Origin of the sequence: Rhizobacter koreensis, assembly GCF_013366375.1 — a bacterium.
Lineage (GTDB): Bacteria > Pseudomonadota > Gammaproteobacteria > Burkholderiales > Burkholderiaceae_C > Schlegelella_A > Schlegelella_A koreensis.
On the sequence record NZ_JABWMJ010000011.1, the window covers coordinates 56,276 to 112,214 of the forward strand.

Annotated in this window: 53 protein-coding genes, 1 tRNA gene and 2 pseudogenes (2 of these 56 cut by a window edge); 43 read left to right on the top strand and 13 right to left on the bottom strand. The window is 70.1% G+C overall.

Features of this window, described 5'->3' with window-relative positions; genetic code table 11:
• The 21 genes and pseudogenes from pnp to HQN59_RS20485 all read left to right on the top strand — a co-directional run.
• Nucleotides 1–1,496: the 3' portion of a polyribonucleotide nucleotidyltransferase gene (gene pnp / locus HQN59_RS20385; protein ID WP_176070966.1), read on the top strand. It extends 634 nt beyond the left edge of the window; only the last 1,496 of its 2,130 coding nucleotides appear in the window; its start codon lies off the left edge, out of view; its stop codon occupies nt 1,494–1,496.
• Nucleotides 1,497–1,551: 55 nt separating this feature from the next.
• Nucleotides 1,552–2,538 carry an NAD(P)H-quinone oxidoreductase gene (locus HQN59_RS20390; protein ID WP_176070967.1) on the top strand — a complete coding sequence of 329 codons (987 nt, stop codon included), beginning with the start codon at nt 1,552–1,554 and terminating at the stop codon, nt 2,536–2,538.
• On the top strand, nt 2,532–3,299 hold the full coding sequence (gene tpiA, locus HQN59_RS20395; protein ID WP_176070968.1) for a triose-phosphate isomerase: 768 nt from the start codon (nt 2,532–2,534) through the stop codon (nt 3,297–3,299). Before HQN59_RS20390 ends, tpiA begins: the two co-directional genes overlap by 7 nt.
• 53 nt (nt 3,300–3,352) lie before the next feature.
• The gene (secG, locus tag HQN59_RS20400) at nt 3,353–3,817 is read left to right on the top strand and encodes a preprotein translocase subunit SecG (protein ID WP_176070969.1); all 465 of its coding nucleotides are present in this window, start codon (nt 3,353–3,355) and stop codon (nt 3,815–3,817) included.
• A gap of 130 nt (nt 3,818–3,947) precedes the next feature.
• A tRNA-Leu gene (locus HQN59_RS20405) sits at nt 3,948–4,032 on the top strand.
• A 91-nt stretch (nt 4,033–4,123) separates the two neighbouring features.
• On the top strand, nt 4,124–4,483 hold the full coding sequence (locus HQN59_RS20410) for an NADH-quinone oxidoreductase subunit A (RefSeq protein ID WP_176070970.1): 360 nt from the start codon (nt 4,124–4,126) through the stop codon (nt 4,481–4,483).
• A gap of 13 nt (nt 4,484–4,496) precedes the next feature.
• The gene (locus HQN59_RS20415; RefSeq protein WP_176070971.1) at nt 4,497–4,973 is read left to right on the top strand and encodes a NuoB/complex I 20 kDa subunit family protein; all 477 of its coding nucleotides are present in this window, start codon (nt 4,497–4,499) and stop codon (nt 4,971–4,973) included.
• On the top strand, nt 4,970–5,584 hold the full coding sequence (locus HQN59_RS20420; protein WP_176070972.1) for an NADH-quinone oxidoreductase subunit C: 615 nt from the start codon (nt 4,970–4,972) through the stop codon (nt 5,582–5,584). The genes HQN59_RS20415 and HQN59_RS20420 overlap by 4 nt, the downstream gene beginning before the upstream one ends.
• Nucleotides 5,585–5,677: 93 nt before the next feature.
• Nucleotides 5,678–6,931, top strand: a complete 1,254-nt coding sequence (locus HQN59_RS20425; protein WP_176070973.1) for an NADH-quinone oxidoreductase subunit D — start codon at nt 5,678–5,680, stop codon at nt 6,929–6,931.
• Nucleotides 6,928–7,437 (top strand): NADH-quinone oxidoreductase subunit NuoE family protein, encoded by a 510-nt coding sequence (locus tag HQN59_RS20430; protein WP_176070974.1) that lies wholly within the window; start codon nt 6,928–6,930, stop codon nt 7,435–7,437. The genes HQN59_RS20425 and HQN59_RS20430 overlap by 4 nt, the downstream gene beginning before the upstream one ends.
• 58 nt (nt 7,438–7,495) lie before the next feature.
• A pseudogene (gene nuoF / locus HQN59_RS20435) lies at nt 7,496–8,833 on the top strand (NADH-quinone oxidoreductase subunit NuoF); the annotation flags it as partial.
• Nucleotides 8,834–8,926: 93 nt separating this feature from the next.
• A complete protein-coding gene (gene nuoG / locus HQN59_RS20440) occupies nt 8,927–11,521 on the top strand; it encodes an NADH-quinone oxidoreductase subunit NuoG (RefSeq protein WP_176070976.1) in 2,595 nt (864 codons plus the stop codon).
• Nucleotides 11,522–11,528: 7 nt separating this feature from the next.
• Complete coding sequence (gene nuoH, locus HQN59_RS20445) at nt 11,529–12,626, top strand: NADH-quinone oxidoreductase subunit NuoH (RefSeq protein WP_176070977.1); 1,098 nt, start codon at nt 11,529–11,531, stop codon at nt 12,624–12,626.
• Between the two features lie 6 nt (nt 12,627–12,632).
• On the top strand, nt 12,633–13,130 hold the full coding sequence (gene nuoI, locus HQN59_RS20450) for an NADH-quinone oxidoreductase subunit NuoI (protein ID WP_176070978.1): 498 nt from the start codon (nt 12,633–12,635) through the stop codon (nt 13,128–13,130).
• A 33-nt stretch (nt 13,131–13,163) separates the two neighbouring features.
• Nucleotides 13,164–13,811 carry an NADH-quinone oxidoreductase subunit J gene (locus tag HQN59_RS20455; RefSeq protein ID WP_176070979.1) on the top strand — a complete coding sequence of 216 codons (648 nt, stop codon included), beginning with the start codon at nt 13,164–13,166 and terminating at the stop codon, nt 13,809–13,811.
• Nucleotides 13,808–14,140, top strand: coding sequence for an NADH-quinone oxidoreductase subunit NuoK (gene nuoK / locus HQN59_RS20460; RefSeq protein ID WP_176070980.1), 333 nt, complete (start codon nt 13,808–13,810; stop codon nt 14,138–14,140). The genes HQN59_RS20455 and nuoK overlap by 4 nt, the downstream gene beginning before the upstream one ends.
• Nucleotides 14,141–14,149: 9 nt before the next feature.
• Nucleotides 14,150–16,432, top strand: coding sequence for an NADH-quinone oxidoreductase subunit L (gene nuoL, locus HQN59_RS20465; protein ID WP_176070981.1), 2,283 nt, complete (start codon nt 14,150–14,152; stop codon nt 16,430–16,432).
• Nucleotides 16,433–16,457: 25 nt separating this feature from the next.
• Nucleotides 16,458–17,936, top strand: coding sequence for an NADH-quinone oxidoreductase subunit M (locus HQN59_RS20470; protein ID WP_176070982.1), 1,479 nt, complete (start codon nt 16,458–16,460; stop codon nt 17,934–17,936).
• A 36-nt stretch (nt 17,937–17,972) separates the two neighbouring features.
• The gene (gene nuoN / locus HQN59_RS20475) at nt 17,973–19,445 is read left to right on the top strand and encodes an NADH-quinone oxidoreductase subunit NuoN (RefSeq protein ID WP_176070983.1); all 1,473 of its coding nucleotides are present in this window, start codon (nt 17,973–17,975) and stop codon (nt 19,443–19,445) included.
• Entirely contained in the window at nt 19,445–20,053 is a 609-nt protein-coding gene (locus tag HQN59_RS20480) for an NUDIX domain-containing protein (RefSeq protein WP_176070984.1), read from the top strand. The genes nuoN and HQN59_RS20480 overlap by 1 nt, the downstream gene beginning before the upstream one ends.
• A 13-nt stretch (nt 20,054–20,066) precedes the next feature.
• Nucleotides 20,067–20,513, top strand: a complete 447-nt coding sequence (locus HQN59_RS20485; RefSeq protein WP_176070985.1) for a DUF1178 family protein — start codon at nt 20,067–20,069, stop codon at nt 20,511–20,513.
• Nucleotides 20,514–20,549: 36 nt separating this feature from the next.
• Here HQN59_RS20485 and HQN59_RS20490 read toward each other — a convergent pair whose 3' ends face one another.
• Nucleotides 20,550–20,792 (bottom strand): DUF2917 domain-containing protein, encoded by a 243-nt coding sequence (locus HQN59_RS20490; RefSeq protein ID WP_176070986.1) that lies wholly within the window; start codon nt 20,790–20,792, stop codon nt 20,550–20,552.
• A 206-nt stretch (nt 20,793–20,998) separates the two neighbouring features.
• On the opposite strand from HQN59_RS20490, the gene HQN59_RS20495 reads away from it, so the two are divergent.
• Nucleotides 20,999–21,991 (top strand): LysR substrate-binding domain-containing protein, encoded by a 993-nt coding sequence (locus tag HQN59_RS20495; RefSeq protein WP_176070987.1) that lies wholly within the window; start codon nt 20,999–21,001, stop codon nt 21,989–21,991.
• Here the strand turns inward: HQN59_RS20495 and HQN59_RS20500 are convergent.
• Together HQN59_RS20500 and HQN59_RS20505 are read right to left on the bottom strand one after the other, a co-directional pair.
• Nucleotides 21,969–23,387 carry an FAD-binding oxidoreductase gene (locus HQN59_RS20500; protein WP_176070988.1) on the bottom strand — a complete coding sequence of 473 codons (1,419 nt, stop codon included), beginning with the start codon at nt 23,385–23,387 and terminating at the stop codon, nt 21,969–21,971. The two genes, HQN59_RS20495 and HQN59_RS20500, sit on opposite strands and share 23 nt — an antisense overlap.
• On the bottom strand, nt 23,387–23,770 hold the full coding sequence (locus tag HQN59_RS20505) for a DUF2069 domain-containing protein (protein ID WP_176070989.1): 384 nt from the start codon (nt 23,768–23,770) through the stop codon (nt 23,387–23,389). Before HQN59_RS20505 ends, HQN59_RS20500 begins: the two co-directional genes overlap by 1 nt.
• Before the next feature lie 36 nt (nt 23,771–23,806).
• Between HQN59_RS20505 and HQN59_RS20510 the strand changes: the two genes are divergently transcribed.
• On the top strand, nt 23,807–25,012 hold the full coding sequence (locus HQN59_RS20510; RefSeq protein WP_342451261.1) for a YihY family inner membrane protein: 1,206 nt from the start codon (nt 23,807–23,809) through the stop codon (nt 25,010–25,012).
• Nucleotides 25,013–25,019: 7 nt separating this feature from the next.
• Here the strand turns inward: HQN59_RS20510 and HQN59_RS20515 are convergent, their stop codons facing one another.
• On the bottom strand, nt 25,020–25,613 hold the full coding sequence (locus HQN59_RS20515; protein ID WP_246295060.1) for an alpha-ketoglutarate-dependent dioxygenase AlkB: 594 nt from the start codon (nt 25,611–25,613) through the stop codon (nt 25,020–25,022).
• A 424-nt stretch (nt 25,614–26,037) separates the two neighbouring features.
• Between HQN59_RS20515 and HQN59_RS20520 the strand changes: the two are divergent.
• The 4 genes and pseudogenes from HQN59_RS20520 to HQN59_RS20535 all read left to right on the top strand — a co-directional run bounded on the left by HQN59_RS20520 (nt 26,038) and on the right by HQN59_RS20535 (nt 31,277).
• Nucleotides 26,038–27,769: pseudogene (locus HQN59_RS20520) on the top strand (FAD-dependent oxidoreductase).
• 10 nt (nt 27,770–27,779) lie between these two features.
• Complete coding sequence (locus HQN59_RS20525) at nt 27,780–28,088, top strand: chorismate mutase (protein ID WP_176070991.1); 309 nt, start codon at nt 27,780–27,782, stop codon at nt 28,086–28,088.
• A gap of 140 nt (nt 28,089–28,228) precedes the next feature.
• Nucleotides 28,229–30,226, top strand: coding sequence for a chorismate-binding protein (locus HQN59_RS20530; protein ID WP_176070992.1), 1,998 nt, complete (start codon nt 28,229–28,231; stop codon nt 30,224–30,226).
• Between the two features lie 79 nt (nt 30,227–30,305).
• Nucleotides 30,306–31,277 carry a Bug family tripartite tricarboxylate transporter substrate binding protein gene (locus HQN59_RS20535; RefSeq protein WP_176070993.1) on the top strand — a complete coding sequence of 324 codons (972 nt, stop codon included), beginning with the start codon at nt 30,306–30,308 and terminating at the stop codon, nt 31,275–31,277.
• Between the two features lie 320 nt (nt 31,278–31,597).
• Here HQN59_RS20535 and HQN59_RS20540 read toward each other — a convergent pair whose 3' ends face one another.
• Nucleotides 31,598–32,623 (bottom strand): SDR family oxidoreductase, encoded by a 1,026-nt coding sequence (locus HQN59_RS20540; RefSeq protein WP_246295061.1) that lies wholly within the window; start codon nt 32,621–32,623, stop codon nt 31,598–31,600.
• Nucleotides 32,624–32,770: 147 nt separating this feature from the next.
• Entirely contained in the window at nt 32,771–33,148 is a 378-nt protein-coding gene (locus tag HQN59_RS20545; RefSeq protein WP_176070994.1) for a hypothetical protein, read from the bottom strand.
• 120 nt (nt 33,149–33,268) lie between these two features.
• Between HQN59_RS20545 and HQN59_RS20550 the strand changes: the two genes are divergently transcribed.
• Nucleotides 33,269–33,406 carry a hypothetical protein gene (locus tag HQN59_RS20550; RefSeq protein WP_176070917.1) on the top strand — a complete coding sequence of 46 codons (138 nt, stop codon included), beginning with the start codon at nt 33,269–33,271 and terminating at the stop codon, nt 33,404–33,406.
• 234 nt (nt 33,407–33,640) lie between these two features.
• On the top strand, nt 33,641–34,063 hold the full coding sequence (locus HQN59_RS20555; RefSeq protein WP_176070995.1) for a secondary thiamine-phosphate synthase enzyme YjbQ: 423 nt from the start codon (nt 33,641–33,643) through the stop codon (nt 34,061–34,063).
• Nucleotides 34,064–34,067: 4 nt separating this feature from the next.
• On the opposite strand, the gene HQN59_RS20560 is transcribed toward HQN59_RS20555, so the two are convergent.
• From HQN59_RS20560 to HQN59_RS20575, 4 genes are all read right to left on the bottom strand, one after another.
• The gene (locus HQN59_RS20560; RefSeq protein WP_246295062.1) at nt 34,068–34,922 is read right to left on the bottom strand and encodes an EamA family transporter; all 855 of its coding nucleotides are present in this window, start codon (nt 34,920–34,922) and stop codon (nt 34,068–34,070) included.
• A gap of 70 nt (nt 34,923–34,992) precedes the next feature.
• Nucleotides 34,993–36,657: a Na/Pi cotransporter family protein gene (locus tag HQN59_RS20565; RefSeq protein ID WP_176070996.1), complete on the bottom strand. Its 1,665-nt coding sequence runs from the start codon at nt 36,655–36,657 to the stop codon at nt 34,993–34,995.
• A 33-nt stretch (nt 36,658–36,690) separates the two neighbouring features.
• Entirely contained in the window at nt 36,691–37,401 is a 711-nt protein-coding gene (locus HQN59_RS20570) for an FCD domain-containing protein (protein WP_176070997.1), read from the bottom strand.
• 275 nt (nt 37,402–37,676) lie between these two features.
• Nucleotides 37,677–38,894 (bottom strand): GGDEF domain-containing protein, encoded by a 1,218-nt coding sequence (locus HQN59_RS20575; protein WP_176070998.1) that lies wholly within the window; start codon nt 38,892–38,894, stop codon nt 37,677–37,679.
• Nucleotides 38,895–39,229: 335 nt separating this feature from the next.
• On the opposite strand from HQN59_RS20575, the gene HQN59_RS20580 reads away from it, so the two are divergent.
• The 9 genes from HQN59_RS20580 (at nt 39,230) to ntrC (ending at nt 48,882) form a co-directional block, all read left to right on the top strand.
• A complete protein-coding gene (locus tag HQN59_RS20580) occupies nt 39,230–40,198 on the top strand; it encodes a YncE family protein (RefSeq protein ID WP_246295067.1) in 969 nt (322 codons plus the stop codon).
• The gene (locus tag HQN59_RS20585) at nt 40,182–41,039 is read left to right on the top strand and encodes a polysaccharide deacetylase family protein (protein ID WP_176071000.1); all 858 of its coding nucleotides are present in this window, start codon (nt 40,182–40,184) and stop codon (nt 41,037–41,039) included. The genes HQN59_RS20580 and HQN59_RS20585 overlap by 17 nt, the downstream gene beginning before the upstream one ends.
• Nucleotides 41,036–42,022, top strand: a complete 987-nt coding sequence (locus HQN59_RS20590; protein WP_176071001.1) for a sterol desaturase family protein — start codon at nt 41,036–41,038, stop codon at nt 42,020–42,022. Before HQN59_RS20585 ends, HQN59_RS20590 begins: the two co-directional genes overlap by 4 nt.
• 34 nt (nt 42,023–42,056) lie before the next feature.
• On the top strand, nt 42,057–42,923 hold the full coding sequence (locus HQN59_RS20595; RefSeq protein WP_176071002.1) for an EI24 domain-containing protein: 867 nt from the start codon (nt 42,057–42,059) through the stop codon (nt 42,921–42,923).
• Nucleotides 42,920–43,744: a competence/damage-inducible protein A gene (locus HQN59_RS20600; protein WP_176071003.1), complete on the top strand. Its 825-nt coding sequence runs from the start codon at nt 42,920–42,922 to the stop codon at nt 43,742–43,744. The genes HQN59_RS20595 and HQN59_RS20600 overlap by 4 nt, the downstream gene beginning before the upstream one ends.
• A 231-nt stretch (nt 43,745–43,975) precedes the next feature.
• Complete coding sequence (gene glnA / locus HQN59_RS20605; RefSeq protein ID WP_176071004.1) at nt 43,976–45,391, top strand: type I glutamate--ammonia ligase; 1,416 nt, start codon at nt 43,976–43,978, stop codon at nt 45,389–45,391.
• 218 nt (nt 45,392–45,609) lie between these two features.
• Nucleotides 45,610–46,143, top strand: coding sequence for a hypothetical protein (locus HQN59_RS20610; RefSeq protein WP_176071005.1), 534 nt, complete (start codon nt 45,610–45,612; stop codon nt 46,141–46,143).
• A gap of 71 nt (nt 46,144–46,214) precedes the next feature.
• Nucleotides 46,215–47,237 carry a nitrogen regulation protein NR(II) gene (glnL, locus tag HQN59_RS20615; protein ID WP_176071088.1) on the top strand — a complete coding sequence of 341 codons (1,023 nt, stop codon included), beginning with the start codon at nt 46,215–46,217 and terminating at the stop codon, nt 47,235–47,237.
• Between the two features lie 76 nt (nt 47,238–47,313).
• On the top strand, nt 47,314–48,882 hold the full coding sequence (ntrC, locus tag HQN59_RS20620; protein WP_176071006.1) for a nitrogen regulation protein NR(I): 1,569 nt from the start codon (nt 47,314–47,316) through the stop codon (nt 48,880–48,882).
• A gap of 23 nt (nt 48,883–48,905) precedes the next feature.
• Here ntrC and HQN59_RS20625 read toward each other — a convergent pair whose 3' ends face one another.
• The 3 genes from HQN59_RS20625 to HQN59_RS20635 are packed head-to-tail and all read right to left on the bottom strand — an operon-like array spanning nt 48,906 to nt 50,859.
• A complete protein-coding gene (locus tag HQN59_RS20625) occupies nt 48,906–49,718 on the bottom strand; it encodes a class I SAM-dependent methyltransferase (RefSeq protein ID WP_176071007.1) in 813 nt (270 codons plus the stop codon).
• Between the two features lie 17 nt (nt 49,719–49,735).
• Nucleotides 49,736–50,323 carry a histone gene (locus tag HQN59_RS20630; RefSeq protein WP_176071008.1) on the bottom strand — a complete coding sequence of 196 codons (588 nt, stop codon included), beginning with the start codon at nt 50,321–50,323 and terminating at the stop codon, nt 49,736–49,738.
• Nucleotides 50,320–50,859, bottom strand: coding sequence for a dihydrofolate reductase (locus tag HQN59_RS20635; RefSeq protein WP_176071009.1), 540 nt, complete (start codon nt 50,857–50,859; stop codon nt 50,320–50,322). Before HQN59_RS20635 ends, HQN59_RS20630 begins: the two co-directional genes overlap by 4 nt.
• A 149-nt stretch (nt 50,860–51,008) precedes the next feature.
• On the opposite strand from HQN59_RS20635, the gene scpA reads away from it, so the two are divergent.
• The 5 genes in view from scpA to HQN59_RS20655 are tightly spaced (at most 23 nt apart) and all read left to right on the top strand, a layout consistent with a single transcriptional unit that may run on beyond the window.
• Entirely contained in the window at nt 51,009–53,171 is a 2,163-nt protein-coding gene (scpA, locus tag HQN59_RS20640; protein WP_176071010.1) for a methylmalonyl-CoA mutase, read from the top strand.
• A complete protein-coding gene (meaB, locus tag HQN59_RS20645) occupies nt 53,168–54,250 on the top strand; it encodes a methylmalonyl Co-A mutase-associated GTPase MeaB (RefSeq protein WP_176071011.1) in 1,083 nt (360 codons plus the stop codon). The genes scpA and meaB overlap by 4 nt, the downstream gene beginning before the upstream one ends.
• A gap of 5 nt (nt 54,251–54,255) precedes the next feature.
• On the top strand, nt 54,256–54,381 hold the full coding sequence (locus tag HQN59_RS26610; RefSeq protein ID WP_259372761.1) for a hypothetical protein: 126 nt from the start codon (nt 54,256–54,258) through the stop codon (nt 54,379–54,381).
• Nucleotides 54,378–55,160, top strand: a complete 783-nt coding sequence (locus HQN59_RS20650; protein WP_176071012.1) for a BUD32 family EKC/KEOPS complex subunit — start codon at nt 54,378–54,380, stop codon at nt 55,158–55,160. The genes HQN59_RS26610 and HQN59_RS20650 overlap by 4 nt, the downstream gene beginning before the upstream one ends.
• Nucleotides 55,161–55,183: 23 nt before the next feature.
• A protein-coding gene (locus HQN59_RS20655; RefSeq protein WP_176071013.1) for an acyl-CoA carboxylase subunit beta crosses the window boundary here: on the top strand, nt 55,184–55,939 show its start. Its footprint extends 777 nt past the window's final position; the window shows 756 of its 1,533 coding nt (coding positions 1–756); it begins with the start codon at nt 55,184–55,186; its stop codon lies beyond the right edge, outside the window.

Here is a 55,939-nt window from a genome sequence, read left to right on the forward strand (position 1 = left end):
AGCAGGGCAACGTCGCGATCAACGCGATCCACGAACTCGTGCGCGACGCCGGCAAGCCCGTCTGGGACTGGAGCGCCGAAGCCAAGGACGAGGCGTTCAACGCGAAGATCGCCGCGCTGGCCGAGCAGCCGCTGCGCGAGGCCTACCAGATCCGTTCGAAGCAGTCGCGTACGCAGGCGACCCGTGCGGTCACCGCGTCGACGATCGCGGCGCTGCAGGGCGAGGGCGTCGAGTTCGACAAGGTGGGCGTCGAGAACGTCCTGTTCGAGCTCGAGGCGAAGATCGTGCGCAGCCAGATCCTGGCCGGCGAGCCGCGCATCGACGGCCGCGACACGCGCACCGTGCGCCCGATCGAGATCCGCACCAGCCTGCTGCCGCGGGTTCATGGCTCGGCGCTCTTCACGCGCGGCGAGACGCAGGCGCTGGTCGCCGCGACGCTTGGTACCGATCGGGACTCGCAGCGCATCGACGCGCTGGCGGGCGAGTTCACCGAGCACTTCATGCTCCACTACAACATGCCGCCGTTCGCGACCGGCGAGACCGGCCGGGTCGGCAGCCCCAAGCGCCGCGAGATCGGCCACGGGCGCCTCGCCAAGCGGGCGCTGGTGGCGGTGCTGCCGGACCGCGGCGAGTTCCCCTACTCGATGCGCGTGGTCTCGGAGATCACCGAATCGAACGGCTCGTCGTCGATGGCCTCCGTCTGCGGCGGCTGCCTCGCCCTCATGGACGCGGGCGTTCCGCTCAAGGCGCACGTCGCGGGCATCGCGATGGGCCTCATCAAGGACGGCAACCGTTTCGCCGTGCTGACCGACATCCTGGGTGACGAGGATCACCTCGGCGACATGGACTTCAAGGTGGCGGGCACCAACGCCGGCATCACCGCCCTGCAGATGGACATCAAGATCCAGGGCATCACCAAGGAGATCATGCAGGTCGCGTTGGCGCAGGCCAAGGAAGCGCGTCTGCACATCCTCGGCAAGATGCAGGAAGCGGTCGGCGGCGCCAAGGCCGACGTGTCGCAGTTCGCCCCGCGCCTCTATACCATGAAGATCAACCCGGAGAAGATCCGCGACGTGATCGGCAAGGGTGGCGCGACGATCCGTGCGCTGACCGAGGAGACCGGCTGCACGATTGACATCGGCGAGGACGGCACGATCACCATTGCGTCGACCGACGGCGAGAAGGCCGAGCACGCCAAGAAGCGGATCGCCGAGATCACGGCCGAGGTCGAGGTGGGCAAGGTCTACGAAGGCCCCATCACCAAGATCCTCGACTTTGGTGCGCTCGTCAACCTGCTCCCCGGCAAGGACGGCCTGCTGCACATCAGCCAGATCGCGCACCAGCGCGTCGAGAAGGTCACCGACTTCCTGAGCGAAGGCCAGGTCGTCCGCGTCAAGGTGCTCGAGACCGACGAGAAGGGCCGCGTCAAGCTGTCGATGAAGGCGCTGCTCGAGCGCGAGCACGCGCCGCGCGAGCCGCAGCCGTCGGTCGACTGAAGACGCCCCCGCCGTTCCGGCGCGAGCCGGTGCCGCGTCGGCAACAGGAGCGCCCATGAAGGCCATCGAGATCAGCAGTCACGGCGCGCCCGACGTGCTGCGCCTCGTCGAGCGTCCGGACCCGGTCGCGGGTGAGGGCGAGGCGCTCATCCGCGTCGCCGCGGCCGGGGTGAACCGCCCCGATGTGCTGCAGCGCAAGGGCCACTATCCGGTGCCGCCAGGCGCCTCGGACCTGCCCGGCCTCGAGGTCGCCGGCGAGATCGTCGCCGGCGATGCCGGTGCGCTCGCGGCGGCGGGCCTCAAAGTTGGCGATCGCGTCTGCGCGCTCGTCGCCGGCGGCGGCTACGCCGAGCTCTGCGTCGCCCCGGTCGGCCAGTGCCTGCCCGTGCCGGCGGCTTTTTCGGACGTCGAAGCGGCGAGCCTGCCGGAGACCTTCTTCACCGTCTGGTCGAACGTGTTCGACCGCGCTCACCTGGCGCGCGGCGAGACGCTGCTGATCCACGGCGGCAGCAGCGGCATCGGTGTCACGGCGATCCAGATGGCGAAGGCGTTCGGCGCCACCGTCATCGTGACGGTCGGCTCCGACGAGAAGGCCGAAGCCTGCCGCGCACTCGGCGCCGACCACGCCATCAACTACCGCACCAGCGCGTTCGAGACCGAGGTGCTGCGCATCACCGAGGATCGCGGCTGCGACGTCGTCCTCGACATGGTGGCCGGCAGCTACATCGCGCGCGACCTCAAGTGCCTCGCAGCCGACGGTCGCATCTCGATCATCGCGGTCCAGGGCGGCACGAACGCCGAGATCGACGCGGGTGCGGTGCTGCGGCGCCGTCTCACCATCACGGGCTCGACGCTCAGGCCGCGCCCGGTTGCGTTCAAGGCGGCGATCGCGGCCGCGCTGCGCCAGCACGTCTGGCCGGCGCTCGACGCCGGTCTCATCAAGCCGGTCGTCCACCAGGTCTTCCCCGCCGCCGAGGCGGCCAAGGCGCACGAACTCATGGAATCGAACCGTCACATCGGCAAGCTGGTGCTGGCATGGTGAGCGCAGGCATCGCCGAGAGCGGGCGCCGCGGCCTCGTCATCGGTAACTGGAAGATGAACGGCAGCCGGGTTGCCAACCTCGACCTGCTGACGGCGTTGAAGGAACGCGGCCCCTGGGTCGCCGAGGTGGCGGTCTGCGTGCCGACGCCTTACCTTGCCGACGTCGCGCTGTCGCTGCAGGGCAGCGGCATCGCCTGGGGTGCACAGGACTGCTCGCGCCACGAGTCGGGCGCGTTCACGGGCGAGGTGTCGGCGCCGATGCTTGCCGAGTTCGGCTGCCGCTACGTGCTGGTGGGCCACTCCGAGCGCCGTCAATACCACCGCGAGAGCGACAACGACGTTGCCGACAAGGCGAAGATCGCGCTCGCGCACCGTCTCACGCCGGTCGTCTGCGTCGGCGAGACGCTCGCCGAGCGCGAGGCCGGCGCCACCGAGGCGGTGGTCAAGCGCCAGCTGTCGGCGGTTATCCACGGCGTCGGCCACTGCATCGCGCAGATCGTCGTCGCCTACGAACCGGTCTGGGCGATCGGCACCGGCCGCACCGCGAGCCCCGAAGAGGCGCAGGCGGTGCACGCGCTGCTGCGCGGCCAGCTCGCCGCGGCTACGGTCCACGCGCGCGACATGCGCATCCTTTACGGCGGCAGCGTCAAGGCCGACAACGCCGCCGCGCTGTTCGCCCAGCCCGACATCGACGGCGGGCTGGTCGGCGGCGCCGCGCTCGACGCGCAGGGCTTTTCCGCGATCTGCCGCGCCGCCACCTGAGCCCACGAACGCGCGACGTCGCGCGTTCTCCCTTTTCCTCCGGAGTCTGACGAATGAACGTGTTGTGGAACCTGGTGCTGATGCTGCAGATCGCTGCTGCGCTGGCGATGATCGGTCTGGTGCTGATCCAGCACGGCAAGGGCGCCGACATGGGCGCGTCGTTCGGCAGCGGGGCGTCCGGAAGCCTGTTCGGCGCCACCGGCAGCGCCAACTTCCTGTCGCGCTCGACGGCGGTGTGCGCGGCGGTGTTCTTCGCCTGCACGCTGGCCCTGGCGTACACCTCGAACGACCGCAGCCGGCCGCGCACCGGCAGCATTCTCGAGCGCCCGGCAATCGGTCTGTCGGCCAGCGCTCCGGCAAGCGGTGCGGCGCAGGTTCCGGGCGCGGCCAGCGCGCCGAGCGCGCTGCCGCCGGCAAGCGCGTCGGCAGCAGCGGTGCCGGCGGCGCCGGCTGCGTCGGCAGCGCCTGCGCAGGTGGCGCCCGCAGCGTCGGGCGCCGGCGCGGTTCCGCAGCGCTAGCGACCGAAGGAGCTGCGGCCAAGGCGCTGCAGCGAGCCTCGCAACCTGAAACCGCTTGGGTTTCGAGCTAGAATGCGAGCTTGTCCGGAGAGCAAATCCTCACGCAATCCGGTCACGTGAGTCGATGACCGCCGACGTGGTGAAATTGGTAGACACGCTATCTTGAGGGGGTAGTGGCGAAAGCTGTGCGAGTTCGAGTCTCGCCGTCGGCACCAGTCAATGGTTCGTTGCCTTCCATGCGCGACGAGCCGCGTTTCCAGCAATACCCGAAGAGCCCCAACGCGTGGCCAGCGACCACGCCTCACCATGAATCTGGAACCCTACCTCCCCGTCATCCTGTTCATCATGGTCGGTGTGGCGGTCGGTGTGGCGCCACAGGTGATGGGCTTTCTGCTCGGGCCCCGCAAGCCGGACCAGGCGAAGAACTCGCCGTACGAATGCGGTTTCGAAGCGTTCGAGGACGCGCGCATGAAGTTCGACGTGCGCTACTACCTCGTCGCCATCCTGTTCATCCTGTTCGACCTGGAAATCGCGTTCCTGTTTCCGTGGGCGGTGTCGCTGCGCGAAATCGGAGCCGTCGGCTTCTGGGCGATGATGATCTTCCTCGGCATCCTCGTGGTCGGCTTCGCCTACGAATGGAAGAAGGGCGCGCTCGATTGGGAATGAGCGCGAGCAGCACATGAGTCTCGACGGCGTTTTCAAGGAAGGCTTCATCACCACGAGTCTCGACTCGGTGATCAACTGGTCGAAGACGGGTTCGCTGTGGCCGATGACGTTCGGCCTGGCCTGCTGCGCGGTTGAAATGATGCACGCGGGGGCCGCTCGTTACGACATCGACCGCTTCGGCATGCTCTTCAGGCCGAGCCCGCGCCAGAGCGACCTGATGATCGTCGCCGGCACCCTGTGCAACAAGATGGCGCCGGCGCTCCGCAAGGTCTACGACCAGATGGCCGAGCCGCGCTGGGTCCTGTCGATGGGCTCGTGCGCCAACGGTGGCGGCTACTACCACTACAGCTATTCGGTGGTCCGCGGCTGCGACCGCATCGTGCCGGTCGACGTCTACGTGCCCGGCTGTCCGCCGACGGCCGAGGCGCTGCTCTACGGCATCCTGCAGCTGCAGGCGAAGATCCGCCGCGAAAACACGATTGCACGATGACCGACGCAGCCCCGGTGAGCAAGCTCGACCGTCTTCAGCAGGCGCTGGAGACGACCCTCGGCGCGCGCGTCAAGACGCTGGTGCGCGACCTGGGCGAGCTCACCGTCACCGTGAGCGCGGGCGACTACCTCGAGGCCGCCCGTCTGCTGCACGAAAGCGTCGATCTCAGGTTCGAGCAGCTGCTCGACCTCTGCGGCGTCGACTACTCGAGCTACCGCGACGTGCCGTGGGAAGGCCCGCGTTTTTGCGTCGTGTCGCACCTGCTCTCGGTCACGCACAACTGGCGCGTGCGCCTCAAGGTGTTCTGCCCCGACGACGACGTGCCGACGGTCGCGTCGCTGATCGACGTGTGGAGCGCGGCCAACTGGTTCGAGCGCGAGGCGTTCGACCTCTACGGCATCATCTTCGACGGCCACATCGACCTGCGCCGCATCCTCACCGACTACGGCTTCATCGGGCATCCGTTCCGCAAGGACTTTCCGGTCTCGGGTCACACCGAGATGCGTTACGACGAAGAGCAGAAGCGCGTCATCTACCAGCCGGTGTCGATCGTCCCGCGCGAGATCACGCCCCGGATCATCCGCGAAGACAAGTACGGCGGCCTGCAGTGACGCGCCTCGTCGCCAACGGCTCGCCGGCGCGGGCTCTCGCCGTCATGGCTCGCATCGAGAGCCGCTCGACAACCCCGCTGGGGGGACGACATCTTGGCTGACATCAAGAACTACACGCTGAACTTCGGGCCGCAGCACCCCGCGGCGCACGGGGTGCTGCGCCTCGTGCTCGAGCTCGACGGCGAGGTGATCCAGCGCGCCGACCCGCACATCGGACTGCTGCACCGCGCGACCGAAAAGCTCGCCGAGACCCGCACGTACATCCAGTCGCTGCCCTACATGGACCGGCTCGACTACGTGTCGATGATGTGCAACGAGCACGCGTACTGCCTGGCCATCGAAAAGATGCTCGGCGTCGACGTGCCGGTGCGGGCGCAGTACATCCGCGTCATGTTCGCCGAGCTGACGCGGCTGCTGAACCATCTCATGTGGCTCGGTGCGCACGGCCTCGACTGCGGTGCGATGAACGTGTTCATCTACTGCTTTCGCGAGCGCGAGGACATCTTCGACATGTACGAGGCGGTGTCCGGCGCGCGCATGCACGCCGCGTACTTCCGCCCGGGTGGCGTTTACCGCGACCTGCCGGACGAGATGCCGCAGTACAAGGCATCGAAGATCCGCAACAAGAAGGCGATGGACGAGCTGAACCGGAACCGCCAGGGTTCGCTGCTCGACTTCATCGAGGACTTCGCCGACCGCTTCCCTAAGGCGGTCGACGAATACGAGACGCTGCTCACCGACAACCGCATCTGGAAGCAGCGCACCGTCGGCATCGGCGTCATCAGCCCCGAGCGCGCGCTCAACCTCGGCTTCACCGGCCCGATGCTGCGCGGCTCCGGCGTGCTGTGGGACCTGCGCAAGCATCAGCCGTACGACGTGTACGACCAGATGGAGTTCGACATTCCGCTCGGGAAGAACGGCGACACCTACGACCGCTATCTGGTGCGCGTCGAGGAGATGCGCCAGTCGAATCGAATCGTCAAGCAGTGCATCGCCTGGCTGCGCGCCAATCCGGGCCCGGTGATCACCAACAACCACAAGGTCGCGCCGCCGTCCCGTGTCGACATGAAGACCGGCATGGAGGACCTGATCCACCACTTCAAGCTGTTCACCGAAGGCTTCCGGGTTCCGGAGGGCGAGGCCTACGCCGCGGTCGAGCACCCCAAGGGTGAGTTCGGCATCTACATCGTGAGCGACGGCGCCAACAAGCCGTACCGGCTGAAGATCCGGCCGCCCGGTTTCGCGCACCTCGCCGCGCTCGACGAGCTGACGCGCGGCCACATGATCGCCGACGCGGTCGCGGTGATCGGAACCATGGACATCGTTTTTGGAGAGATCGACCGATGAGCGGAGTCGCCATCGTTGAGTCGACCCCGTCCGAGTCGACGCGTGCGCGCTTCGAGCGCGAGGTCGCCAAGTACCCGCCCGAGCAGCGCGCCTCGGCCGTGATGGCGTGCCTCGCGATCGTGCAGGACGAGCGCGGCTGGGTTTCGACCGCCGACGAGCAGATGGTCGCGGAGTACCTCGGCATGCCGCCGATCGCGGTGCACGAGGTCACGACGTTCTACAACATGTACAACCAGCGCCCGCTGGGGCGTCACAAGATCAACGTCTGCACCAACCTGCCGTGCCAGCTGCGCGCCGGCCAGCACGCGCTCGAGCACCTGTGCGCGACGCTCGGCGTGGAGGAGGGCGGCACCAGCGCCGACGGTGCGATCACGGTGCAGAAGAGCGAGTGCCTCGGCGCCTGCGCGGACGCGCCGGTGATGCTGGTGAACGACCGCCAGATGGTGAGCTTCATGGACGACCGCCGCATCGACGAGCTCGTCGCAACGCTGAAGGCGAACCCATGAGCGCGCCGGGCGGTTCCCAAGCGCTCATCCCGGAGCGCGGCGCGCGGAGGGCGTTTCAATGAGCCGGCTCGACCTTTCCCGCTTCCAGTCGACCGGTCGTGAAACCTGCTTCCACGGTCGCCACATCAACCCGCAGATTTACGCCGGTCTCGACGGCAGCAACTGGCAACTCGCCGACTACGAGGCGCGCGGCGGCTACCAGGCGCTGCGCAAGATCCTCGCGGCCGACGGCGGCATGACGCCCGAGCAGGTGATCGCGGAGGTCAAGGCCTCGGGCCTGCGCGGCCGTGGCGGCGCGGGCTTCCCGACCGGGCTGAAGTGGAGCTTCATGCCGCGCCAGTACCCGGGCCCGAAGTACCTCGTCTGCAACTCCGACGAGGGCGAGCCGGGCACCTGCAAGGACCGCGACATCCTGATGTTCAACCCCCACATCGTGATCGAGGGGATGATCATCGCGGCCTACGCCATGGGCATCGGCACGGGCTACAACTACATCCACGGCGAGATCTTCGAGGTCTACGAGCGCTTCGAGGCGGCTCTCGAGGAAGCGCGTGCCGCCGGCTACCTGGGCGAGAAGCTGCTCGGCTCCGCCTACAGCTTCCAGCTGCATGCCGCGCACGGCTGGGGTGCCTACATCTGCGGCGAGGAAACCGCGCTGCTCGAGTCGCTGGAAGGCAAGAAGGGCCAGCCGCGCTTCAAGCCGCCGTTCCCGGCAAGCTACGGCCTCTACGGCAAGCCGACGACGATCAACAACACCGAGACGTTCGCCGCGGTGCCGTGGATCATTCGCAACGGCGGCCAGCCGTACCTGGAGATCGGCAAGCCCAACAACGGCGGCACCAAGATCTTCTCGGTGGTCGGCGACGTGCAGCGCCCCGGCAATTACGAGATCCCCCTCGGCACCCCGTTCACCAAGCTGCTCGAGCTCGCCGGCGGCGTGACCGAAGGGCGTCAGCTCAAGGCCGTGATCCCGGGCGGATCGTCGGCACCGGTCTTGCCGGCGGCGATCATGAACGAGTGCACCATGGACTACGACTCCATCGCCAAGGCGGGCTCGATGCTCGGCTCGGGCGCGGTCATCGTCATGGACGACTCGCGCTCGATGGTGCACTCGCTGCTGCGCTTGTCGTACTTCTACATGCACGAGAGCTGCGGCCAGTGCACGCCGTGCCGCGAAGGCACCGGCTGGCTGTACCGCATGGTCGAGCGCATCGCCACCGGCAAGGGCCGGCTCGGCGATATCGACCTGCTGAACTCGGTGTCCGACAACATCCAGGGCCGCACCATCTGCGCGCTCGGCGACGCCGCGGCGATGCCGGTGCGCGCGATGATCAAGCACTTCCGCGACGAGTTCGTCGCCCTGATCGAGGCCGCGAACCGCACCAGCGAGACGGCGCTCGACACCGAGTCGGCGCGCATGCCGCACATCGACCCGGTGCCGGCACGCCTCACGGCCTCACACGCGGCCTAGCCGCCGCGCCCCACGAACATGATCGAGATCGAGCTCGACGGCAAGAAGGTCAGCGTTGCCGAAGGCAGCATGGTGATGCATGCGGCCGACAAGGCGGGCACCTACATCCCGCACTTCTGCTACCACAAGAAGCTGTCGATCGCGGCCAACTGCCGCATGTGCCTGGTGGACGTCGAGAAGGCGCCCAAGCCGATGCCGGCCTGCGCGACGCCGGTCACGCAAGGCATGATCGTCCGCACGCGCAGCGACAAGGCCATCAATGCCCAGCAGGGCGTGATGGAGTTCCTGCTGATCAACCATCCGCTCGACTGCCCGATCTGCGACCAGGGCGGCGAGTGCCAGCTGCAGGACCTCGCGGTCGGCTACGGTGCCTCGTCGTCGCGCTACTCCGAGGAAAAGCGCGTCATCTTTCCGAAGAACTTCGGGCCGCTGATCGCCGCGCGCGAGATGAACCGCTGCATCCAGTGCACGCGCTGCGTGCGCTTCGGTGCCGAGGTGGCGGGGGTGATGGAACTCGGCATGGTGAACCGGGGCGAGCACTCCGAGATCACCACCATCGCTGGCGACACGGTCGACTCCGAAGTGTCGGGCAACATGATCGACCTCTGCCCGGTCGGCGCGCTGACCAGCAAGCCGTTCCGCTTCAGCGCCCGCGCCTGGGAGCTTTCGCGGCGCAAGAGCGTCAGCCCGCACGACTCGACCGGCACCAACCTCATCGTGCAGGTCAAGGGCGCCACGGTCATGCGCGTGCTGCCGCTCGAGAACGAGGACGTCAACGAGTGCTGGCTCGCCGACCGCGACCGCTTCTCGTACGAGGCGCTCAACACAAGCGATCGCCTCACGACGCCGATGATCAAGCAGAACGGCGTCTGGCAGGCGGTCGACTGGACCACCGCCCTCGAGTACGTGGCGCGCAGCCTGACCCAGATTTCGGCCGAGCACGGCCCGGCGAGCATCGGTGCGCTGGCCTCGCCGATGAGCACCGTCGAGGAACTGCACCTGCTCGCCAAGCTCGTGCGCGGCCTCGGCAGCGAGAACATCGACGTGCGCCTGCGTCACGCCGACTTCACGCGTGCCGACGGTGACGCCGGCAAGCCCGGCGAGATCGCCGGCTCTGCGATCGGCGGCATGGGCACCACGGTGGCGTCGTTGTCGGCGCTGGACCGCGCGCTCATCGTCGGGTCGTTCCTGCGCAAGGACCACCCGCTGTTCTCGCTGCGCATCCGTGCTGCGACCAAGAAGGGCGGCCAGGTCCACAGCGTCCACGCGCTCGCCGACGACTGGCTGATGCCCATGGGTGCGAGCGTCATCGCACCGCCGAGCGGCTGGGTCGATGCGCTGGGCGCGATCGCCGCGGCCTTGGGCGAGGCACAAGGCGTCGAGGCGCCGAGCCGCGCCTCGATCACCGACGAGGCGCGTGCGATCGCGGAGTCGCTCGCCAGCGGCGAGCGCAAGGCGGTGCTGCTCGGCAACGCCGCCGCCCAGCACCCGCAGGCGAGCGAGCTGCTGCGCCTGGCCACCTGGATCGGCGCGCGCACCGGCGCCAGCGTCGGCTACTTCGGCGAAGCGGCCAACATGGTCGGCGCCCACCTCGTCAACGCGCTGCCTGGTCGCGGCGGGCTGAACGCCGGCCAGATGCTCGGCGCGAGCGGTCAGCCGCGCCTCAAGGCGTGCCTGCTGCTCAACACCGAGCCGACGTTCGACAGCGCCAACCCGGCCGCCGCCGGCGCCGCGCTGCGGGCTGCCGAGCTGGTGGTCGCGATGACGCCGTTCAAGCCGGCCGACGACGACCTCGCCGACGTCGTGCTGCCGACGTCGCCGTTCGCCGAGACGTCGGGCACCTTCGTCAGCAGCGAGGGCCGCGTGCAGAGCTTCCACGGCGTCGTCAAGCCGCTCGGCGACACGCGGCCGGCGTGGAAGGTGCTGCGCGTGCTCGGCAACCTGCTCGACCTCGAAGGCTTCGGCTTCGAAAGTGCCGACGAGGTGCGCGCCGAGGCGATCGGCGAAGTCGTCGACCTGCCCGAACGTCACGAGTCGCAGCCCAAGGCGATGTCGACCGACCTGCCGCGCGAGTCGAGCGGCGGCGATCGCCCGATCGACTCGCGCATGGCCGGCGGTCAGGCCGCAGGCGGGCAGGGCAATGGCCAAGGCGGTGCGGGGCAGTCCTACTCCGGCATGCAGACCGGCAGCCTCGAGCGCATCTCCGATGTGCCGATCTACCAGTCCGACCTCATCGTGCGGCGCGCGACCTCGCTGCAGCTCACCGCCGACGCGCGCGCGGCGGCGGTCAGCATCCCGCGCGAGCTCGCCGAGCAGCTGCGCATCGACACCAGCGGCTCGCCCGCGCAACTGCACTGGGTGCGTGTCACGCAAGGTGGCGCGAGCGCAGTGGTCGCCGCCCGCGTCGACGCATCGCTGCCGGCGCAGGTCGTGCGCATCGCTGCCGCGCACCCCGACACCGTCGGGCTCGGCGCGATGTTCGGCAACGTAATGGTCGAGGCCGCTCCGGCGCCGGCGGACGATCCGCGCACGGCCACGCTCGACCTGCAACCGCAGATGGGCAAGGCGATCCCCGAGCCGGGCGCGGTCGCCGGCGGCAGCCCGCGCAGCTGAGGACGCGATGTTCGATTCGATCAACCAATACGGCCACTCGATGCTCGGCGCATCGTGGCCGGTCGTCTGGACCTTCGCGAAGATCATCGCGCTGGTGTTGCCGCTGATGGGGTGCGTCGCTTACCTCACGCTGTGGGAGCGCAAGGCGATCGGCTGGAGCCAGGACCGGCCCGGTCCGAACCGCGTCGGCCCGCTCGGCCTGCTGCAGCCCATCGCGGATGCGCTCAAGCTCCTGACCAAGGAGATCATCGTCCCGACGGCGGCCAACAAGGGCCTGTTCTTCCTCGGGCCGATCATGACGATCACGCCGGCGCTCGCCGCGTGGGCGGTCGTGCCGTTCGGGCCCGACGTGGCGCTCGCCAACATCAACGCCGGCCTGCTGTTCCTGATGGCCGTGATGTCGATCGAGGTCTACGGCGTGATCATCGCCGGCTGGGCATCGAACTCGAAGTACGCCTTCCTCGGCGCGCTGCGCGCGTCGGCGCAGATGGTGAGCTACGAGATCGCGATGGGCTTCGCGCTCGTGGTGGTGCTCATGGTCTCGGGAACGCTCAACATGAGCGAGATCGTGCTGGGGCAGGGCCGCGGCTGGTTCGCCGAGCACGGCGTGCCGCTCCTCAGCTGGAACTGGCTGCCGCTGCTGCCGATCTTCGTCGTCTACGTGATCGCCGGCATCGCCGAGACCAACCGCGCGCCATTCGACGTGGTCGAGGGCGAGTCGGAGATCGTCGCCGGCCACATGGTCGAGTACTCGGGCATGTCGTTCGCGATGTTCTTCCTGGCCGAGTACGCCAACATCATCCTGGTCTCGGCGCTCGCCTCGGTCATGTTCCTGGGCGGCTGGATCGCGCCGGTGTCGTTCTCGGCGTTCGGCACCACCACGCCAGGCTGGATTCAGGAGTCGATGTGGTTCTGGAACTGGTTCTGGCTGTTCGCCAAGACCTTCGTCATCGCGACCCTGTTCCTCTGGGTGCGCGCGACGTTTCCCCGATTCCGCTACGACCAGATCATGCGCCTGGGCTGGAAGATCTTCATTCCGGTCACGCTGGTCTGGCTGATTCTCGTGGGACTGGTGATCCAGTCGCCGTGGAACATCTGGAAGTAAGTCGCCATGGCAGCCGCTACTGCAATCAAGGATTTCTTCTCGAGCTTCATGCTCTTCGAGCTGTTCAAGGGCATGCGCCTCACCGGCCGGCACTTCCTGGCCAAGAAGATCACAATCCAGTTTCCCGAGGAGAAGACGCCGCTCAGCCCGCGCTTTCGGGGCCTGCACGCGCTGCGCCGCTACGAGAGCGGCGAGGAGCGCTGCATCGCCTGCAAGCTCTGCGAGGCGATCTGCCCGGCCCTCGCGATCACGATCGAGAGCGACGTCCGCGACGACGGGTCGCGGCGCACCACGCGCTACGACATCGACCTGATGAAGTGCATCTTCTGCGGCATGTGCGAGGAGAGCTGCCCGGTCGACGCCATCGTTGAGACGCAGACCCTCGAGTACCACGGCGAGAAGAAGAGCGACCTCTACTTCACCAAGGACATGTTGCTCGCCGTCGGCGACCGCTACGCCGCCGAGATCACCGCCGCCAAGGAGGCTGACGCGCGCTACCGCTGAGCCTCCGGGCTCGCGAGCGCACGCCGTGCACGCATGGATCTGACCACTCCGCTCTTCTACGTCTTCTCGGCGGTACTGCTGTTCGCAGCGTTCCGCGTGATCACCGCGCGCAGCCCGGTGTATGCCGCGCTGTATCTCGTGCTCGCGTTTTTCAGCGCCGCCTGCGTGTGGATGCTGTTGCACGCCGAATTCCTGGCGATCGCGCTGGTGCTCGTCTACGTCGGCGCCGTGATGGTGCTGTTCCTGTTCGTGGTGATGATGCTCGATGTCGACGTCGGCCAGCTGCGCGCCGAGTTCTGGAAGCACTTTCCGGTCGCCGCCATCGTCGGCGTCGTCATCGTGCTCGAAATGGCCGCGGTGCTGATGCCGGGCTTTCGTCTGACCGAGCCGCCCGTGGCGAGCGCAGCGGCGGTGCAGATGGGCAACACCAAGCTGCTCGGCATCGAGATCTACACCGAGTACCTCTATCCGCTGCAGATCGCCGCGGTGCTGCTGCTCGTCGCGATCATCGCGGCGATCTCGCTGACCATGCGCAGCCGCAAGGACGCGCGTCGCACCGACCCGGGCGAGCAGGTCAAGGCGAAGAAGGCCGACCGCCTGCGAATCGTTCAGCTCGAGCCGGAGCGGCCGCAGGTCGACGCGTCCGACGCGGGCGTCGCCCCGCTGGGAGACCGCCGATGACCCTCGCGACCATCTCGCTCGGCCACTACCTCGCCCTCGGCGCGATCCTGTTCGCGCTGTCGGTGATCGGCATCTTCCTCAACCGCCGCAACCTGATCGTGCTGCTGATGGCAATCGAGCTGATGCTGCTCGCGGTCAACCTCAACTTCGTGGCGTTCTCGCGCTACCTCGATCCCGCGGTCGCCGACCCGATGGCCGGGCAGGTGTTCGTCTTCTTCATCCTCACCGTCGCGGCTGCCGAATCGGCGATCGGCCTGGCGATCCTCGTGGTGCTGTTCCGCACCCGCACGAGCATCGCGGTCGAGGAACTCGATTCGCTCAAGGGCTAGCGCGCACCGATGTCAGCCCAACTGTCCCCCTCGCTGCTTCTCGCAGTCCCGCTCGCTCCGCTGCTCGGCGCCATCGTCGCCGGGCTGTTCGGGCGCCAGGTCGGTCGCCGCGGCGCACACACGGTCACCATCGCGGGCGTACTGGTCGCCTTCTTGCTGTCGGTGATCACGCTGTTCGACGTGATGGACGGCGCGCGCTTCAACGCCACGATCTACGAGTGGCTGCGCGTTGGCGATCTCAAGATGGAGATCGGCTTCCTGGTCGACGGCCTCACGGCGATGATGATGTGCGTCGTCACCTTCGTCTCGCTGATGGTGCACGTCTACACGATCGGCTACATGGCCGACGACCCCGGCTATCAGCGCTTCTTCAGCTACATCTCGCTGTTCACGTTTTCGATGTTGATGCTCGTGATGAGCAACAACTTCCTGCAGCTGTTCTTCGGCTGGGAAGCGGTCGGCCTGGTGTCGTACCTTCTGATCGGCTTCTGGTTCACGCGGCCGACGGCGGTGTTCGCCAACCTGAAGGCGTTCCTCGTCAACCGCGTCGGCGACTTCGGTTTCATCCTGGGTATCGGCCTCATCGTCGCGTACACCGGCACCCTGAACTATGGCGAGGCCTTCGCGCAGGGCGGCAAGCTCGCCTCGCTCGCGTTCCCCTACGACGTGATCGGCGGCGACTGGCGCCTCATCACCGTGATCTGCATCTGCCTCTTCATCGGCGCGATGGGCAAGAGCGCGCAGTTCCCGCTGCACGTCTGGCTGCCCGACTCGATGGAAGGCCCGACCCCGATCTCGGCGCTGATCCACGCCGCGACCATGGTGACCGCCGGCATCTTCATGGTGGCGCGCATGTCGCCCCTCTTCGAGCTGTCCGACACCGCGCTTTCGTTCGTGATGACGATCGGCGCGATCACCGCGCTCTTCATGGGCTTCCTGGGGATCATCCAGAACGACATCAAGCGCGTGGTCGCGTATTCGACGCTCTCGCAGCTCGGCTACATGACGGTCGCGCTCGGCGTCTCGGCGTATTCGGTCGGCGTGTTCCACCTGATGACGCACGCGTTCTTCAAGGCGCTGCTGTTCCTCGCCGCCGGCTCGGTGATCATCGGCATGCACCACGACCAGGACATCCGCAACATGGGTGGCTTGCGCAGGTACATGCCGATCACGTGGATCACCTCGCTGGTCGGTTCGCTCGCGCTGATCGGTACGCCGCTGTTCTCGGGCTTCTATTCGAAGGACAGCATCATCGAGGCGGTGCACGCGAGCCATCTGTGGGGCTCGGGCTTCGCCTACTTCGCGGTCGTCGCGGGCGTGTTCGTCACCGCCTTCTATTCGTTCCGGATGTACTTCCTGGTCTTCCACGGGCCCGAGCGCTTCCGCAACAAGCCGCACCCGGCGCCGGCGCACGGCCACGACGAAGCCCACGCGGTCGACGAGCTGCATGCCGCATCGGGGCAGGACGACCACGCAACCCACTCCGAGCCAATGCCGTCGCACGACGCGACCGCCGGTGCGCACGGCCAGCACCGCGACGTCGACACGCTGCCGACGCCGCTCACCGCGATGAAGCGCGCCGAAGCCGCTCGCTCGACGGCCGGCGCGCACGCGAGCGCCTCGCCGGTGCACGGTGCCGTCGCGGCGCCGGCCGCGCACGCCGATCACGGCCACCACGACGATCACGCCCACGAGCCGCACGAGACGCCGTGGGTGGTCACCTTGCCGCTGGTGCTGCTCGCGATCCCGTCGATCGTGATCGGCTTCGTCACGATGGGCCCGCTGCTGTTCGGCAACTTCTTCGCCGACGCCATCTTCGTCGACGCCGCGCGTCATCCGGCGATGACCGAGCTGCGCGAGGCCTTCCACGGCCCGGTCGCGATGGCGATCCACGCGCTCACGGGTCCGATCGTCTGGCTCGCCGTCGCCGGCGTCGTGCTCGCGTACGTGTTCTACATCCTGCGTCCCGCCATTCCGGCCGCGATCCAGGCGCGCGTGCAGCCGATCTATCGCCTGCTCGACAACAGGTACTACCTCGACTGGTTCAACGAGCACGTGCTGGCGCGCGGTGCGCGCTTCGTCGGCCGCGGCCTCTGGAAACGCGGCGACGTCGGCCTGATTGACGGGATCGTCATCGACGGCTCGGCGCGTGCGATCGGCGGCTTCGCGCGCGTGTCGCGCCTGCTGCAGAGCGGCTACCTCTACTGGTATGCGCTCGTGATGATCGTCGGCGTGATCGGACTCATGACCTGGCAGCTCTGGCCCTTCCTGCGCCACCCGTTCGCTCGCTGACCGCCCCCGCAAGAAGAAGGACAACATGGGTTTGCTGAGTCTCGCCATCTGGCTGCCGATCGTCGCGGGCGCGCTCCTGCTCGCGTTCGGCAGCGACGCGCGCGCGCGCGGCGTGCGCTGGGCCGCGCTTCTCGCGTCGGTCGTGAGCTTCCTCGTCACGCTGCCGCTGATCAGCGGCTTCGACCGCACCACCGCGGCGATGCAGTTCGTCGAGAACGTGCCGTGGATCGGCCGCTTCAACGTCATGTACCACCTGGGGGTGGACGGCATCTCGGTGTGGTTCGTCCTGCTGACGGCGTTCATCACGTGCGTGGTGGTGGTCTCCGCTTGGGAGGTCATCACCGAGCGCGTGCACCACTACATGGGTGCGTTCCTCATCCTCTCGGGGCTGATGATCGGCGTCTTCTCGGCGCTCGACGGGCTGCTGTTCTACGTGTTCTTCGAAGCCACGCTGATCCCGATGTATCTGATCATCGGGCTCTGGGGCGGACCGCGTCGCGTCTACGCAGCGTTCAAGTTCTTCCTCTACACGCTGGCCGGCTCGCTGCTGATGCTGGTGGCGCTGGTCTACCTCTACTACAAGTCGGGCGGCAGCTTCGACATCCTCGCCTGGCACCGCCTGCCGCTGCCGGGCAACGTGCAGACGCTGCTGTTCTTCGCCTTCTTCGCCGCGTTCGCCGTCAAGGTGCCGATGTGGCCGGTGCACACCTGGCTCCCCGACGCTCACGTCGAGGCGCCCACCGGCGGCTCGGTGGTGCTGGCCGCCATCATGCTCAAGCTCGGCGCCTACGGGTTCCTGCGCTTCTCGATGCCGATCGCGCCCGACGCGAGCCACCAGTGGGCTTGGGTGATCGTCGCGCTGTCCCTGATCGCCGTGCTGTACATCGGCCTCGTCGCGCTGGTCCAGCAGGACATGAAGAAGCTGGTCGCGTATTCGTCGATCGCGCACATGGGCTTCGTCACGCTCGGCTTCTTCGTGTTCGACCGCCTCGCCATGTCGGGCGGCATCGTGCAGATGATCGCCCACGGCTTCGTGTCGGGCGCCATGTTCCTGTGCATCGGCGTCCTCTACGACCGCGTGCATTCGCGCGAGATCGCTGCCTATGGCGGCGTCGCGAACACCATGCCGAAGTTCGCCGCGTTCGCCGTGCTGTTCTCGATGGCCAACGCCGGCCTGCCGGGTACCGCCGGCTTCGTGGGCGAGTGGATGGTCATCCTCGGCACCGTCAAGGTGAACTTCTGGATCGCCGCGCTCGCCGCCACCACGCTGATCTGGGGCGCCGCCTACACGCTGTGGATGGTCAAGCGGGTCTACTTCGGCAAGGTCGCCAACGCCAACGTCGCCGCCCTGGCGGACATCGGCAGGCGCGAGTTCGCGATGCTCGCGATCCTCGCCCTCGCCGTGCTGTGGATGGGGGTGCACCCCAAGCCGTTCACCGACGTGATGGACAAGTCGGTGGCCGAGCTGCTGCGCCACGTCGCCGTGTCGAAGCTCGGCCCCTGATCCTCGCGCCATGTGCAATTCCAGGTACCGTATCCGATGAACTGGCCCGCCGTCTATCCCGAGATCGCCCTCCTGGCGGCGGCATGCGTGATCGCGCTCGTCGACCTCTGGTCGACCGACCCGCACCGCAGCCTGACCTACTGGCTCACGCAGGCTTCGCTGGCCGGTGTCGCGGTGCTGCAGGCCGTGTACTTCGACCAGGGCCTCACGCATTACGCCATGCAGCGCATGGTGGTCGCCGACCCGATGGGCCACCTGCTCGGCGCGTTCGCGACGATCGCCGTGATGGTGTCGCTCGCCTACGCACGACCCTACGCGGCCGAGCGCGACATGCTCAAGGGCGAGCTCTTCACGCTGTCGATGTTCGCGCTGCTCGGCATCCTGGTCATGCTGTCGGCGAACAACTTCCTCGTCATCTACCTCGGCCTCGAGCTGATGTCGCTCAGCCTCTACGCGCTCGTCGCGATGCGGCGCGACGACACCGGCGCCACCGAGGCGGCGATGAAGTACTTCGTGCTCGGCGCGCTGGCGAGCGGCTTCCTGCTCTACGGCCTCTCGATGATGTACGGGGCGACCGGTTCGCTCGAGATCAGCGAGGTGTTCCGCGCCATCAACACCGGCCAGCCGGCCAAGGCGGTGCTGGTGCTCGCCACGGTGTTCATCGTCGCCGGCCTCGGTTTCAAGCTCGGCGCGGTGCCGTTTCACATGTGGGTGCCCGACGTCTATCAGGGTGCGCCGACCGCGGCGACTCTGTTCGTCGGCGCCGCGCCCAAGCTCGCCGCGTTCGCGATCACGCTGCGCCTGCTCGTCGAGGGCATGCTCGGCCTGGCCATCGACTGGCAGCAGATGCTCATCGTGCTGTCGGTCGGCTCGATGCTGCTCGGCAACCTGGTCGCGATCGCGCAGAACAACATCAAGCGGATGCTGGCGTACTCGACGATCGGGCAGATCGGCTTCATGCTGCTCGGCCTGACCCCGGGCGTGGTGAGCGGCAACACCGTCTCGGCGAGCAACGCCTACAGCTCCGCGATGTTCTACGTCGTCACCGACGTGCTGACCACGCTGGGCACCTTCGGCATTGTCATGCTGCTGTCGCGGCGCGGCCACGAGGCCGAGTTCATCGACGACTTCAAGGGCCTGGCGCGGCGCAGCCCCTGGTTCGCGGGCGTGATGGCGATCTTCATGTTCTCGCTCGCCGGCATTCCGCCGACGGTCGGCTTCTACGCCAAGCTTGCCGTGCTGCAGGCGCTGGTCTCGACCAACGTCGCCGGCTACACGACCCTTGCCGTTATCGCGGTCGTGCTGTCGCTGCTCGGCGCGTTCTACTACCTGCGCGTCGTCAAGGTCATGTTCTTCGATGATCCGGTCGACGCACAGCCCATCGTCGCGAGCCGCGAGGTGCGCACCCTGGTGTCGATCAACGGTCTGGCCATTCTGGTGCTCGGCATCGTGCCGGGAGGGCTGATGCAGCTCTGCGCGCAGGCCATCGTCCAGATGTTCGCGACCTGATGGCCGAACGTTCCGGGCTGCCGCCGGACGGCGACGACAGCCACCTGCGCGAGGAGCGACTCGAGTCCGAGTCGGTCTGGCGCGGCCGCATGCTCGACGTGCGCGTCGACCAGGTGCGCCTGCCCGACGGCAGCACCACCCGGCGCGAGTACATCGTCCACCCGGGCGCGGTCGTCGTCGTCGGGTTGCTCGACGACGGGCGCGTGGTGGTCGAGCGCCAATGGCGCTACCCGGTCGGTCGGGCCATGATCGAATTCCCCGCCGGCAAGCTTGACCCGGGCGAGCCGGTGCTCGACTGCGCGATCCGCGAGCTGATCGAGGAAACCGGCTACCGCGCGCGCGAGTGGGCGCGCGCCGGCATCCTGCACAACGCGATCGGCTACTCGAACGAGGGCATCGAGGTCTGGTTCGCCCGCGGCCTCGAAGCCGGCGAGCGCCAGCTCGACGACGGCGAGTTCCTCGACGTGTACGACGCGTCGCTCGACGAGCTCGAGAGCCTCGCCCAGCGCGGCGAGCTCACCGACGCGAAGACGCTGGTCGCCATGCTCTGGCTGCACCAGTGGCGCGACGGCCGCTGGCCGCTCGAGTGGCGGCCGGCACCTGCCTGAGGACGCGCTGCCGATGAAGGTGCTCGACCTCTGCTGCGCCAACGAGCACCGCTTCGAAGGCTGGTTCGCATCGGAAGACGACTACCGCGCGCAGCAGGCGGAGGGTCGGGTCGAGTGTCCGCTTTGCGCCGACACCGCGATCCGGCGCCTGCCGAGCGCGCCGCGCCTCAACGTCACGAAGGCGGCGCCGCCGGAGGTGCCGGCTCCCGCTGGCGTCGCTACCCCTGCGCCGCTCAACCCGCAGGCGCTCTGGCTGCGTGCCGTGCGCCACGTGCTCGCCAACACCGAGGACGTCGGCGACCGCTTCGTCGACGAAGCTCGCCGCATGCACCGCGGCGAGATCGACGAGCGCGCGATCCGCGGACAGGCTTCGCGCGAAGACGCCGAGGCCTTGCGGGACGAGGGCGTCGAGGTGCTCGCGATCGAGCTGCCCGACGCCCTCAAGCAGACCCTGCAGTAGCCGCGCGTCGCGCGGTGCCGGCGCGGCGCACGCGCTTCATCGAATCCGCTCGACGAGCAGCAGGTAGCTCGAGTCGGCGAGCGCACTGATCAGTGCGGTTCCGGGTCGATCGAGGACGATCGCTTCGCCGCGTTCGACGACGCGATCGCGCAGGTCGCCGTCCTGCGTCACCCACAGGCACCCGGCGAGGCACTCGATGCGCTCGCCGCGGGGTTGGTCGATGCGATCGGTGCGGCCTTTCTTCAACGTGCGCGCGGCGGCGCTCAGTTCGTTCTTCATGGAGCTCTCCCTTGCATGCGAACCGCGCATGCTCGAACCGCAGGGCAACCGGCGTCGTTCGCTGCGGTGCAAGGAGTTTGGTGCGGAAGCGCGCGGCGCTCAAACGGTCATCTGGAATGTCTCGCATGCACGTGGCGCATGCTTGCGGGCGCCCACGCACGCGGTGACCCGCTACGATGGCGGCGCCGCCGCCACGTCGCACGCCCATGAGCCAGCGCCGCTTCGACCTGCCGCCGCTCGATACCCTCGAGGCCTTCGAGGCCGCGGCGCGCCACCTCAGCTTCACGAGAGCGGGCGACGAGCTCGCGCTCACGCAGTCGGCGATCAGCCGGCAGATCAAGCTGCTCGAGGACCGGCTCGGGGTCGTGCTGTTCCGGCGCCTGCATCGCTCGCTCGAACTCACCGACGACGGGCGCGTGCTCGAGCGGGCGACGAGCACGGCGCTCGAGCAGCTCGACCGCGCCTGCATCGAACTGCGCCGCGCCGATCGGGTGCGGCCGATCGTCGTGGCGACCACGCCGGGCTTCGCCGGGCTCTGGCTGATCCCGCGCATCTCGGGCTTCAGCGCGTCGCGCCCGCATGTCGACGTGCGCATCTCCGCCGGCAATGCGCTCTCGAACCTGGCGCGCGACGGCGTCGACGTCGCGATCCGCTACCTGCCGGTCGATGGCGTTCCGGCGGGAGCGCTGCGCCTGTTCGGCGACGTCGTGTTCCCGGTCTGCAGCCCGCGCCTGCTGCGCGACCCGGCGCGGCCCCTCGCCGAGCCCGACCACCTGCGCCAGCACGTGCTGCTGCTCGCCGAGCCGGACGGCGGCAACCACCTGCAGGACTGGCCGCTCTGGCTGCACGCGATGAAGCTGCCGGAGCTGCGGCCGGCGAGCGTGCTGCACTTCTCGTCCTACGACCAGCTCATCCATGCGGCGATCGCCGGGCAGGGTGTCGCGCTCGGCAAGAGCCCGCTCATCGATCGCTTCCTCAAGGAGAAGAAGCTGGTCACGCCGTTCCGCCGCGAGGTGGCGTCGGCGCGCAGCTACTACATGCTGCTGTCGGAAGCCGGCGCCGCCAAGCCCGAGGTGCGCGAGTTTGCCGACTGGCTGACCGAGGAAGCGCGCCTCTCGGAAACCGCTGCCGCGCCATCCGCCGTGGCACGCAAGCGCGCGCCGACCGGCCCGCGCGTCAGACCACGCGCCCCGGATTGAGCCGCCCGTCGGGGTCGAGCGCGCTCTTGATCGCGCGCATCAGCTGCAGCGCGACGGGCGACTTGCGGCGGACGAGCTCCTCGCGCTTGAGGCTGCCGATGCCGTGCTCGGCCGAGATCGAGCCGCCGCGTCGCGTTACCGCGTCATAGACGAGCGTGTTCACCGCCGCCTCGTGCTCGCGCAGGAACGCCGCGGCGTCGCCGCCTGCGGGGCACTGCACGTTGTAGTGCAGGTTGCCGTCGCCGAGGTGACCGAAGTTGACCAGCCGCACGCCCGCGAACGCCTGCTGCAGCTCGGCGTCGGTCGCCGCGACGAACTCGGCGATCCTCGACACCGGCAGCGAGATGTCGTGCTTGATGTTGAGCCCTTCGAGCGCCTGCGCGAGCGGGATCGACTCGCGCAGGTGCCAGAGCGCCTTCGACTGCTCGAGGCTCGACGCGAGCACCGCGTCCCGCACCAGACCGCGCTCGAGCGCGGTCTCGAGCGCGCTCTCGAACACGCTCGCCGCGTGCTCGGCGCTTTCCGGGTCCGACTGCTCGATCAGCACGGTCCAGGGTGCAGGCTCGAGCGGCTGACGCTGCTGCGGAAAGTGCTTGGCGACCAGCTCGAGCGCGAAGGCGCCCATGATCTCGAAGCCGGTGAGGCTGGCGCCGAGGCGCGCCTGCGCGAGGCCCAGCCACGCGACCGCGTCGTCGATCGACGCCAGCGTGACCAGCGCGGTGGTTCGCGCCGCCGGCTGCGGCTCGAGCTTCAGCGTCGCCGCAGTGATGATGCCGAGCGTGCCTTCGCTGCCGATCAGCAGGTCGCGCAGGTCGTACCCGGTGTTGTCCTTGCGCAAACCCGCGAGGTCGTCGCAGACCTCCCCGGCAGCGGTGACGAATTCGAGCCCCAGGCACTGCTCGCGGGCGTTGCCGTAGCGCAGCACCTGGGTGCCGCCGGCGTTCGTCGCCAGATTGCCGCCGATCGTGCAGCTGCCTTCGGCGGCGAGGCTGAGCGCGAACAGCAGGCCGCGCTCGGCGGCCGTCTGCTGCACGACCTGCAGCACGCAGCCCGCTTCGACCGTCATCGTCAGGTTGGCGACGTCGACCCCGCGGATGGCGTTCATGCGCGTGAGGCTCAGCAGCACCTGGGTGCCGCTCGCATCGGGCGTCGAGCCGCCGACGAGGCCGGTGTTGCCGCCCTGCGGAACGATCGACGTGCGGTGCGCCGCACACGCGCGCACGACGGCGGCAACCTCGGCGGTGCTCGCCGGGCGCGCGACCGCGAGCGCACGCCCGTGGTGACGCTTGCGCCAGTCGACTTCGTAGGCTTCGAGGCCGTCGCCGGTCAGCACGTTCGACGCGCCGACGATCCCGCGCAGGACGTCGAGCAGGCTGGTCTCGGCGGGGGTCGCCATCACGCGACGACCGGACCCGCGGTGCGCTGTCGCGCCCGGATGTGGAGGCAGCACGCAGCGAACACGCCGATCGCGAGCAGCGCCTCGAGCGTGCCCAGCGCGCTGCCGAGGCCACGATCGCTCGTCGCCCGCACGGCACCCTCGGCGACGTAGACCCAGACCAGCAGGCTGAGCGCGCGATAGGTGAAGAGGCGGTCGCGCCAGAGACCGCGCAAGGGTAGGAGCAGCGGGACCACCTTGAGCGCCAGCGTGCGCGTACCGGTCGGTGCCAGCACCAGTTCCCAGGCGAGGCCGAGAACGATCAGCGCAGCGAGCGAGGCGAGGGTGGCGAGACGCCAGCGAGCGGCCGCGGCGGAGCCGGGCGGGACGGGCGCAAGATCCATCCTGACTATCATGCCATCGATGACCGACCGACCGCCGTGCTGACCCGCGACCCCGGCGCCGGCGCGACCGCCCGGCAGCCGCTCTGGCTCGGCACGCTGCGCACGCTGCACCAGCGCTTCCGCGAGGACCGCCTCGCGATGACCGCGGGCAGTCTCACCTTCACCACGCTGATCTCGATCGTTCCGCTGGTGACGGTGCTGCTCGCGCTGTTCTCGGCGCTGCCGCTGTTCTCGAACCTGCAGGGGTCGCTGCAGCGCTACTTCCTGCGCAGCCTCATCCCCGACAGCATCTCGCAGACGGTGCTCGGCGCGGTCACGCAGTTCTCGGCGCGCGCGAGCCGCCTCGGCAGCGTGGGTCTTCTCGTGCTGGTGCTGAGCGTCATCGCGCTCATGCTGACCATCGACCGCGCGCTGAACGCGATCTGGCGCATCGAGCGACCGCGTCCGCTCGGCCAGCGGGTGCTCATCTACTGGGCCGCGGTCACGCTGGGGCCGCTGCTCGTGGGTCTCAGCCTCACGCTGACGTCGTACGCGGTGTCGGCGTCGCGCGGCCTCGTCGATGCGATGCCCGAAGGCTTCGGGTTCCTGCTCGGCATGGTCGAGTTCGTGGTGGTTGCGCTCGGCTTCGCCGGGCTGTTTCATGTGGTGCCGAACACCGCGGTGCGCTGGCGGCATGCCGTCGCGGGCGGCCTTTTCGTCGCGATTGGCTTGGCTGCAGTGCGCCAGCTGATCGCCTTCTACCTGAGCCAGGTGCCAACCTTCGCGGTGGTCTACGGGGCGTTCGCGACCCTGCCGATCTTCCTGATCTGGATCTACGTGAGCTGGATCATCGTGCTGCTCGGCGCGGTGATCACGGCCGATGCGCCGATGCTGCGCACGCGGCTGGCGCGCTGGAGCGACGCGCCGGGCACGCGCTTTCGCATCGCGCTCGCCGTGCTCGGCGCGCTGGCGGCCGCGCGTGCCGGCGCGCGCAGCGGTCTTACCGCAAGCGAAATCGCCGAGAAGGTCGGCATCGACCCGCTGCAGAGCCAGCCGGTGATCGACCAGCTGATCGGGCTCGGCTGGGTCGGCCGCCTCGACGAGGCGCCGGCGCCGCGCCACGTGCTGCTCTGCGATCCCGCGTTGACCCCGCTGCAGCCGCTGGTCGAGGCCCTGCTGGTCGCGCCGGCGCCTGAACTCGGCGCATTCTGGGCGCGTGCCCGCCTCTCGGACATGAGCGTCGCGGAGGCCGCCGGTGCCTGAACCGGCGTCAGCCGGCGCCCGCCGGGCCGAGCCCGCGCGAGCGGCGTGTGCTGCGCGTGCGAAAGGTGACCGAGTGGCGCAGCGCCGGCGTCGGCGCGATGCTGTGCTGCCAGCCCCAGCGTGCCTCGCCTTCGAGCCGGTAGATCGAGCGCGGCGGCAGTTCGACGTTGAGCACGTCGGCCTTGCGCGGGTTGACCGGCGGGTAGCGGCGCAGCCGCATGCGCGCCGGCGTGCCGAGCGACACCCCGACGACGACTTCGAAATCGGGCACGTCCCGGTGCCAGCCGAGCGGCGTTCCCGCGCGGTACTCGGCCACGAGCGCACTGCTCAGCGCGTCCGGTGCGAGCCCGGCCCACGTGGCAACGCGCTCGCGCAGGCCGAGCAGCACCTCCGGGATCGGCGGCCCGGGCAGCAGGCGATGGGCCGCGAAGTCGTACGCGGTGCCGAAGTTCGCGACCCGACGCCGCGCGGTGTAGCCCTTGTACTCGGCCTCGTGCAGCGGCAGCTGCGCGATCGCCGCGAGCAGTTCGGCCTCTTCGGCCGCGCTCAGAAACCCGGGCTCGAAGCGCCAGCCGGCCGGCATTGGCGTGGCGGCAGGCATCGGAAGATCGAAGAGGTCGGATTGCTGCATCGCCGGGGCGTGCGGTGGGTCGGCGTCGGGCAAGCGCACGGGGCCCAGGGCGCTCGCGGTTCGCGGTGCCTGCAGCGCGTGGCGCGCGCACCTGCGGCTTGCGGCGCATCTGGCGCGGATTGTCCGGCACGTTTCGGCGTCTGTCAGCGCAGGGTTTGGCGCCGCCGCACCGAGCCATCGCCGTGCGGGGTCGGAGCGTCGTCGAACACGGCGGACCGCGCAGCGTCGTCGCTCGCACCCCGCCGCGTCGTCGCTCGCGCGTGGTGTCGCTGAGCGACGGTGCCCGCCGACGTGCCCCCGCGCGTTGGGCGGTACCGGCCTGGGCAGCCGCGCGGGCCTGGGCTGCATGATCGTTGATCGAGCGCCGGCGGCACGACCGTGCCGCTAGCACCTGATGAGTTCCACGCACCTACGGGAGGACAGCATGGCAGAGCCGCAGCCCGGCCTCGACGCATCGACCGCAGCGACCCTGGCGCTGCACCCGCGCCACGAGCAGATGTTCCCCACGCTCGGCGACGTCGACATCGCCCGTGTGCGCCGCTTCGCGACGACGCGGCGCTATGCCGACGGCGAACGACTGTTCGAGGCCGGCAAGCCCGCGCCGGGCATGTTCGTGCTGCTCGCGGGTCACGTCGCGGTGACCCAGCGCGACGGCTTCGGGCATTCCACGGCGGTGGTCGACCAGGGTCCGGGCCAGTTCCTCGCCGAGATCAGCCAGCTCTCCGGCGGCCCGGCGCCGGTCGACGGCACCGCCGAAGGCGAGGTCGAGGCGCTGCTCGTCGAGCCGGCCGACCTGCGCCGGCTGCTGATCGCCGAGGCCGAACTCGGCGAGCGCATCGTCCGCGCGCTAATCCTGCGCCGCGTCGGCCTGCTGCAGGCGGCGCTCGGCGGTCCGGTGATCGTCGGCCCGGCGACCTCGCCGGGCGTCGCGCGCCTGCAGAGCTTCCTCACCCGCAACGGCCAGCCGCACCACGTGATCGATCCGCGCAGCGACGCCGACGCCCACGAGCTGATCGTGCGCCTGGCGCCGTCGCCGGCCGACCTGCCGATCGTGCTCGCGCTCGACGGCAGCGTCCTGCGCAACCCTTCCGAGATCGAGCTCGCGCGTTCGATCGGCATGATCGGCGGCGCGCTGCGCCGGCCGTGCTACGACGTCGTCGTGGTCGGCGCCGGCCCGGCGGGCCTCGCGACCGCGGTGTACGCGGCATCCGAAGGCCTGTCGGTGGTCGTCGTCGACAGCCGGGCGTTCGGCGGGCAGGCCGGCGCGAGCGCGCGCATCGAGAACTATCTCGGCTTCCCTACCGGGATATCGGGCCAGGCGCTCGCCGGCCGTGCGTTCATCCAGGCGCAGAAGTTCGGCGCCGAGATCGTGATCCCCGCGACCGTGCGCGCGCTCGGCTGCGGCGCGCCCGGGTCGCCGTTCGAGCTTTCGCTCGACGATGGCAGGACGATCCGCACCCGCACCGTCGTCATCGCGAGCGGCGCGCGCTATCGACGCCCGGCGATCGAAGCGCTCGACCGCTTCGAGGGCCGGGGCGTGTGGTACTGGGCCTCGCCGATCGAGGCGCGCCTGTGCGCCGGCGATTCGGTGATGCTGGTCGGCGGCGGCAACTCGGCGGGACAGGCGGCGGTGTTCCTCAGCGCGCACGCGCGCCACGTGACGATGCTGGTGCGCGGCGAGCGCCTCGCCGACAGCATGTCGAGCTACCTCGTCGAGCGCATCGCCGCCGCGCCGAACGTCGAGCTGCGCACGCGCGCCGACGTGGTCGCGCTCGACGGCGACGCCGACGGCACGCTGGCGCGCGTGCGCTGGCGCGACCGCGCGACCGGCGCCGAGCAGACGGTGCCGATGCGACATCTCTTCCTCTTCGTCGGCGCCGACCCAGCGACCGAGTGGCTGGCCGGTTGCGACATCGAGCTCGATCGCGCCGGGTTCGTGCGCACCGGTCCGGAAATCGACGCCGCGCCGCTCCAGAGTTCGGTGCCTGGCGCGTTCGCGATCGGCGACGTGCGCTCCGGGGTCGGTCAAGCGCGTCGGCGCGGCGATCGGCGAGGGCGCGCAGGTCGTTCACGCATTGCACGGCTACCTGGCCGCGCATGCCGAGGAGGGCATGCGGACGGCCTGACAATCGCGGAATGAACTCGCCCGCCACCCGAACCCCCGCCGCCTGTGAATCGCTGGATCACGTCCGTGCCGAGATCGACCGCCTCGACCGCGCCATCGTGCAACTGCTCGTCGAGCGCGGCCACTACGTGCTCGCCGCAGCCCGCTTCAAGCCCAGCGTCGAGGCGGTGCATGCGCCTGCACGCGTCGAGCAGGTGATCGCCAACGTGCGCCGCCAGGCCGAGGAGGCCGGCGGCCTGCCGGACGTGGTCGAACGGGGCTATCGCACGCTCATCGAGGCGTACACCGAGGCCGAGCGCGAGCGCCACGCGAGGCTCTGAGCAGCGTTTCCCGCCGCGCGCTTCCGGGTGCGGCTGGTGTCCGCCGTGGCTGCCCGGCGGGCCGGCACTGCGGAACGCCGCGCGCCGGTCGCCTGGCGTGATGCCCATCGCTCCCCCACGCAATTGCCCCGGAGTTCCCCGTGACCGAACCCGTCTCCTCCATCCGCATCGCCGTCGAACGTTGCGAGCGGCCGGCCGGCCCCGCCGACGCCCAGGCGGCGATCGCCGCGATCGGCGACGGACCCGGCGTCTGGCTCGGCTGCGACGTCCACGCGCCGGGTCTCTATCGCCGCGAAGCCATGGCGGCGCTCGACCCGCTGCTTGCGATCGTTCTCGACGGCACCCGGCTGCGCCTCGTTCCGCACGGTCGCGTCGGCCGCGCCGTCGGCGAGCGGCTCACGGAGCTCGCGCCGTTCGAGCGTGTCGACGGCCGCCTCGAGCTGAGCTTTGCCGATGCCACGCCCGATGCGTCGCCCGCGAACCCGCACCCGGCGATCCGCCTGCTCGAAGCCATCCTTGCCGCGTTCGCGACCGACGCCCGCGAATTCGGCTTCTACGGCGCGCTCGCGTTCGACTACCACCGGCTCGGCGAAGCCGACACGCTGCCCGACGACGGCCGACGCCGCGTCGCCCTCGTGCTGCCCGCGCGCGTGCTGGTGACGGGCGAGGGCGGTGATCGATGGGTCGAGTTCGCGTTCCCCGGCCACGCGCCGGTCGATGGCGCCGACGCAGCGGTGCCGTCCGCCATGATCGACCGCGACCGCACCGACCAGCCGCCCGGCACGCACGCGCGCTCGGTCGCCGCGGGTGTCGAGCGCATGCGGCGCGGCGAGCTGGGGTCGCTGGTGCTGTCGCAGACGTTCCGGCGCCGGGTCGAGGTCGACGCCGCGGATGCGTTCGCGCGCCTGCGCCGCGACAACCCGTACCCGGCGATGTTCTTCGTCCATGTCGGCGGCGGCGAGCGCGTGTTCGGCGCCTCGCCCGACGTGCAGGTGCGCGCCGACGCCGAGTGGGTCGAGACCGCGCCGGTCTGCGGCACCTTTCGCCGCGGGGCCGACCCTGTCGACGACTACGAGCAGGCCAAGGGCCTCGTGACTTCGGAGGTGGACGAGGCGTCGCTCGCGGTCTGCGCCGATTCGGATCGCAACGACAAGGCCAAGGTGTGCGAGCCCGGCAGCGTCGAGATCGTGACGCGGCGCCGCATCCACTTCTTCTCGACCATCATCCACGCGATCGACCACGTGCGCGGACGCCGCCGCGCCGGCGCCGGCCCGTTCGAGATCGTGCTGACGCACGCGACGCCGGCGACGGTGACCGGGATGCCGAAGGCCGCGGCGCGCGCGGCGATCGCGGCGATCGAGCCCGAGTGGCGCGGCTGGTACGCGGGTGCCGCGGTACGCATCGGCGCCGACGGCAGCTGCGAGGCGCTGACGATGCTGCGCTTCGCACGCTTGGTCGACGGTATCGCCGAGGTGCGCTGCGGCGGCAGCCTGCTTGCCGATTCGGACCCCGTGCGCGAAGAGGAGGAGACCCGCCTCAAGGCCGAGACGCTGTTTCGCGTGCTCGGCGGCGGCTCGCCGCGGCCGCCGGCCGCGCCGGCACCAATCGGTGCGGCTTGGCGCGTCGACGTCGTCGATGCGGGCGATCCGCTCGCCGCCTTGCTGCACGAGGCACTGGTGCAGGCCGGCTGCACGATCACGCCCGGCGCGCCGGTCCGCGTGCTCGGCGACGCGCCGCTCGAGCGTCTGCGTGGCGCGCCGGCCCCCGCCGGCGCGACGCCGACGCTTGCCGTCAACAACGCTGGTCTGGCCTGGCTCGAGCGCGACGGTGCGACGCTGCACAAGCTCGAGGTGCCGCAGTTCGGCCGTGCGCTCGAGGTGGAGGCGATCGGCGACGGCGCGTTCGCGGCGCTCGGCCGCTTCCAGCTCGGCGTCTACGCGAGCCACGTGATCGCGGCCGACGCGCTGCCGGCCGGCTGGCAGCTCGCCGCACGCGGCGCCGACGGCCGCGTCGTCGTCGCAGTGCACCCGGGCCGCCGCGCCGTGGTGCTGCTCGCACGGCCGGATTCGGTGCTCTCGACCCGTCGCGGTGGCGGCCGTGCGGTGCTGCACGCCGCGCTCGCCTGGCTCGCCGCCTGACCGCGTTCGCCCCGGCGCCGGGCCGATCGCACGAGACCGCGCCTTTAAAATCGACCCCTTCACGACTGGAGCCTTCCCGATGAAACGCCGCGCCACGTTGGCACTTGCAGCCCTGCTGGCCGTTGCGGCCCTTCCCGCCGCCGCGCAGAGCACCTGGCCGAGCCGGCCGGTCCGCATCGTCGTTCCCTATGCGCCCGGGTCGTCGCCCGACGTGCTGATCCGCATCATGGGCGAGAAGCTCGGGCCGCGGCTCGGTCAGCCTCTGGTGATCGAGAACCGCCCGGGCGCCGGCGGCAACACCGGCACCGATCACGTCGCCAAGTCCGCGCCCGACGGCTACACCTTCCTCGTCAGCACCAACGGTCCGCTGGTCTACAGCACCGTCTTCAACCCGAAACTGCCGTACGACCCGTTCAAGGACCTCGCGCCGGTCACGCTCGCCGGTGGCCAGCCCAACGTCTGCGCGGTGTCGAACGACATGAACGTCGCCGACGTCAAGGCCTGGGTCGCCGCGATGCGGCAGAACCCCGGCAAGTACAACTACTCGTCGACGGGCATCGGCTCGATGTCGCACCTGTCGATCGAGATCCTCAAGCTGCGCACCAACTCGTTCGCGGTGCACCTGCCGTACGCGTCGTCGCCTCAGGCGATCACCGCGATCCTGCAGGGCGACGTGCAGTTCGCGTGCGTGCCGCCGGTGGCGGTGATGCCGCAGGCCAAGGCCGGCAAGCTGAAGGCGGTCGCGGTCACGAGCGCCAAGCGCAGCGCGCTGGTGCCGGGCGTGCCGACCCTCGCCGAGTCGGGCTTCCCGGAAATCCAGGCGCTCGCCTGGATGGCGGTGATGGCACCGGCGCGCACGCCGGCCGACGTGATCGAGCGCATGAACCGCGAGATGGTCGCGGTGCTCAACGACCCCGAGGTGCGCAACAAGCTCGCGACCGCGTACATCGAGCCGATCGGGTCGACCCCCGCAGAGCTCGCCAAGTGGATGACCGAGGAGCGCACGCGCTGGGCGCCGGTCATCAAGTACGCCGAGCTGAAGGCCGAGTAAGGCGAGCGGGGCAGCTGCGCCGCGTCTCGCGGTGGCGGGCAGGCCGCCGCCGCGTCGCGTCACACGGCCGAGGCCCGGCGCCGAGCTAGCGGATCACGCCGCACGCCAGCCGCGTTCCGGCGTTGTCGGTCGGCTGCGTCGTGAAGTCGCCGGCCAGCGAATGCACCGCAGCCGGCAACGGCCAGCGCGAGACCGAGCCTCGAAAGGGCGACCGCCACGCGCGGCGTCGCGGCGCGGGGTGCGGGCGCGGGTGCGATGTGCAAGCTCATGGCAGTTCCTCTCGAGTGGTTGCTGGGTCGGCGCGAACGGATCGATGCGCGTCAGCCCATCGGCCGACCGCCGGTGCTGCCCCAGACGTTGCCGCTGACGTAGCTCGAGTCGGCGGCGGCGAGCTGCACGTAGAGCGGGGCGATCTCGGCCGGCTGGCCGGGGCGGCCGAGCGGGGCGTCGGCGCCGAACTTGGGCAGCTCCTCGAGCGGCTGACCGCCGCTCGGCTGCAGCGGGGTCCAGAACGGACCGGGGGCCACCGCGTTGACGCGGATCCCCTTGTCGGCGAGCTGCTTGGCGAGTGCCTGCGTGAACGTGATGATCCCGGCCTTGGTGGTCGCGTAGTCGAGCAGCAGCGCCGGCGGGTCGTGCGCCACCACCGATGCGGTGTTGATGATGGTCGCGCCCGGCGGCAGGTGCTCGAGCGCCGCCTTGGTGATCCAGAACATCGCGTAGAGGTTGGTCTTGAGCGTGGCGTCGAATGCGTCGGTCGTGATGTCGGCGATCGACTTCTGCGCCTGCTGGCGCGCCGCGTTGTTGACCAGGATGTCGAGCCCGCCGAGCGCCTTCACGGCGTCGGCGACGAGCTGGATGCAGAACTTCTCGCTGCGGATGTCGCCCGGCAACGGGATCGCACGCCGGCCTTCGGCGCGGATCAGCTGCACCACCTCGCGGGCGTCCTCCTCCTCGGCCGGCAGGTAGCCGATGGCGACATCGGCGCCCTCGCGGGCATAGGCGATCGCCGCAGCCCGCCCGATGCCGGAATCGCCGCCCGTGATCAGCGCCTTGCGACCGGCCAGGCGTCCCGAGCCGACATAGCTCTTCTCGCCGTGGTCAGGGCGCGGCTGCATGCGGCTCGCGAGCCCCGGCCACGGCTGCGTCTGTTCGGGAAACGGCGGCTTGGGATAGGCGTTCCGCGGGTCGACGAGGGTGCGGCGTGCCGGCCGAGCTGCATCGGCGCTCGCCTGTGCGGCGGCGCCGCTGCTGGCCATCAGCGCCGGGGCGGCGACGAGGCCGCCGAGCAGGCCGATGGCGTTGCGCCGGGAGGGGGTAGGGTCGGAATCGTCGTCGATGGGCATGCCGGGCTCCTCGTTCGTTTGAGAGAGCGCCGGCACGGCAAGCGTCGTGCCGCGGCGGCACGCCCGACGTGCCCAAGCGCGAGCACGTGGCGGCCCCGCGAGCGCGGCCGCCGGCTTGCGTTGAAGCCTGCCGGCCCGACCAGCGCGTCAGCTGGCCCCCGCATCGCGCGGTGGGCCGCCCGCCTTCCACAGGTAGTAGACGCTCTGGCGCAGCAGGCGCTCGGCGTTGGCGTCGTCGACCCAGCCGAAGCGCGCGCGCAGGCTGGCGGTGAACGCGCCGGCGTCGACCTGCTTCGCGTTCTCGGCCGCGAGCCGGTACGCGGTCTCGTGGCCGAAGCGCATCGCTGCCTGACACACGGCGTCGAGCTCGTCGAGGGCGTCCGGCGTCAGCCACGGATGCTGCACACGCAGGCGCTCCTGGATCGGCGCGAGCCACCGGTCACCCCAATCCATCGCGAGCGCGAGGCCATCGTTGAGCAGCGTCTCGCGGGCCGGGCGTTTGCGGAAGCGGGCGAGCCAGTTCACGCGGCGCAGCATAGGAGCTCGCGATGCGGCGCGCCGGCGCGCGTGCGCGATCGACCGCCGCTGCCGGCGGCTCGGCGCGCCGTTTGCTGGCACACCGCATCGATCCCTTGGAGAAACCGGATGAGCACCAGCGACACCCCGACGCAGAAGGCGACCAGCCCCGAGACCAAGCCCACCGGGCAGAAGCGCAGCCAGGAGCGCGGCACCGCGACGCGCAGCAAGAAGAACCCCGGCAAGCGGGCCAAGCAGGGCGGTTAGCGGCCGCGCCGGCGGGCGCATCGCTCGACCGTCGTGCTGCGCGCTGTTCATCACGCGCCCTCACGCGGCGGCTGACTGCTGCGCGGCTGTCGCCTGACGCGGCGTCGCGCTGGGTGCACGCCTGGCCAGCATCGACCCGTGCGCGCCCGGCGACGGCCGCCGCTGCGTGCCCATCGTGTCCGCGGTAAAGGATTCCTGACGGTCCCCCCGCGAGCCACGCGCGTCGCCGCTCCGATGCATCACCAAGCCCACACCCTGCGCGTCGCGACGCCCGGACGATCGCTCACCGAGGTCACGCCGGCGGTCGCGCGCTGGGTCCGTGAGACGCGGATCCGGCTGGGCCTGCTGACGCTCTTCATCCGCCACACGTCGGCGAGCCTGCTGATCACCGAGAACGCCGACCCGCAGGTGCGCGTCGATCTCGAGCGCTTCTTCGCCCGGCTGGTGCCGGACGGCGACCCGTCGTTCGACCACGTTGCGGAAGGGCCCGACGACATGCCGGCACACGTGCGCGCCGCGCTCACGCAGACCCACCTCGCGGTGCCGATCGTCGACGGCGTGCTCGCGCTCGGCACCTGGCAGGGCATCCATGTCTACGAGCATCGCCGTGCGCCGCACCGGCGCGAGGTGGTGCTGTACGCCAGCGGCGAGCTCTGACCGTTCAGCCGAAGCGCAGCGCGATCACCCCCGCGACGACGACGCCGGTGCCGAGCGCGCGCTGGGCGCCGAAGCGCTCGCGCAGCAGCCAGGTGCCGAGCACCGCCGCGAACAGCACCGATGTCTCGCGCAACGCGGCCACCGACGCGACCGGCGCGCGCGTCATCGCCCATAGCGCGATGGCGTACGAGCCGATCGAGGCCGCTGCACCGCCGGCCGAGGCCGGCCAGCGTTGCGCGAGCTGGTGGCGCAGGCCCGCGCGGCCCGCTGCGTCGCGCCGCAGGTAGACGACGAGCGGATACGTGCACCCGTTCACCACGAACAGCGTGAGCACGTAGCTGAGCGGCTGACCCGCGAGGCGCACGCCGCGACCGTCGACCACCGTATAGATGGCGATGATGGCGGCGTTCGCGAATGCGAACGCGAGCGCCTTCCTGTGGTGCAGCACGCCATGCTGGCGCGCCAGGCCGATCAGCGCAACGCCGACGCTGATGCCGGCGACGCCGAACCAGGTGAGCGTCGACGGTCGCTCGCCGATCAGCGTGCCGCTGCCGATCGCGACGAGCAGCGGTGCCGAGCCGCGCATGATCGGGTAGGTGAGGCCGAGGTCGCCATGCCGATAGGCGCCGACCAGCGTCGTGTAGTAAGCGACGTGCACCAGCGCCGAAACGCCGATGAAGGGCCACGCCGCGCGCTCCGGCAGCCCCAGGACGAGGAGCGGCGGCACCGCCATCAGCCCGGCGATCGCCTGCAGCAGCGCCGTGTCGGCGGCCTTGTCGCCACCCGACTTGATGAGCGCGTTCCACGACGCGTGCAATGCCGCGCCGAGCAGCACGATCGCGACCAGGGACCAGCTCAAGACCGCAGCCGCCCGCAGGCTCGGCCGGTGCACCCCGCAGCGCGCGGCGAGCGAGGCGACCGCGCGAAAGTCACTCGCCGCCCAGCCCGGCGAGCTGCGACTGGCGGATGCGCGTCTTGGTCAGCGCGCCGGCCGACTCGAGGATCGGGTAGGCGATCGAGCAGATGTGCGAGTTGATGCGCTTGAGGTCGCTGATGAGGTCGAGGTGCAGCGAGCTCGTCTCGATGCTCTGCGCGGTGTTGTCGCGCAGCCGGCTGATGTGATTGGCGGCGTACTCGTGCTCGAGGTCGCGGAAGTGCGCCTTCTCCTCGAGCAGCCGCTTGGCGTCGCGCACGTGGCCGTCCAGGAACACGCTCATCCCGAGGCGCAGGTTGGCGAGCAGGCGCTCGTGCAGGTGGCAGATCTCGGCCATGCCGGCTTCGGAGAAGCTGCGGTTCTTGCGCACCTTCTTGTCCTCGATGTCCTGCAGCACGCGCTCGATGATGTCGCCGATCTGCTCCATGTTGATCGTGAACGAGACGATGTCGGTCCAGCGCCGGCTTTCCTCTTCGGACAGCGCCTCGCCGGAGATCTGCGTCAGGTAGAACTTGATCGCCGAGTAGAGCTCGTCGACGGTGTCGTCGAGCTTGCGGAGCTGGCTCGAGAGCTGCAGGTCGTTGTTGCGGATGACGGGAATGATCCCGCGCATCATGGTCTCGACCACGTCGGCCTGGTGCAGTGCCTCGCGCGCCGCGCAGCTGATCGCGAGCGACGGCATCGTGAGCGCGAGCGGGTCGAGGTGGCGCGGCCGCAGCGAGTCGACGTTGCTGCCGCGCGCCCGCAGCCAGCGGTCGACGCTGCGCCCGACGAGCCCGGTGAATCCGATGAACAGGATCGCCAGCGCGAGGTTGAACCCGAGGTGGAAGAACACGACCTGCTGGTGCACCACCGGCAGCAGCTGCTGGAGCAGTGAACGCGCCTGGGGCAGCACCATCACCGCGAGCAGCGTGCCGGCGATCTTGAAGATCATGTTGCCGACCGGCAGGCGGCGCACCTCGGGCGCCGCGTTGGCGGTGGCGAGCAGCGCGAGGATCCCGCTGCCGATGTTCGCGCCGAGCACCAGCCCGAGCGCCACGTCGATCGTCAGCACGCCCGACGAGGCGAGGGTCGCGATCAGCAGCACGATGGCCAGGCTCGAGTACGCCATCACGGTGAGCGCGGCGCCGACCACGACGTCGAGCGCGACCTCGTTCGGCAGCGCGACGAGGAGCCCCCGCACCGCCGGGGCCTCCACCAGCGGCCGCGTCGCGCCGACGATCAGCTGCAGCGCGAGCGTGATGAGGCCGAGACCGATCAGCACCCGTCCGATCGCCCCGGCGCCGCTGTTCTGGCGCGAGATGAAGACGACCACGCCGACGAAGATGAGCAGCGGCGACAGCCACGACAGGTCGAGCGAAAAAACGACCGCCATCAGGCTGGTGCCGACGTCGGCCCCGAGCATGACGGCGAGCGCGGCCGTGGTGGTGACGAGGTTCTTGCCGACGAACGACGCGACGATCAGGCAGGTGGCGGTGCTCGACTGGACGATGCTGGTGACCCCGATACCGGCGACGACGCCGCGAAGCCGGTTTCCGAAGCTGAGCGCCAGCACGCGCCGCAGGTTCTCGCCGAGGACGCGGAGCATGCCGGTGCGCACGATGTGCGTGCCCCACACCAGCAGCGCGATCGCTGCGAGCAGGTTGAGGAGATGGATCAACGGAGTCGGGCTTTCAGAGACGGTTCCAAAGGTTCACGCGACGGATGCAGGTTCGGTTGACCGGGGCTGCCCCAGGGTCGGAGCGCGCCGGTTGCGGCGCCGGCGCTGCAGCGCGTGCGCGGCCATCGCCGCGCCCGCTGCGCCGGCGTCGCCCGCGGCGAGCGCGGCGACGATGCGGCGGTGCTCGCGCGACGACAGCGTCGAGCCGGCGCGCGGAGCGGCGCTGCGCACCAGGCTCAGTTCCTTGGCGAGCTGGCGATCGATCGCCATCAGGCGCCGGTTGCCGCTGAGTTCGACGAGTCGGTCGTGAAAGCGCCGGTCGAGCGACTCCCACGCCAGCGCATCCCGCGCCGCGCTCGCCGCGTCGAGCGCGTCGGCAAGCTCGCGCAGCTCGGCAAGCGTGGTGGCGTCGACGCGGCGCGCGACGCGTCGACCCACGAGTGCATCGATCGCCGCGCGCAGGTCGAGGATTTCGTCGACTTCGTCGGCGGCGATCTCGCGCACGAACACGCCGCGGTTCTTCTCGGCGCGCACGAGGCCGGCTTCGCCGAGCATCCGGAACGCCTCGCGCAACGGGCCGCGCGAGACGCCGAGTCGCGCGGCTAGCGCGGTCTCGGTCAGCCGCGCGCCGGGGCCGAGCTCGCCGCTCAGGATCATCCGCTCGAGCTCGGCCTGTACCGCGCTGGTCAGCGAATGGCGCTGGAGCAGGGCGATGGTGGCGCTCGATGGGGGCTGCGCTGGCATCACGCGAGTAGATGCTTCGTCTTGAAAACTGTCAACAGTCGGCAGTCTTCCGCCTAAGTGGCGCTGTCGACGGCAACAGGCACCGGCACCAAGGTTGGCGCAACGCCGTCATTGAAAACGCGACGCACCCAACGCTTCGTGTTCTCGCCGGCTGCTCGCGAAGCAGGTGTTTGCCGAGGTCTGCGCGGTCAGCCGCGCGGGGTCGCTGGCGTCCTGCACCAGGCGTGCGCGGGCACCGTCCGCCTCGCGCTCCGCGCGGGAGCGACGCAGATCGCTCAGGCGAGCACGTTGTCGCCGCCCAGCATCGGCTCGATCGCGAGGTCGACGGCGACGGCGGGGCGCGGCGCGGCTGCCGCTGCCGCGAGCCGGGCGACGTCGCGGCTCTGCGCAAGCTCGGCCTCGGCACGCAGCAGCGCACCCGCGAGCGTCTCGCCCGGCTCGAGTTGCGCGATGCCGATGTTGAGGCTCACGCGGGCGATGCGCGGCGCGATCTGGCGATCGTCGAGACGCGTCATCACGCGCGCGGCGGCGCGCCGCGCCTCGTCGGCGCTGGTCTTGAGAAGGAGGGCGGCGAAATCGTCGCCACCCAGGCGGCCGGCGATGTCGCGCCGGCGCAGCGTCTCGCGCAGCGCCACGCCGACCTGGCGCAGGGCCTCGTCGCCGTTGGACGCGCCGAGCACGTCGTTGATGTGCTTGAGGCAGTCGACGTCGAATACGACGACGCTGGCAGCGGCGTCGCCGCGTTCGGCGAGCGCCGCCTGGGCGAGCTCGTGGAAGTGGCGCCGGTTCGGCAGCCGCGTCAGCGCGTCGACATCGGCGATGTGGCGCAGCTTGCGAAGCGAGCCATGCAGATCCTCGACCTTGCGCTCGTGGTTCAGCAGCACGCCAAGGTAGGTCATGAGAAGCGCGGACGCCACGGTGGCGAGCAGCAGCACGGTGGCGGTCGCCGCCGGCGTGACGCCGACGGCCGTCGCGGTGTAGGCGAGCCACATCGCCTGTGCACCGGCGCCGATCAGCACCGCGGCGACCAGGCTCTTGAGCGCGGTGCTGATGTTGAAGTCCTCGAGGCGGGTCAGCAGCACCGACGCATACACGTTGAGAGCGATGCCGGCACCGGCGACCACGCCGGGGCGCGGCGCGCCGTCGGCGCCGAACGCGGCGCTGACGGCGCCGACGACCCAGGCGGCGCCGAGCAGCAGCCAGTCGACGAGCGCCGGCAGACCGGGGCTGCGCCGAGAGAAGAAGCGCCGCATGCCGGCGAGCACGACGATCGGCCAGGCGAGCGCGAGCGCCGCGGCGGCGGTCTGCGCCGGCGGCAGCGTCTCGCCGACCGCGGCGAGCACGAGACCGGGCACGAGCAGCCAGGCGGCACCGACCCACCACCAGGTGCCGCGGTAGCTGCGCTGGCGTGCGGCGACGAAGGTCGTGACGCCGGCCGCCAGCGCGAGCGCAGCGGCGCAGGCGAGGAGCAGGGTCGGCAGGTGGACTTCCATGGAGAGCGGCAAGAGAGGGGCGCCGCGACCCGGCAGGGCAGGCGTTCAGGCAGCAACGGCAAGCATCGCAAATCGCACCGTCGTGCGGGGCGCTCTTGGCCCATGGTGCACGGCGAAAGCGGTATCAATTCGCAGCGACGTCGGCGTCATCCGACGGGCGAAGCTTCGCTGGCGCGCGGCGCGGCATATCGCACGCGATGTCCGAGCAGGGCCAAAGCCGATCGCTGCGCGCCGCATGCCACCCGTACACTGCCGCGCTGGTTCTGGCTCGGTTGCGTCTTACGGTGGGTACGTTGCAGTTGTCTGGTCCGGCGCGCCGGCTCGTCTCGGCCGGGCTGCTGGCGTGGTCGTTCGCTCTCGCGCACGCCGCCCCCGAGCCGCATGCCGCCCGGCCGATCTTCGTGCTGAACTCGCTCGACGCGACCATCAGCGTGATCGACCCCGTCACCTTCACCGAGACGCAGCGCCTGCCGACCGGCAAGGAGCCGCACCACCTCTATCTCACGCCCGACGAGCGCTCGCTCGTCGTCGCCAACGCGCTCGCCGACTCGCTGACCTTCATCGACCCGCGCACGGCGGTGATCCAGCGCACCGTGACCGGTATCCCCGACCCGTACCACCTGCGCTTCTCGCCCGACATGAAGTGGCTGGTGACGGCGTCGAACCGCCTCAACCGGATCGATATCTACCGCTGGGAGCGCGACGCGGCCGAGCCGTTCAAGCTGGCCGCTCGCGTGGTCGCGCCGCGAACGCCCAGCCATCTGATGATCGACAGCCGCAGCACGACGCTTTACGCGAGCCTGCAGGACAGCGACGAGCTGATCGCGATCGACCTCGGGACGCAGAAGCCGCGCTGGAAGAGTCCGGTCGGCAAGATGCCGGCCGACGTGTACCTCTCGCCCGACGACCGCCTGCTGCTGGTCGGCATGACCGGCGACGAGTTCGTCGAGGTCTACGACGTCAGCGCGGCCACGCCGCGCCTCGTCAAGCGAATCCAGACCGGCGCCGGCGCGCACGCGTTCCGGGCCCGCGGCGACGGCCGCCACGTGTTCGTCAGCAACCGTGTCGCCAACACGATCAGCCAGATCGACCTGCAGACGCTCGCCGTGACCGACACCTACCCCGCGCCGGGCGGGCCGGACTGCATGGAAGTGTCGGCGGACGGCAAGACGCTGATGACGACCTCGCGCTGGGCTCGCAAGCTCACCTTCATCGACCTCGAGAAGAAGGTGGTGGCGCGGCAGGTCGCGGTCGGCCGGTCGCCGCACGGCGTCTGGACGCTCGACCATGCCTCGAGGCGCTGACGCGCGCGGCCTCGCGCCGGGACGCCGGGCTCGGGGTGGCGCCGGCGCGGCGGCGCGTCGCGCCGCGCTCGCCATCGCGCTCGCCGCCGCTCCGGCGTTCGGTGCCGACTGCGGCACCTGCCGCGGCGCGGCCGGCGAGCGCCCGCTCTACCTCACGTTCGACACGGGCCACATGGGGGTCGCGCCCCTGGTCGCCGAGGTGCTGGCGCGCCAGGGCGTCAAGGCGACGTTCTTCGTTGCCAACGAGCCGACGCTGGACGGCGGCAGCAGCCTCGACGAGCGCTGGGCGCCGTGGTGGAAGGCGCGTGTCGCCGAAGGCCATGCGTTCGGCTCGCACACCTTCGACCATGTCTACTGGGTCGCCGACCGCGGAGCGGCGGGCTTTCGCATGAAGCCGGCGTTCGGCGCCGACGCCGGCCACGCCAGCGACTGGAGCGCCGCGCGCTATTGCGCCGAGCTGAACCGCTCGGCCGAACGCTTCCGCGCGATCACCGGCGAGGCACTGCTGCCGATCTTCCGGGCACCCGGCGGCAAGACCTCGCCCGCGCTGCTCGCCGCCGCGCGCGGCTGCGGCTGGCTGCACGTCGGCTGGAGCCCGGCCGGCTTCCTCGGCGACGAGCTGCCGAGCGAGCGCGCATCGAACCGGCAGCTGCTGGAGCGCGCGCTGCGCGACGTGCGGCCCGGCGACATCCTGCTCGCCCACCTGGGGATCTGGTCGCGCAAGGACGCGTGGGCGCCCGCGGTGCTCGAGCCGCTGATCGCGAAACTCCGGTCCACCGGTTTCTGCTTCGCGACGTTACGTGAGCACCCCGCCTACCGCTCGCACCTCCAAGGCAAATGATCGACGCCTTCGTGACCCGCCTCGCCGACGTCTTCGGCGCCGCCCAGCAGACCGTCTTCGAGGCCGCCGTCGCGCCGGTGATGTTCGCGATCGGGCTCGGCAACCTGCTCGAGGACGCGTTCGCCGCGACCGGCTGGCTGCTCGTCGGAGTCATCGAGATCGCGGTCCTGATCGGCGGCATCGGCGCGCTGGAGCGCTGGCGCCCGGTCGCTCCCGTCACCGACAGGAGTGGCGTGCGCACCGACATCCTCTACACACTGGTGCACCGGCTGGGCCTCTTTCGCGTGCTGCTGTTCTTCCTGGTCGACCCGCTCTGGGACTGGACCTTCGCCGAGCTGCGCCTCGTCGGCTGGCAGGTCTGGCAACTCGACGAGCTGGTCGGCCGCTGGTGGCCGGGCGTCACCGACACCGCTTGGTTCGGCCTTGTCGCCTACCTGGTGGTGCTCGACTTCGCCGGCTACTGGATCCATCGTGCCCAGCACGCCGCCAACTGGTGGTGGGCGCTGCACGCGCTGCACCACAGCCAGCGCGAGATGACCATGTGGAGCGACAACCGCAGCCACCTGCTCGACGACCTGATCCGCGACGGCATCCTCGTCATGCTCGCCCATGCGATCGGCGTCGCGCCCGGACAGTTCGTGGCGATCGTGGTCTGCACCCAGCTGCTCGAGAGCCTGGCGCACGCGAACGTGCGGATCGGTTTCGCGTCCTTGGAACGGCTGCTGGTGAGCCCGCGCTATCACCGCCTGCACCACGCGATCGGCGTCGGCCATGAGTCGGCCGGGCCGAACAGCCTCGGCGGCCACAACTTCGCGGTGCTGTTTCCGCTCTGGGACATCGTGTTCCGCAGCGCGAAGTTCGCCGACACCTTCCCGCCCACCGGCATCCGCGACCAGCTCCCGGAGCACGGCGGGCGCGACTACGGCGATGGCTTCTGGCGCCAGCAATGGCTCGGCCTGCGCCGGCTTTTCGGCGCGCGCTGAATCCTCGGCCGCGGGCGCGGCGACACTCGCGGCGATGAAGGGGATCGTCGACGCGTTCTGGCGGGCCGCCGCGTACTGCCTGCATCCCAAGGTCATCGGGCTCTCGCTGCTGCCGCTGGTGCTGGTCGCCGGCGCGACGGCGGCCCTCGGCTGGTTCTTCTGGGAGCCGGGGATCGACGCCGTGCGAGCGACGCTCGAGCGATGGGCGCTGCTGGCGCCGCTCTTCGCCTGGCTCGACGCGATCGGCTTCGGCTCGTTCCGCAGCGTGCTCGCACCGCTGGTGGTGGTCGCGCTGGCGCTGCCGGTGATCGTGCTCGCCTCGCTGGTGCTGGTCGCCGCCCTCATGACGCCGGCACTGGTGCGCCTGGTCGCCGCGCGCCGCTTTCCGCAGCTCGAGCGGCGCCGCGGCGGCAGCTTCTGGCAGGGCGTGCGCGCGTCGCTCGGCTGGACTTTGGTCGCGGTCGTCGCGCTGGCGGTGAGCGTGCCGTTCTGGCTCATCCCGCCGCTCGGCGTGGTCCTGCCGCCGCTGATCTGGGGCTGGCTGACCACGCGTGTGCTCAGCTTCGACGTGCTCGCCGAACACGCGAGCGCGAGCGAGCGGCGCCGCCTCGTCGTTCAGCTGCGCTGGCCGCTGCTCGCGATCGGGATCGTGACCGGCTACCTGGGTGCCGCGCCGACCCTGTTGTGGGCGCTCGGCGCGATGACGCTGGTGTTCGCACCGCTCCTGATCGTCGTCTCGATCTGGCTCTACACCCTGATCTTCGCCTTCTCGGCGCTCTGGTTCGCGCACTACCTGCTGGCGGCGCTGAACGCGCTGCGTGCCGCGGCGACCGGGGCCGGGGAGAATCGCGGCTCGACCACTTCGATGGCGCTGCGTGCGCCGGACCCACCCCTGCGATGAACATCGGCCTCATCATCATCGGCGACGAGATCCTCTCGGGAAAGCGCGCCGACAAGCACCTGCCGCGCGTCATCGAGATCCTCGCCGCTCGTGGCCTCGCGCTCGCCTGGGTCCGCATCGTCGGCGACGACCCCGCGCTGATCACCGCGACGCTCGCCGACGCGTTTGCCTCCGGCGATCTGGTGTTCTCGTGCGGCGGCATCGGCGCGACCCCCGACGACCACACGCGTCAGTGCGCCGCCGCGGCGCTCCGCGTGCCGCTCGAGCTCCACCCGGGAGGCCGCGAGCTGATCCTCGAGCGCATGCGCGACGTCGCGCGCGAGCAGGGCACGCCGTACGAGCCCGAGCGCGACGACAACCGGCATCGCCTCAACATGGCGGTCTTCCCCCAGGGCGCCGAGCTGGTCCCGAATCCGTACAACAAGATCCCCGGGTTCTCGATGCCGAGCACCGCGCCGGGTGCCGACCCGCACGCGAGGGTCTACTTCGTGCCCGGGTTTCCCGTCATGGCCTGGCCGATGATCGAGTGGGCGCTCGACGTGCGCTGTGCGGGGCTGCACGCGGAGCAGACCACGCGGGAACGCTCGGTGATCGTCTTCGGCGCGATGGAGGCGGCGCTCACGCCGCTGATGGAGCAGATCGAAGCCGCCTACGCCGGCGTGAAGGTGTTCAGCCTGCCGAGCGTCGACCATCCGCAGTGGGGGCGGCACATCGAGCTGGGCGTCAAAGGCGCGGCGGTGAGCCTTGATGCAGCCTATTCAGCGCTGCTGACCGGACTGCGCCAACATGGTGCCGAGCTTGGCCCCGAGCTGGTGCGTTGACACGCACCAGCGTCGCCTTGCACCAATCGGATCCATCTCAGCCCTATCCCTGCATGCCGTAGCGGACGCTCCGAGGCTCTGCCTGCACCGCGCGGCGCCGGACGCCTCGTCAGCGACGTCCACTGGCATGCTTACTGCTACATTTCTGTGCGCACTTAGGGTCCGCTCCCGCGCTTGCCGGGCTGCCCGGGCTCCCACAAACCCCCGCCAGTACTCCCAGGAGATTGATTGATGGCCACCAAGACCGTCGCCGACGTGATGAACATGGTGAAGGAGAACGAAGTCAAGTTCGTCGACTTCCGCTTCACCGACACCCGCGGCAAGGAACAGCACGTCACGGTGCCGGTCTCGCATTTCGATGAAGACAAGTTCACCTCCGGCCATGCCTTCGATGGGTCGTCGATCGCCGGCTGGAAGGGTATCGAGGCGTCGGACATGCAGCTGATGCCCGACCCGAACACGGCCAACATCGACCCGTTCTTCGAAGAGCCGACGCTCATCCTGACCTGCGACGTGGTCGAGCCGAGCGACGGCAAGCCCTACGAGCGCGATCCGCGCTCGCTCGCCAAGCGCGCCGAGGCCTACATGAAGGCCTCGGGCCTCGGCGATGCCGCCTACTTCGGCCCCGAGCCCGAGTTCTTCGTGTTCGACAGCGTGCGCTGGCAGGTCGACATGTCGGGCTGCTTCGTGAAGATCGAGTCCGAAGAGGGCTCTTGGAACACGGGCAAGGACTACGAGCACGGCAACTCGGGCTATCGCCCGACCGTCAAGGGCGGCTACTTCCCGACCCCGCCGATCGACTCGTTCCAGGACATGCGCTCGGAGATGTGCCTGATCCTCGAATCGCTCGGCATTCCGGTCGAGGTGCACCATCACGAGGTGGCGCAGGCGCAGATGGAGATCGGCACCCGCTTCTCGACGCTGGTCGAGCGCGCCGACTGGCTGCAGCTGCAGAAGTACGTGATCCAGAACGTCGCCAACTCGTACGGCAAGACGGCGACCTTCATGCCCAAGCCGATCGTCGGCGATAACGGCTCGGGGATGCACGTGCACCAGTCGGTGTCGAAGGACGGCAAGAACCTGTTCGCCGGTGACGGCTACGCGGGCCTGTCGGAGTTCGCGCTGTTCTACATCGGCGGCATCATCAAGCACGCGCGCGCGCTCAACGCGATCACGAATCCCGGCACCAACAGCTACAAGCGGCTGGTTCCGGGCTTCGAGGCGCCGGTCAAGCTCGCGTACAGCTCGCGCAACCGCTCGGCGTCGATCCGCATCCCGTACGTCGCCAACCCGCGCGGCCGCCGCATCGAGGCGCGCTTCCCGGACCCGCTGGCGAACCCGTACCTCGCGTTCTCGGCGCTGCTGATGGCCGGTCTCGACGGCGTCGAGAACAAGATCCACCCGGGCGAGGCGGCGACCAAGGACCTCTACCACCTGCCGCCGGAAGAGGACGCGAAGATCCCGACCGTCTGCTCGAGCCTCGACCAGGCGCTCGAGGCGCTCGACAACGACCGCGCGTTCCTCACCAAGGGCGGCGTGTTCACCGACGCCTACATCGACGCCTACATCGAGCTGAAGATGCAGGAGGTGACGCGCTTCCGCATGACGACGCACCCGGTCGAGTTCGATCTCTACTACAGCCTCTGAGCAGGGCTCGACTCGAACAAGGGACGCCGCGGCGTCCCTTTTCGTTGGTGCCGCGTCTGCCTGTTGCGGCGATCCGACGCCGGTGGCGGCCGGCGTGCCGGATGACCCGCCGCAGCGCGACGGTGCGCGGGGTCTTGCATGAAGGCGAGGGCTCGCTGCGGGACAATCCGCGCGCCTTGCCGGCACCCGCCGGCGGACCGCATCGGCTGGAGGATCGGATGAGCTTTGTCAGGACGACGCGTCAGGCTGCCGCGCTCGCGCTGGTGATCGCGGGCGGCGCGGCGCTCGACGCCGGCGCGCAGGAGATGTACCGCTGCCCGGGCAACGACTACAAGAACACGATCAGCGCGAAGGAAGCGGCCGCGCAGGGCTGCCAGCGCATCGAGGGTGCGCCGATCACGGTGATCCAGTCGCCGCGGCCGCGTCAGGTGGCGCCGGCGCCAGCGCCGTCCGGCGCGGGCTCGGCGGCGCCGCCCGCGAGCGCAGGTCCGGCCGCCGCGCGCATCGACCCGGCGGCGCAGCGAGCGCGCGACAGCGACGCCCGGCGCATCCTGGAGACCGAGTTGCGTACCGAAGAGGAACGGCTTTCCGCGATGCAGAAGGAATTCAACAACGGCGAGCCCGAACGCCAGGGCAACGAGCGCAATTACCAGAAGTACGCCGACCGCGTGGCCGAGATGAAGGCGGCCATCGCGCGCAAGGAAAGCGACATCGCGGCAATCCGTCGCGAGATGCAGAAGCTGCCCAAGTGAAGGCTGTCGGCGCGCCGGACGATGTGCGCTCGGCATCGGCGCTCTACGGCGCGCTCGATCTGCTCGCGACGATGATCGCGATCGTCGGTCCCGACGGCGACTGCATCTTCGCGAACGCGTCGTTCGAAAGCGTGCTGGGCCTGTCGCGGCGCAACGTGCAGAGCGGCTCGATCTTCGACTGGGTGCAGGACCCTGCGGTGCTGCGCGACACCGTCGCCGCCGTCAGCAACAACGTGTTCTCGACGAGCCGCCTGCAGGCCGTTCTGCGCCGGCCGGGCGCGGTCCACGTCGAGCCGCTGCCGGTGCACGCCATCGTCAACCGCATGGAGGGGTCGTCGAACGTCGTGGTCGAGCTGCTCGAGGTCGAGCAGCAGACCCGCCAGGACCGGGAGGAGCGCGCGCTCGAGCAGGCCGACGCGACCAAGGAGCTGATCCGCAACCTCGCCCACGAGATCAAGAACCCGCTCGGCGGCATCCGCGGCGCGGCCCAGCTGCTCGAGATGGAGGGCGAGTCGAAGCTCCTGACCGAGTACACGCAGGTCATCATTAAGGAAGCGGACCGCCTGCAGGCGCTGGTCGACCGCCTGCTCGCGCCGCACCGCGAGCCGCACGTGGTGAGCGACGTCAACATCCACGAGGTGTGCGAGCGGGTGCGCTCGCTCATCCTCGCGGAGTTCCCGCGCGGCCTGACGACGGTGCGCGACTACGACGCGTCGCTGCCCGAATTTCGCGGCGACCGCGAGCAGCTGATCCAGGCCGTGCTCAACATCGCGCACAACGCTGCGCAGGCGCTCACCGAGCGTATCGAGGCCGGCGACGCCTGCATCACCTTCCGCACCCGGGTCGCCCGCCAGGTGACGCTGGGCAAGCAGCGCCACCGACTGGCACTGGAATTGCATATTCAGGACAACGGCCCGGGTGTTCCCGAGGCGCTTCGGGAGCGCATATTTTTTCCGCTGGTTTCAGGTCGCGATGGGGGTACCGGGCTTGGCCTGACGCTGGCGCGAACCTTCATCCAACAGCACCACGGAACCATCGAGTTCGAGAGCGTGCCTGGCCAGACGATCTTCAAGATCGTGATCCCGATGCAGTGACCCGGTCGCGGGGGCCTTGGCCGCGTCCGGATCGCCCGGCCAGCCGTTCGATGTCACGACCAACCACGGGCCCTCAATGAAACCGATCTGGATCGTCGACGACGATCAATCCATCCGCTTCGTTCTCGAGAAGGCGCTCGGCCGCGAGGCCTTCGCCGTGCGCAGCTTCACCAATCCGCGCGACGTGCTCGCCGCGCTCGACGACGACGCACCGCAGGTGCTGGTGTCCGACATCCGGATGCCGGGCGGCTCGGGCATCGACCTGCTGTCGAAGATCAAGGAGCGCCATCCGGAGCTGCCGGTCATCATCATGACCGCCTACTCCGACCTCGACAGCGCCGTCAGCGCGTTCCAGGGCGGCGCCTTCGACTACCTGCCCAAGCCGTTCGACGTGCCCAAGGCCGTCGACCTGATCCGCCGCGCCGTCGAGGAAAGCCTCGAGGACGAGCGCGGCCACGACGCCGTGCCGGCCGACATGCCCGAGATGCTCGGCCAGGCGCCGGCAATGCAGGACGTGTTCCGCGGCATCGGGCGCCTCTCGCAGAGCATCGTCACGGTGCTGATCACCGGCGAATCGGGCAGCGGCAAGGAACTGGTCGCGCAGGCGCTGCACAAGCACAGCCCGCGCGCCAACGGCCCGTTCGTCGCGATCAACACGGCGGCGATTCCGAAGGACCTGCTCGAATCCGAGCTGTTCGGCCACGAGCGCGGCGCGTTCACCGGTGCGCAGACGACCCGGCGCGGCCGCTTCGAGCAGGCCGACGGCGGCACGCTCTTCCTCGACGAGATCGGCGACATGCCGTTCGACCTGCAGACGCGCCTTCTGCGGGTGCTGTCGGACGGCCAGTTCTATCGCGTCGGCGGCCACAACCCGATGAAGAGCAACGTGCGCGTGATCGCGGCCACGCACCAGAACCTCGAGGAGCGCGTCAAGGCCGGCGCGTTCCGCGAAGACCTGTTCCACCGCCTCAATGTGATCCGCCTGCGCCTGCCGGCGCTGCGCGAACGCCGCGAGGACATCGCTCCGCTGGCGCGCTTCTTCCTGCAAAAGAGCGCTCGCGAGCTCGGCGTCGAGGGCAAGCGCATCACCGACGCCGCGCTCGTCCGCCTGATGCAGTTCGACTTTCCCGGCAACGTGCGTCAGCTCGAGAACATCTGCCACTGGCTCACGGTAATGGCGCCGGCCCAGCTGATCGAGCCGAAGGACCTGCCGCCGGAGCTGCAGGCGCTGCCGGCGGGCGGCGCGACCGGCATGCCGACCGCGCTGCCGGCGCCGGCCTTCGACCAGCCGCCCGGCGAGCCGCCGCAGAGCTTCGTGGCGCAGGGCGCGGCCGCTCCCGACAGCGGCTTCGACGGCTTGACCGTCGGTGCGACGGCGCCGCGCGACGTTCGCACCGACGGCATCGGCGGCGAACGCAGCGACGAGCTGAGCGGCTGGCTGCGCGGTCTCGAATCGGACGCGCGGAAGCTTCTGCAGGCGGGCGAGCCGATGGTCTGGGACATCATGACCCGCAAGTTCGAGGCGCAGCTCATCCACACCGCGCTCGAGATCACGCGCGGTCGCCGCATCGAGGCGGCGCAGAAGCTCGGCATCGGCCGCAACACGATCACCCGCAAGATCCAGGAGCTCGGGCTCGACGACTGAGGCGGGGCGATCCGCCGCGGCGCTCAGCGCGTGCGGCGGAAGATCACGACGTTCTGCAGCGGCAGGCGCACCGTGCGCTCCCACGCGAGCGGGTGCACCGCCATCTCGCGGCGCACCTGTGTCTCGCTCATCGTGTGCAGCGGCTTGATCGCGACCGCAGGGTCGTCGGCACGGTACTCGACGAGCGCCAGGCGCCCGCCCGGCTTGAGCGTGCGCACGACGCTGCGGATCACCTCGACCGGGTACGCGAGCTCGTGGTAGACGTCGACCAGCAGCGCCAGGTCGACGCTCGACGGCGGCAGCGGCATCTCGGTCTCGCTGCCGAGCACGCCGCGCACCTGCGGCAGGCCGTCGCGGCGGGCGAGCTCGTCGCTCGCGGCCACCATCTCGGGTTGCACGTCGACGGCCCACACGCGGCCCGTCCTGCCGACGCGGCGAGCGATGCGGCGCGCCACGAACCCGGTGCCGGCACCGACGTCGGCGACCTGCATGCCCGGGCGCAGCGAAAGCGCGCCGAGGAGCAGGTCGGTGCGCTCCTCGCGCTCGCGCTCGGCACGCTCGAGCCACGCTGCGCCCGCCCAGCCCATCACCTGCGCGATCTCGCGCCCCATGAAGCGCTTGCCGGTACCGTCGGAGGAAGCCGGCGTCTGCTCGTAGGCTGGCGCCGGCAACGTCGCCGCCGGACGCGCGCTCGGGGCCGCCCCGGGTCCGGCTCCGGAGCCGGTGCGGGCGCAGACGGGCACGCCGATACCGATCGCCAGCGCGAGCGCCGCAAAGCGGCGCCCGAGCGAGCGGAGGCGGGCGCGGCCGGCGCTCGCGAGGACGCGCTCGTGCATCACGCGGCCCGCCGCAGTCAACGACTGCCGGCGCCCGGCTTGCGGCCGGACGCCTTCTTCGCAGCGCTGGTCTTGCCCGTCTTCGTGCTCGGCGCCTTCTTCGCGGCAGCGGACTGGCCCGACGGCTTCTTCGCGGCGGGCCTGCTGGAAGACGTCGCCGCGCTCTTCCTGGCCGCTGCCGTCTTGCCGGCAGCGCCGCTGCCGGCCCGCTTGCCCGCGCCGGCACGGGTGCCCGACGACGCCTTCTTCGCCGCTCCGTTCTTGGCCGCAGCGCTCGCCTTCTTGGCCGGCGCAGCCTTCCTGGCTGGTGCAGCCTTCTTGACCGATGCAGCCTTCTTGACCGCCGTCGACTTCTTGGCGGGCGCTGCCTTCCTCGCAGGAGCGGTCCTCCGGGCTGCCGCTTTCTTGGCGGGCGCCTTCTTCGCCGCCTTGCGTGCCGTCTTCCCGACCGGATGCCCGGACCCCTCGGCGGCCTTCTCGAACGCGCCGTCGGTCGGCGCGCCGGGACTGCCGGGCTTGCGCATGCGTTCGCCGCTGCCGTGCGCGATGCGCTCCTGCTTGGCGTGGATGTTGGCCCAGAGGCCCTTCGGCTTGGCGGTGCTCATCGCGTCTCCATGGTGGTGTGGCTGTCCTGCGCACGCTTGCGCGAGTAGGTGACGAAGCGATAGGTGAAACCCTGCGGCGCGACGTGGCTCTCGCCCGGCTGCTGGAGGAACGCCTCGCGCGGCCACGCTGGAAACCAGGTGTCGGCGTCGAACTCGGCGTCGAGTTCGGTCAGCACCAGCTCGTCGGCATCCGGCAACGCCAGTGCGTAGATCTGGGCGCCGCCGATCACGTAGACCTTGGGCGCCGGGGCGGCGAGGGTCACCGCGGCGTCGAGGCTCGCGGCGCGCTCGGCGCCGTCGGCATGCCACTTGGGGTCGCGGGTGATCACGATGTTGCGCCGGCCGGGCAGCGGTCGGCCGATCGCGTCCCAGGTCCTGCGACCCATCACGATGGGCGCGCCGAGCGTCGTGCGCTTGAAATGCTTCAGGTCTTCGGGCAGATGCACGAGCAGGCCATTATCGCGACCGATGCCGCCATCGCGGGCGACCGCGGCGACCAGCGAGACGAGCGGGCGGGAAGGGGCGCGGCGATCCATCGGCGCATTGTCGACGCGTTGCGGCGCATGCGCTTCGTGCCGCAGCCGTGGCCAGTGACCTCGCGGACGCCGTGCCCGGCGGCTCCGCCCGAGGTCGCGAGCCGGTCCTTTGGTAGAACCGATAATCGACGGCCTCAGGAGACCCGACGATGCCAGACGCCACGAACCCCGATGCCCTCGACCGCTGGCGCGCGGCCGCCGCCAAGTCGGCGCCGCATGGCGACGTCGACGCGCTGAACTGGATCACGCCCGAGGGCATCGTCGTCAAGCCGCTCTATACCGCCGTCGACCTCGACGGCCTGCCGCACACCGACACGTTGCCGGGCTTTCCGCCGTACGTGCGTGGCCCGCAGGCGACGATGTACGCGGTGCGGCCCTGGACGATCCGCCAGTACGCCGGGTTCTCGACCGCCGAGGCGTCGAACGCGTTCTATCGCAACGCCTTGAAGGCCGGCGCGCAGGGCGTCAGCGTGGCGTTCGACCTCGCGACCCACCGCGGCTACGACAGCGACCATCCGCGGGTCGTCGGCGACGTCGGCAAGGCGGGCGTCGCGATCGACTCGGTCGAGGACATGAAGATCCTGTTCGACGGCATCCCGCTCGACCGGGTGAGCGTGTCGATGACGATGAACGGCGCGGTGCTGCCGGTGCTCGCCGGCTACATCGTCGCGGCCGAAGAGCAGGGCGTTCGGCAGGAGCAGCTCGCAGGGACCATCCAGAACGACATTCTCAAGGAGTTCATGGTCCGCAACACCTACATCTACCCGCCCGCGCCGAGCATGCGGATCGTCGGCGACATCATCGCGTACACGGCGCGCGCGATGCCGAAGTTCAACTCGATCTCGATCTCGGGCTATCACATCCAGGAAGCGGGCGCGAACCAGGCGCTCGAGCTCGCGTTCACGCTCGCCGACGGCAAGGAGTACGTGAAGACCGCGATCGCTAAGGGCCTCGACGTCGATGCCTTCGCCGGGCGCCTGAGCTTCTTCTTCGCAATCGGGATGAACTTCTATCTCGAGATCGCCAAGCTGCGCGCCGCGCGCCTGCTGTGGACGCGGATCATGGCCGGGTTCGAGCCGAAGAGCCCGAAGAGCTCGATCCTGCGTACGCACTGCCAGACCTCGGGTTGGAGCCTGACCGAGCAGGACCCGCACAACAACGTCGTGCGCACGACGATCGAGGCGATGGCCGCGGTGTTCGGCGGCACCCAGAGCCTGCACACCAACGCGCTCGACGAGGCGATCGCGCTGCCGAGCGAGTTCAGCAGCCGCATCGCGCGCAACACCCAGCTCATCATCCAGGAAGAGACGCACATCCCGAGCGTGATCGACCCGTGGGCCGGCAGCTATCTCATGGAGCGCCTGACGCAGGAGATGGCCGACGCGGCCTGGAAGATCATCGAGGAGGTCGACGCCATGGGCGGCATGACCCACGCGGTCGAGACCGGCTGGGCCAAGCTCAGGATCGAGGCGAGCGCGGCCGAGAAGCAGGCCCGCATCGACGCCGGCCTCGACGTGATCGTCGGCGTCAACAAGTACAAGCTCGATGCCGAGGCGCCGATCGAGACGCTCGACATCGACAACCATGCGGTGCGCGAGAACCAGGTGCGGCGCCTGCAACAGCTGCGCACGACGCGCGATCAGGCAGCCGTCGAGCGCGCGCTCGCCGACTTGACCGAGGCCGCGCGCACGAGCGAAGGCAACCTGCTCGAGCTCTCGATCGTCGCGACGCGCGCCCGCGCGACGGTCGGGGAGATCAGCGACGCGCTCGAGAAGGCGTGGGGCCGGCACCGCGCCGACACCCAGAAGGTCTCGGGTGTCTATGCCGCCGCCTACGACAGCGCCGAGGGCTGGGAGCAGCTCAGGCGCGAGATCGACGCCTTTGCTGCCGAGGAAGGCCGCCGCCCGCGCGTGATGATCGCCAAGCTCGGCCAGGACGGCCACGACCGCGGCGCCAAGGTGGTCGCGAGCGCGTTCGCCGACCTCGGCTTCGACGTCGACATAGGGCCGCTGTTCCAGACCGCCGAGGAGTGCGCGCGCCAGGCGATCGAGAACGACGTCCACGCCGTGGGCGTCAGCACGCTCGCTGCGGCGCACAAGACGCTGGTGCCGGCGATCGTCGACGCATTGAAGGCCCAGGGCGGCGACGACATCATCGTCTTCGTCGGCGGGGTGATCCCGCGCCAGGACTACGACTTCCTCTACGAGGCCGGCGTCAAGGGCATCTATGGGCCGGGAACGCCGATCCCGGCGAGCGCGAAGGACGTGCTCGAGCAGATCCGCGCGGCGGCGCAGGCGCCCTCGGCCGCATGACGGGACGCGGGGCGGGCTCGGCACAGCCGGCCGACGCGACGCGTGCGCAAGCCGCCGACGCGGCGCTGTTCGACGCCATCGTCGGCCCGCCCGGAACGGTGCAGCGGCGCGCGATCGCGAAGGCGATCACGCTGATCGAGTCGACGCGCGACGATCACCGCGCGCGCGCCGAGGCCCTGCTCGGCCGGCTGCTGGCGCGCCAGACAGCGTCGCTGCGCATCGGCATCTCGGGCGTGCCGGGCGTCGGCAAGTCGACCTTCATCGAGGCGCTGGGCCTGCACCTCGTCGACGCCGGGCATCGCGTTGCGGTACTCGCAGTCGACCCGTCGTCGGCGCTCTCGGGCGGCTCGATCCTCGGCGACAAGACGCGGATGGAGCGCCTGTCGGTGCACGCGCACGCGTTCGTGCGTCCCAGCCCGAGCAGCGGCACCCTCGGCGGCGTGACCGAGCGCACCCGCGAGACGATCGGCATCGTCGAAGGGGCCGGCTACGACGTGGTGATCGTCGAGACTGTCGGCGTTGGGCAGAGCGAGGCCGCGGTCGCGTCGATGACCGACGCCTTCGTCCTGCTGCAGCTGCCGAACGCCGGCGACGACCTGCAGGCAATCAAGAAGGGCGTGCTCGAGCTTGCCGACCTGGTGGTCGTGAACAAGGCGGACATCGACCCGCAGGCGGCTGCACGCGCGTGCGGCCAGCTCGCGCTGGCGCTGGAGCTTGGCGCCCGCCGCGGCGCCGCGGGTGCGACCGGCGGTCTGGCGTGGCGTCCGCTCGCCCTGCAGATGAGCGCGCTTGCGGCGGCGGACGTGGCGGCGTTCTGGGCCGAGCTCGAGCGCTTTCGCAGCGTGCAGACCGCGAGCGGTGCCTTCGACGCACGCCGCCGCGAGCAGGCGCTGGCGTGGCTCGACGAGCGGATCGCTTCCGAGCTGCGCGCCGCGTTCGAGCGTCACCCGGCGGTGCGCGCCGCGCTGCCGACGCTCGCCGCGGCGATCGGGCGCGGCGAGGCGACGGTGCCCGACGCGGTACGGCGCCTCCTGCGTGCGGCCGGGATCGACGGTGGTGCTGCGGCGTGCAGCGAATGAGCCTCATGGGCGCGAGCGTCGAGCGCCGACCCATCGATCTCGCGAGCGTCGAGCGCCGACACGACGATGTCGCAAGCGTCGGCGGCGCACGCCGCGCGCACGTCACGACGTCCCTGCACGCGCACGCATGAGCGACGTCGAGCTCGAGGCCCTGCGCCATTCCTCTGGGCGACCGCGCCGCGTCGACAAGCTCGTGCTCGACGGCGTCGAAGCCGTCGTCAAGCGTCAGCGGCCGGCCCGCGGTGCCTGGCGCGCGCGCGTGGTAAACGCACTCGCCCGCGCCGTCGGCCTGCCGTGGCTGCAGGCGGTTCCGGCGCACGGCGGCCTCGAAGGCCAGGCCGTCGAGCTGCGCCGCCTCGCCGGGCTCGCGACCGCAGGCGTTCGCGTGCCGCGCGTGCTGCACGTCGACCCGACGTTCTTCGTGATGGAGCGCCTACCGGGTCACAGTCTCGTCAAGCTGATCGAGCGTGCCGCGCCAGGGCAGCGCGTCGGGCCGTGGAAGGAGGGCCTCGCCGCGATCGCCGACGTGCACGCCAGGGGCCAATACCTCAGCCAGGCGTTCGCGCGGAACTTCATCGCGACGCCCAGCGGCCTTGCGATGATCGACTTCGAGGACGATCCGCTGGAGGCGATGTCGCTCGAGGACGCGCAGGCGCGGGACTGGCTCGCTTATCTGCATTCGACGCTGTGGCTGCTCGACGCCCCCGCAGCGATCACCCGCGCGGCGTTCGAGGCCGCGCTGGCGCCCGAGGCGGCGTCGATCCGGAATCGCGTTCACCTCGCGGCCAAACGGCTCGGCGGCCTGCGGCGCCTGCCGACGCGGCGCCGCCCCTGGGGCCGCGAGGTGGTCAGCCTGCAGGCGCTCGGCGCGCTGCTGGCGTCGCCACCGGTCTCGACACGGCACACTTGAAGGGTTTCATCGCCTGCACATCCATGCACGACATCATTCAGCAACTGGAAGAGCGCCGGCAGCGCGCCCGCCTCGGCGGCGGGCAGAAGCGCATCGACGCGCAGCACGCCAAGGGCAAGCTCACCGCGCGCGAGCGCCTCGAGCTGCTGCTCGACGAGGGCACGTTCGAGGAATGGGACATGTTCGTCGAGCATCGCAGCCACGACTTCGGCATGGCCGAGAACCGCCCGCCCGGCGACGGCGTCGTCACCGGCTACGGGATGATCAACGGCCGGCTCGTCTTCGTGTTCAGCCAGGACTTCACCGTGTTCGGCGGCGCGCTCTCGGAAGCGCACGCCGAGAAGATATGCAAGGTGATGGACCAGGCCATGAAGGTCGGCGCGCCGGTGATCGGCCTCAACGACTCGGGCGGCGCGCGCATCCAGGAAGGCGTCGCGTCGCTCGGCGGCTACGCCGAGGTGTTCCAGAGGAACGTCATGGCGTCGGGCGTGGTGCCGCAGATCAGCCTCATCATGGGCCCGTGCGCCGGCGGCGCGGTGTATTCACCGGCGATGACCGACTTCATCTTTATGGTGAAGGACAGCTCGTACATGTTCGTCACCGGTCCCGACGTCGTGAAGACGGTGACGCACGAGGAGGTGAGCGCCGAGGACCTCGGCGGCGCGCTCACCCACACCACGAGGAGCGGCGTCGCCGACCTCGCGTTCGAGAACGACGTCGACGCGCTCGCGATGCTGCGCCGCTTCTTCAACTACCTGCCGCTCAACAACCGCGAGCGG

Coding starts and splice junctions, on each gene's coding strand:
- HQN59_RS20390 (WP_176070967.1), top strand. CDS start 1,552: ATGAAGGCCATCGAGATCAGCAGTCACGGCGCGCCCGACGTGCTGCGC.
- tpiA (WP_176070968.1), top strand. CDS start 2,532: ATGGTGAGCGCAGGCATCGCCGAGAGCGGGCGCCGCGGCCTCGTCATC.
- secG (WP_176070969.1), top strand. CDS start 3,353: ATGAACGTGTTGTGGAACCTGGTGCTGATGCTGCAGATCGCTGCTGCG.
- HQN59_RS20410 (WP_176070970.1), top strand. CDS start 4,124: ATGAATCTGGAACCCTACCTCCCCGTCATCCTGTTCATCATGGTCGGT.
- HQN59_RS20415 (WP_176070971.1), top strand. CDS start 4,497: ATGAGTCTCGACGGCGTTTTCAAGGAAGGCTTCATCACCACGAGTCTC.
- HQN59_RS20420 (WP_176070972.1), top strand. CDS start 4,970: ATGACCGACGCAGCCCCGGTGAGCAAGCTCGACCGTCTTCAGCAGGCG.
- HQN59_RS20430 (WP_176070974.1), top strand. CDS start 6,928: ATGAGCGGAGTCGCCATCGTTGAGTCGACCCCGTCCGAGTCGACGCGT.
- nuoG (WP_176070976.1), top strand. CDS start 8,927: ATGATCGAGATCGAGCTCGACGGCAAGAAGGTCAGCGTTGCCGAAGGC.
- nuoH (WP_176070977.1), top strand. CDS start 11,529: ATGTTCGATTCGATCAACCAATACGGCCACTCGATGCTCGGCGCATCG.
- nuoI (WP_176070978.1), top strand. CDS start 12,633: ATGGCAGCCGCTACTGCAATCAAGGATTTCTTCTCGAGCTTCATGCTC.
- HQN59_RS20455 (WP_176070979.1), top strand. CDS start 13,164: ATGGATCTGACCACTCCGCTCTTCTACGTCTTCTCGGCGGTACTGCTG.
- nuoK (WP_176070980.1), top strand. CDS start 13,808: ATGACCCTCGCGACCATCTCGCTCGGCCACTACCTCGCCCTCGGCGCG.
- nuoL (WP_176070981.1), top strand. CDS start 14,150: ATGTCAGCCCAACTGTCCCCCTCGCTGCTTCTCGCAGTCCCGCTCGCT.
- HQN59_RS20470 (WP_176070982.1), top strand. CDS start 16,458: ATGGGTTTGCTGAGTCTCGCCATCTGGCTGCCGATCGTCGCGGGCGCG.
- nuoN (WP_176070983.1), top strand. CDS start 17,973: ATGAACTGGCCCGCCGTCTATCCCGAGATCGCCCTCCTGGCGGCGGCA.
- HQN59_RS20480 (WP_176070984.1), top strand. CDS start 19,445: ATGGCCGAACGTTCCGGGCTGCCGCCGGACGGCGACGACAGCCACCTG.
- HQN59_RS20485 (WP_176070985.1), top strand. CDS start 20,067: ATGAAGGTGCTCGACCTCTGCTGCGCCAACGAGCACCGCTTCGAAGGC.
- HQN59_RS20490 (WP_176070986.1), bottom strand. CDS start 20,792: ATGAAGAACGAACTGAGCGCCGCCGCGCGCACGTTGAAGAAAGGCCGC.
- HQN59_RS20495 (WP_176070987.1), top strand. CDS start 20,999: ATGAGCCAGCGCCGCTTCGACCTGCCGCCGCTCGATACCCTCGAGGCC.
- HQN59_RS20500 (WP_176070988.1), bottom strand. CDS start 23,387: ATGGCGACCCCCGCCGAGACCAGCCTGCTCGACGTCCTGCGCGGGATC.
- HQN59_RS20505 (WP_176070989.1), bottom strand. CDS start 23,770: ATGGATCTTGCGCCCGTCCCGCCCGGCTCCGCCGCGGCCGCTCGCTGG.
- HQN59_RS20515 (WP_246295060.1), bottom strand. CDS start 25,613: ATGCCTGCCGCCACGCCAATGCCGGCCGGCTGGCGCTTCGAGCCCGGG.
- HQN59_RS20525 (WP_176070991.1), top strand. CDS start 27,780: ATGAACTCGCCCGCCACCCGAACCCCCGCCGCCTGTGAATCGCTGGAT.
- HQN59_RS20535 (WP_176070993.1), top strand. CDS start 30,306: ATGAAACGCCGCGCCACGTTGGCACTTGCAGCCCTGCTGGCCGTTGCG.
- HQN59_RS20540 (WP_246295061.1), bottom strand. CDS start 32,623: ATGCCCATCGACGACGATTCCGACCCTACCCCCTCCCGGCGCAACGCC.
- HQN59_RS20550 (WP_176070917.1), top strand. CDS start 33,269: ATGAGCACCAGCGACACCCCGACGCAGAAGGCGACCAGCCCCGAGACC.
- HQN59_RS20555 (WP_176070995.1), top strand. CDS start 33,641: ATGCATCACCAAGCCCACACCCTGCGCGTCGCGACGCCCGGACGATCG.
- HQN59_RS20570 (WP_176070997.1), bottom strand. CDS start 37,401: ATGCCAGCGCAGCCCCCATCGAGCGCCACCATCGCCCTGCTCCAGCGC.
- HQN59_RS20575 (WP_176070998.1), bottom strand. CDS start 38,894: ATGGAAGTCCACCTGCCGACCCTGCTCCTCGCCTGCGCCGCTGCGCTC.
- HQN59_RS20585 (WP_176071000.1), top strand. CDS start 40,182: ATGCCTCGAGGCGCTGACGCGCGCGGCCTCGCGCCGGGACGCCGGGCT.
- HQN59_RS20590 (WP_176071001.1), top strand. CDS start 41,036: ATGATCGACGCCTTCGTGACCCGCCTCGCCGACGTCTTCGGCGCCGCC.
- HQN59_RS20595 (WP_176071002.1), top strand. CDS start 42,057: ATGAAGGGGATCGTCGACGCGTTCTGGCGGGCCGCCGCGTACTGCCTG.
- HQN59_RS20600 (WP_176071003.1), top strand. CDS start 42,920: ATGAACATCGGCCTCATCATCATCGGCGACGAGATCCTCTCGGGAAAG.
- glnA (WP_176071004.1), top strand. CDS start 43,976: ATGGCCACCAAGACCGTCGCCGACGTGATGAACATGGTGAAGGAGAAC.
- HQN59_RS20610 (WP_176071005.1), top strand. CDS start 45,610: ATGAGCTTTGTCAGGACGACGCGTCAGGCTGCCGCGCTCGCGCTGGTG.
- glnL (WP_176071088.1), top strand. CDS start 46,215: ATGATCGCGATCGTCGGTCCCGACGGCGACTGCATCTTCGCGAACGCG.
- ntrC (WP_176071006.1), top strand. CDS start 47,314: ATGAAACCGATCTGGATCGTCGACGACGATCAATCCATCCGCTTCGTT.
- HQN59_RS20625 (WP_176071007.1), bottom strand. CDS start 49,718: ATGCACGAGCGCGTCCTCGCGAGCGCCGGCCGCGCCCGCCTCCGCTCG.
- HQN59_RS20630 (WP_176071008.1), bottom strand. CDS start 50,323: ATGAGCACCGCCAAGCCGAAGGGCCTCTGGGCCAACATCCACGCCAAG.
- HQN59_RS20635 (WP_176071009.1), bottom strand. CDS start 50,859: ATGGATCGCCGCGCCCCTTCCCGCCCGCTCGTCTCGCTGGTCGCCGCG.
- scpA (WP_176071010.1), top strand. CDS start 51,009: ATGCCAGACGCCACGAACCCCGATGCCCTCGACCGCTGGCGCGCGGCC.
- meaB (WP_176071011.1), top strand. CDS start 53,168: ATGACGGGACGCGGGGCGGGCTCGGCACAGCCGGCCGACGCGACGCGT.
- HQN59_RS26610 (WP_259372761.1), top strand. CDS start 54,256: ATGGGCGCGAGCGTCGAGCGCCGACCCATCGATCTCGCGAGCGTCGAG.
- HQN59_RS20650 (WP_176071012.1), top strand. CDS start 54,378: ATGAGCGACGTCGAGCTCGAGGCCCTGCGCCATTCCTCTGGGCGACCG.